Origin of the sequence: Shewanella sp. cp20 (assembly GCF_000832025.1) — a bacterium.
In the GTDB taxonomy this organism is placed as follows: domain Bacteria; phylum Pseudomonadota; class Gammaproteobacteria; order Enterobacterales; family Shewanellaceae; genus Shewanella.
In genome coordinates, this window is sequence record NZ_JPII01000017.1 from 288,358 (window position 1) to 346,028 (window position 57,671).

The window sequence follows — 57,671 nt, forward strand, 5'->3', positions numbered from 1 at the left end:
CTAGACAGCGACTTAGATCAAAACAACTCTCCCCAATAAACCTTAAAATTGGTGAGAGCCATTAGCCTACCGTTAATGCTCCCGCTGCCATTGATGGCAGAAATCGATGAAGCTTCTCAGCAGCGGGCTGAGGTATTTCTCTTTGTGGACCAGCAACCAGAAGCGGCGGCTCATGTTTAGCGGCAGTTTGAGTACCTTGACTCGGCCGTCACGAATTGCCGGTTCGGCAGACAGACGTGACAGGCAAGCCAGGCCGAGGCCGGCCGAGACCGAGTTGATCAGGGCCTCTGTGTTATTGAGCTGGAAGGCCTCGTGCCATTGCTCAAGCCTAGGGGCAATCAGGCGCACAAAGAATTCCCGTGAGCCCGAGCCAGGCTCGCGCAGGATCCAGGAACTGACTTCCAGTTCCCTTAGCGGGATCTCGACATTAGCCGGCAGGGGATGATTCGGTGGACAGATCACACACATCTCATCTGCGCTGAAAGGGGTTGCGTCGAGTTCCGGGTGTTGAATCTTTCCTTCGATCAGCGCGATATCCAGTTCGTAGTCGACAAGCTTGTCGCAGATCTCGGCCGAGTTGGAGATAAACAGGCTTTGCCGCTCATGCCCGGTGTGACGACGAAAGTCACTTAGAAGATAAGGGGCCACCTGATTGCCTAGGGTATCGCTGGCGCCGATACGAAGCTGGCCGGAGAGTGCTTGTGCATCGCTAAAGAGATGCTCGATATCGCTGGCCCTGTTAAGGAGTTCATCGGCCAGGGGCTGTAGCTTGTGCCCCTCCTGATTGAGGAGCAGGCGGTTGTTGACCCGATCGAATAGGTGGTGGCCGAGCTGCTTCTCCAGCTCAGCCAGCGCCATACTCACGGCAGCCTTAGAGAGAAACAGGCTGTCCGCCGCCGCGGTTAGGGTCTTGTGTTGAGTGAGGGTGCTAAACACCTTCAGCTGTTTGAGTGAGATGTGACTGGCCATGGCTTGCTGCTCGGGTGCTTATGTTTGAGTACTTATTTTTGGGCGTTAGCGCCTAGGTATTAGCACTTAGGTATAAGTGCCTTTACGTTTAGTTATTCTGAACGCTCGTTATAAATAATTAGATATAACAGAACAAAAGGCAAGCGTATTATTGCTGTAGAGAAACGAACCTGATTGAGATTGTTATGATTCAAAGAACGAAAAAGGCAGTAATGGGCGTACCCACACCTATGGCGGGCTTGGCGCTGGGCATCGCCAGCTTAGGCTGGTGCTGGGAAAACTTTGCCGAACTCAATGGCTATGGCCAGTGGATTAGCGCAGGTATTGCCAGCGTCCTGCTTGCCATATTGACGATTAAGTTTTTCTTTCATAATCATCTGCTGAGACAGGACCTTGCCCATCCTGTGGTCGGCAGTGTCGTGCCGACATTTTCGATGGCGACCATGGTGATATCCAACTCTCTGGGGCAATTTTATCCGCTAGCCGGCGATGGCCTGTGGTTAGCGGCTGTGGTACTACACATAGTCTTCCTGGTTAGCTTCATTTATCACAGGGCTAAAGATTTTGAGCTGCACCACATGGTACCCAGCTGGTTTGTGCCACCTGTTGGCATCATTGTTGCAGATGTCTCTTTCTCGGGCACGACTGTACTGGCTCCCATTGCACAGGGCGCGCTTATCTTCGGTATGCTGGCCTATGCGGTGATGCTGCCTTTGATGATCTATCGCTTAATGTTTACCCATGAGGTGCCGGATGCGGCGAAACCCACCATGGCCATTCTGGCGGCGCCGGCCAGTCTCTCGCTGGCAGGCTACCTAACCGTCACCGCCACGCCATCGCCTGTGACCATCGCCCTGCTGTTTGGTATCGCCGTGTTGATGACGGCTATTATCTACCTGGCGTTTTATAAACTCTTGAGACTGCCCTTTAGCCCTGGTTACGCGGCCTTTACTTTCCCCATGGTGATCGGCAGTACCGCACTGTTTAAGATGGCAAACTGGATGGTACTCGAGGGAATGCAGTCTCATTATGTACAGCAGGTGCGAAACCTGGCGGGACTCGAGCTAATGGTCGCGACTGTGGTGGTCTCTTATGTCGCACTGAAATACATCAATCACCTGGTGATTCAGCCGTGCCTAGTGTCACAACCTGTTTAGTGTCACAACCAGTTTAGTATCATGTCATGACCGAAGATAATACTGAATTAGCCTTGCCGGCAAGGACGCCATCGCCTGAAATTTTTCCACCGCCTTAGCATACAAACTAAGCCCTCTTAACAGGCCTCATAGGGCAAAAAAAAATCTTAGCGGCATGACTTCACCGCCGTGAGCGCGTAAAATCCCCGCTTTCAGAACGGGCCTTTCATCTTCATTGGGCCAGCCGATAGCCATATTTACTCAAAATGTCAGACACCATGTATTCAGCCCAGCAATGTTTCACCCCTTTTAGTACCTCGGTCGAGGGCATCACGCTGCCTGAGCGGTTTACCTTTCCTTTCTATTATGAGCCCCACGAACTGTGTGTGTTGGCGGCGAATGAATTGCAAGCGCATCTCGAGCATCAAGGGGAGTGGCAACACAACTTCGGCCTGACGGGGCAGCGTGGCGGCGCCATAGGTAAGATGTTTGGTGTGCTGGTGGTGCAAAACCGCGAATGCGAGCTTGGCTATCTTAAGGCCTTTTCCGGCAAATTAGCCGAGCAGAATCTACTGCCGGGCTTCGTGCCGCCTGTGTTCGACATGCTCACCCAGGACAGCTTTTTTCATGGCGAGCAGCTGGCCATCAATCGACTGACCACAAAGCTTGAGGCCTTACAGAATGCCCCGGCGCTGGCGGCGTTAGAGGTTGAGCTTAAGGGACTCAACGGCGCCAAAGAGCAGGCCGTGGCCGAGATGAGGGCTGAGATCATCGAGAATCGCAAGTCGCGCAAGGCCAGACGTCAGGCGGGGCAAGGGCTCGATGCCCAGGCCTTAGAGGCCCTGCAGCAACAGCTTGGCCGTGAGAGTGTGGCCGAGAAGCATAGACTCAGGCAGCTAAATCTTGAGTGGGATGACCAGATCGCCGCGCGTGCTACTCGGCTGAGCGAGTTACGCGATGAGATTGAGGCCCTAAAACAGCAACGTGCCAGCCAGTCGAGCGCGTTACAGCGTAGATTGTTTGCCCAGTATCAGTTCTTGAATCAGGCTGGCGAGATTAAGGACCTCAACAGCCTGTTTAGCGCGTCCCCCAAGGGGCTGCCACCTGCCGGAGCCGGGGAGTGCGCCGCCCCCAAACTGCTGCAGTTTGCCTTCGAAAACGGCCTTAAACCCATTGCCATGGCAGAATTCTGGTGGGGAGCCTCGCCCAAGTCCGAGGTGAAACAACACAAGCAGTTCTATGGTGCCTGCCACGGCAAGTGTGAGCCGATTTTAGCCCATATGCTGAGCGGTGTGGCGCTGGATGACAATCCACTGCTTAATAATCCGGCCGAGGGTAAAGCGCTTTCCATCATATACCAGGATGAGGCTATCGCCGTGGTCAACAAGCCGGCGGAGTTTCTCTCTGTACCGGGCAAGCATGTGAGCGATAGCGTCTACAGCCGTATGCGCCAGGCCTTTCCCAAGGCAACCGGGCCGCTGATTGTGCACCGGCTGGATATGTCCACCTCTGGCCTGATGGTGATAGCCTTGAGCAGTGAGGCCAACACCGCACTGGTGCAGCAGTTTATCGGCCGCACGGTGGAGAAGCATTATCTTGCTAAGGTGGCGGGCGAGGTTCAGGGGGATGAGGGCGAGATAAAGTTACCGCTTAGGGTGGATCTTGATGACAGGCCGCGTCAGCTGGTGTGTTTCGAGCATGGAAAACACGCCCATACCTATTGGCAGGTGAGTTCCCGAGGCGAGGGCACGACGCTGTTATCCCTGTTTCCCAAGACGGGGCGTACCCATCAGCTCAGGGTGCACTGCGCCCATCAGGATGGCTTAGGGATGCCCATCATAGGGGACGATCTCTACGGGGCTAAGGCGAATCGCTTGCACCTGCACGCCCAGTATCTGGCCTTTAACCATCCCATCAGCGGCGAGCGGGTGAGCTTTAGCTGCGCTCCCGACTTCTAGGGCTCCTCTTGGCCGCGGCTCAGCAGCACCTGACCCAGGTAGAGCTGTAACAGGCCATCGAGTTTGTGAATATCCACTTGAGTGATTTGCGCTATCTTATCCAGGCGATACCTTAGGGTATTGCGATGGATAAACAGCGCCTTGGCACAGGCCTGCTGATCGCCAAAATGCCCCAGATAGCTTGCCAGTGTCCTGCGCAGCAGGGCGTTTTTATCCTTGTCGATGAGGCGCTGAAAGGGCCTGAGCAGCTGCTCGCCGCGCCAATCATGCTTGAGACCGGAGAGCATCACCAGCAGGGCATGGTCTTCATAGAGGTATTTGCTTCGCTCGGGTTGCAGCTGCTGGCCGAAATTCAGGGTCTCCAGCGCCGTCTGATAGGAGCGGTTGATGTCCATGGTATTGGGGAAGTAGTGTCCCAGGGCGATCTTCAGTCGGGCGCTTAGCTCACCAGGCAGACGCTTTAGCAGGCGGTCGATGCGCAGGCTCTCGGCCTCGGCGCTCCAGGCCTTTCCGTCGAGGAAGGCGGGTTTGAGGATCACCAGCTCCGTCATCGAAGTCATGGCGATCAGATTGCCCCGGGAGGGGGTCTCCAGCAGGTGCAGCACCGTCTTGAGCTGAGAGTTGGCCAGCTCGTCACCGCCATCGTCGTTGATGCGCAGCACCGCCGCGACCCTGGGCACCTCGAGATCGATATCCAGACGCTTGGCCCAGATCTTAAGGTGGTTGAGATCACGCCCCTCGGGTTTTATCAGCTGCAGGATAAACTCCTCCTGCTGACGGGCACGCCACTGGGCTACATCCAGGGAGTTGGCCTGCTCGACGATCATCTCGGCGGTCATCTTCAACAGTTCACCGAAGGCCATCAGTTGTTCAGGCTCACCCGTGATGCCGATGACACCGATGATCTCCCCTTGATAGTGCAGCGGCAGGTTGATGCCGGGCTTGACCCCCTGCAGACTGGCTGCACTGGCGCTGTTGAGCGCGACGGTGCGGTTCTGGCTGATGGCCAGCAGGGCACCTTCGTGGGTGGAGCCGATACGGTGGGGCTCGCCGGAACCGAGGATCACTCCCTGGCTGTTCATCACATTGATGTTGTGGCCGATGATCGCCATGGTGCGATCCACTATCTGTTGGGCGAGTTGATTGTCGAGAAAGTACAAGGCGCTGGGTCGGCAAAGGGTTGTGGCTTGAGCTTACGACAAAAGCCCGATGGGCAAAAGTCTGGGAGGGCGCTTTTGCGAGATGGCGAAGAATACCAGTCACAGTGAGTATGTGATCAGAAATAGCGCAGGAAAAACGTTTGAGGACCAAGCAGGATTTTAGATAAGTATTAATTCTACAATTGAAAATGCTAATACTAGTACTAATGCTAATGCTAATGCTAATGCAGTTGGCAAGTGTTTTAACGAGCTAGCACGATCAATTAGTTATTACGATTGGTATAACCATGAAGCATAAAAAAACCCGCGACAGGCGCGGGTTTTTAGCTGGGCAATTACCGACTAGATAATTACCGACTAGATAATTACCAATTAGAGCTTGTAGCTCATGCTCAGCATGATCAGGTGGGCATTGTAGTCATGGCTGTTGTAACCAAAGCCGACCACGTTCCAGATCCCGTCTGGGTTTATGCTGTTACCTGGGTCATTGTCCTCATATTTCTCCATCTTGTAGTCAAGACGCAGTGCCATCTTGTCGCTGGCCTGATATTGGCCGTAGACATTGATGTTATGGACCTTGGCGTAGTAATCACCATAGTCGCCGGTGAGACCCTGCTGTACCTGGGTGTTGCTGCTTGAATCTGAGTAGGTGTAGTCCACGCCCAGGCGCAGTTTCTTCTCTAACAGATTGTTGTAGCTAAACCCGGCACCGATCACATCGACCTGATCTTCTACCAGACCATACCAGTTAGGCGCGCCGAAGTTGGTGCTGCCTGCCTGCTCTGAGTCGATGTTTTGACGATTGTAGAAGGCATTCACCATCATGTCGTCGTTGATCAGGTAGCTGGCATTGATGTCGTAGCTGATATCTTTCGACTCGGTCAGACCGATTTGGGTCTCGTTGTAGTCGTCCAGGGCATAACGGCCGCCGAAGTCGATAGTCAGCGCATCGATTGGCGTGTGGCTGATACGAGCCTCGACCATGGTGCGCTTACGATCGGCAAGATTGTACTTGCGCAGCAGGCTGTTTGACTCGCTTGAGGTCCACTCAGAGGCCTGGTACGTAGAGCCATCGCGCTCGCCATAGCTACCCTTGATCCACATATCCCAGCTGTCCAACGCGCTCAGGTGGAACTTAGCCCATAGCGTGTTTTCATCTGTGGTTTCGCGGTCTTGATAGCTACGCTCGTCGCGGCGGAAGTCGTAACCCGCATCCAGCTTCATGCCTCGGCTCAGGCGGAAGTCTGCGCCACTTTAGCCCGCTGTGACGTGAAGTCATAAGGGGTGTTGTAGGCGACCTTGCCTGTGGTGGAGTTGATGCTGATCTGGGTCCACTCGTCCACATTGGTCTTGTTATCGCGGTCGCTATAGTCATAGCTGGCGTTAAGGCGAACCGTGCGGTTGAGACGAGACACGACCTTAAGGTTAGCGCCCTTCATGTCGACCTTGGCATCCACGGCCTCGACCGGCGTGGTGTAAACATAACCTGAGGTCACCAGCGCCTGATCCTGGTTCATCTGGCCATAATGCACGCGGCCGCTCATGATGGTGCTGCCTGCCGTGTATTGGCCCATCAGCGAGACTGTGTGTGCCTCGTTGTCTGGGTCTAAGGCCATGGTGCCTTGAGTCTGGGCGCCGAAGGTTGGATTGAAGGCGTTGTCGAAGGTGAGCTGGCTGTACTCATTCTTAAAGCTCGAGCCAGAGTAGGCCAGAGCGGTAAACCAGTTGTCGCCCTTGAGCTTGATGCCTGCTTCAACCGTGTCTGTGGTGTAGTCCACAGGCTCTGCCAGCATCATAGATTGATTGAAGAAGCTGCCCGATGCCTGCTTGAGGCCGGTCTTGTCTTCGCGCTGGTAGTTGATGTAGGTGCTCCACAGCTCTTCGCCCTGATACTCGAAGCCAATGCCGGCGCGCTTGCGCTTGAGCGATAGCTCCAGTGGGTTAAGGCTGCTATATAGCTCGCTCATCTCCTGGCTTGACCCTGCGGTTTGCCAGTTGTCGGGCAGCGTCAGGTTATCTCCGCCTACGCCCTGATAAGGGCTCATCGCCTTGTCAGTCTTGTAGGTGGCAATTTGACGATAGTTGAGGTTCAGCTTGTGCTGTCCCACCTTACCTGACTCAAGATCTAAGGATCCGTTTTCCATGCCGAGGTTTTGTGCCTCTATGCTGGCACGGTAGCCTGATTCGCTGATGTAGCTCACATCGGCGTCTAGCTTACCGGCAAACTCGTCCTCGGCCGCAAAGGCATTGGCCGAGCGGATGTCGTCGCTGTCGTTATAACCAACGCCGATACCAACGGTGCCGTTGACGCCGGTCTCAATCTTACAGCGCTTACAGGCCCACTTGTCGAACTTCACCTTTTCCGTGTTGGCGTTTTGAATGCCATAGCCTTCGGCCATTGCCATGCCGGGAATCGCGATGCCGACATTAGCGATAAGGGCGAGGGTGACTACATTGAGTTTGAATTTCATCTTCTCGTCTCCTTAGCGCTGGAACAATTTGCCAGATGGATGGTTAGAACCATGGATCTGGTTATGACAGTTCAGGCAGCTGCGGCCACCGGTGAAGGCATTGCCACCCACGCTTGAACCTTGGTCAGTGTTGCCCAGGTAAGCATTGCTGGCATGCCCATCGCTAGCGTGGCACTGCTGACAAAGTTGTGGGGCGCGGGTCTTCAACATGCCCTCATTAACACTGCCGTGCGGGTTGTGGCAGGTGACGCAGTTTTCAGTTACGGGCGCATGTTCCCATAGCTTTGGGCCGCGTTTTTCTGCGTGGCACGAATAGCAGGTATCGTTAACGCTGGGCTTGACCAGGTCCGAGTCCGACAGGGTACCGTGTGGATTGTGACAATCGCTACAGACCATCTGCGCCCACTTCATTGGGTGAGAAGAGCGCTTGTTCATGTCGGCTTTTTGCTTGGTGTGACAGCTGGTACAGACTTCCATCTCGGTGTTCTTAGAGAGCACAGGGTCTTTATCTGTGTGCACCGAGTGACAAGAGGCACAGGCCACATCGGCGTTGTCATGGTGACCACCATTCCAGGCCATACGCTTGTCATCTTTGTGACAGCTCATACAGACGCTGTTTTGCTTCTCAGCAGACAGGCTAGAGTCGGGACCGAAGGCGATCATCGGCTCTTTACCGCCGCGGTTATGCTTACCCATAGGGCCGTGGCAGGCTTCACATTGTAGGCCGGCCATTGGGCTCTTGCTGGAGTCGGCAGCGCCGTGTACGCCCTTAAATAGGTCCATGACCTTTTCAGACTTGCCGTGACACATGAGGCAAGAGTCGGCGCCTTTAGGCGAGTATTGGCCTTCGGCAAACTTCTTGTCCAGGGTGGCTTCCACCTCATCCGGGGTCATGTTGGCATCCCACTTGGACGCAACCGCGCCCTGGCTTATGCCCAGCGACAGCAGGGCCGCTGCCATCACCGCCGGAATCAGGCTTTTGAATTGATTTGTGATTTTCATAATAGGCATCCTAATTTGCACAAATGAGTAGTGAAAAGTGGGGGAGGAGACTCCCCCGGTTTTCAATTTGAGATGCGCAAATTACATCTTCACCGCAGTGTGATCTTCGATAACGGGTGCGTGGCAGTAGAAACAAGTTTCTAGCTGCGCCGCATCGTTAGCGACATCTTTAGCGCCATTGATGATGGCACCTTGGCTCTCGACGTGGGCCTTGACGCTATCGCTGGTGTGACAAGAAGTACATGTCGCGGCGATAGGCGTGCTGTATTGGCCGCCAGCGGTTGCCAGGGCACCTTTAGCCTTGAAGGCATCCAGGTTGAAGTCGTTGTGACACTGGGCACAGTCTTTGATGATGCCTTGCTCGCCGTGTACCACGTGAAGTTTCATCTCTAGTGCACCCTTGTTCGCGCCGCCAGCGTATGTACCGTCAGGCGTGTGACAAGCCACACAAGCATCGACACCTATGATAGGCATGTCGTTGGCATCTTTGGTGTGAGAGAGTTGCTCAGACAGGACGAAACCGGCGTGGTGACTACCCTTGTGCACTTCGAACTCTGTGGTGTGGCAAGAGGCACAGGCGGTGAAGTTGACCGAGTCGACGTGACGCATGCTTGGCGCCTTACCTGATAGGGTTGCGAAGGCCAGGTCGGCTTTCATGCCAGTGTACTTGTCGGTGTCGCTACCGTCGAAGTCTGAATCGTCGCAGTTAACGAACTCACCCTTGTCTGAGCACATAGCCCAGCCAACGAAGGTGAAGGCAGTTTCGTTGTCTGCACCCTCATCACCGAGTTGAAGATCTTTGCTGGTGGTGTAAACCAGCTTGCCTTCTTCAATCTTAGCGGCTGCGTCGAGCACGCCATTCTTCACGGCGTTGATGGAGTCTTTGCCACGATAACCTAGGGTCACGTTGTTCGGACCTACGTTAGTGACGATCTCGAAGCGTTGTACCATAGGCAGGATGCTGTTGACATCAACGGCGGCGCCGCTGGCATCGACCACCTGAACACTGATGGTGGCATCCTGAGTCTCGGTGTCGATCGTGGATTCGACGTTAAGACCGTATTGGTCGATAAGCGCCTTCTTGGCTAGGCTGCCTTGTGTGTGCAGCTCTTCGGTCCAGCTCGCGTTATGACAGGCAACGCAGTTGCTGTTGTCGTTTTGCTGTGAGTGGCCTTTGCCCGCCTCGAAGTCGATGTTGACGTGACAGCTGGTACAGGTTTCCATGGTTGGAATACGTGACCAGTTACCCCATTCGGTAAGCTCGTCAGACTGAACGTGACAGGTCTGGCAGTTGTCCTGGACGATGTGGTGCGCAGTTTCGGCGCTCTTGTCCATGTTACGGCCATACATCTTAGCGTCGTTGTGGACGTTGTGGATCAGATGGTTGAAGGCAACTTGTGGCTTACCTTTGCTATCTGCCAGCTCCTGGGTGTGACAAGAGACACAAGTCTCTACGCTGGTGTAGCCGTGGTAGATCTTCTGTCCTTCGGCGTGACAGCTGTTACAGCTGGCGGTAGAGACCACGTCCTTGGTGTAAAGCGGCGCATAACCTTCGCCAGAGAAGTCTTCGGCGATCTCGGTTTGCGGCACTAGTGTGACGCCGTCAAGCAGCGTAGAGGCCTTGGCGATGATGTTGTATCGCTGAGTTAGCTCAGGATTGTAACCTTCTACTTCGATGGTGAAGCTGTAGTTACCATCTTTGTGATCGGTGAAGGCTTTCTGAGAACCGATGTATTGCCACTCGGCGGCATTACCGGCACCGGTTGCACCCTGAGGTAGCAGCTGAACCACTTTCTTCACTTCCAGGTCTTTCAGACCGATCACGGGAAGATCATCCTCGTTGGTCGCAAAGACTGTGATAGTCGGTGTACCGTTGTCGTATTCCACCTTGGTGACATCCAGGTGAAGTACTTCGATGGCGTCGGCCGCTGGGCCGCCGGGGTTGCCCGGATTGCCGTCTTTACCGTCGCTGCCACCACAACCTGTGAGAGCCATGGAGACGGCACCTGCTGCGAGAAGCAGCTTAAATTTATTATTTTGTACGTTCATCATTTTTTCCCTGCATAGGTTTGGCATCGTCTTAAGTGCATGGCCCATCGAATGTGCCGATTCTCAGTTATAAGTTGTGCGACCTAAGTCAATGCTGGAAATAGAAATCCCCAAGGAAATGCTAACGTAACAGGCGGCTAAAATCTGCCAGACTGAGTCTAATGTGTGACCCAGATCTTTCTATTTCTAAAGGGGTATGAAAGTGGGGGTGCAACGCTGCTGAATGTGGGAAAAAATGTTGCAAAATGAAACAGTTTTGCGATTTTTGTTCTTATTTTAGTAATCGCTGTTCTATAGATAAAACAAAGGGAGGCAATGCCTCCCTTTGGGTATTAGAATTCACCCCGATAAGTGGTCAGGGCGAAGCCCTAGTCACTAGTGACTGCTGCCCCAGTTAGCGTGAGCTTCCAGGATCTGGCTGTCTTTGTGACAAGTCGAGCAGGTCTCTGCCGGGTTGAGGCTGTCATAGTCGCTTGCCGGTACACCTAAGGTGGTGAGCGGAGCGCCTTCTTGCTTGAGCAGGCCACCGTTAGTCTGAATGTGCGCAGCAGTTGCTTCGCTCAGACCATAAGGTGCCTGGTGACAGCTGACACAGGCTGCGGCTTGTGGTGATACCACTAGCTGCTCGTTAGTGTCGCTCAGACGTTGTCCATCGGTTGTGCCGAAGGCCACTGGTGCGGCGGTTGGATCTATCTTAGAAAGTGAGAATCCGTTGTCACCGTGACAGGCTTGACACTCAGTCTTCTTGAAGAACAAGCCGCCTTCAGAATCGTACACATAGTGCTTGCTGTGAACGATATAGGCTAGGTTAGAAGAACCTGTGCCTTTCTTGTCACGAGTACCGTTGTGGCAGCTCGCACAGCCATCCATATCGTTGCTGAAACGGTGCTTGATCGCTGTGGTGTGACACTGCTGACAAGCTGTCATGTCGGCGTGTTGTACGCGTGGAGACTTGTCTGCCTGTGTACCATCGACAGCGAAATAGGCTGTGTCAGAAGGCACGTAAGGGCCAGCATTGGTTGCTACACCTTCTTCAACAGTACAGTCGGCTAAGGCGCCTTTACCGTCGAAACAGATGTGTAGTTGGCTGCTTAGTGCGACAGTGACATCTGCCGTTTCCATGATTTGCGCAACTTTAAAGTCGCCATCTGCGATGGTGACATTGATTGAGCCATCTTCACCGGCAGTGAAGTTGTCGTAACCCACCTTCTGATAGTTCACCAGGAAGTCATCGTCGACAACGCCGTTGAACACTATCGCACTGGTGAAGCCACCGTACTTATACGGAGTCGGATCGATCTGTGCCAGAGTGACCTTAGTGTCGCCCAGACTAACCGTCATGTTGGCCGTTACTGTCTTAGTGTCGGCGTCATAGCTCATGCTGTTGAAAGTGACTTTTGCGGCAGCTGACTGTGCATTGTCATTTTTCAGGTAGTGGCCAGACTCGGCGCCACGTACTCCGCCGTTTGGATCGTTATGACAGCTCACACAGTTTTGCTTGCTTTCGGCGATCTGGTTGTTTTCGCTATCCCAGTGCCAGCTTGGTACCGCGTATGGGCTGTTGTGACAGTTCATACAGGTTGCCGTATCCAAGTCAGCCTTCCAGGCGTCGGCCATGGTCAGGCTTTCATCTGCCTGGTGACAGGTTTGGCAATTACCCGCGCTTTGTGGGTAGATACCATTGTAAGTTGAGTGGCTATGGATAGCGTGTGCCATACCTTTGATTGAGCCGTCAAACTCATAGGTACGAACCACCTTGCCATCTTCATCCTTCTCGTCTTTCATGTACGAGTTGTAGTCGGTATGACAGAAGGTACAAGATTCGAGGGTTACATGCTTGCCGCCATGCATGGCGAGGGCGCCATCTTGGCCAGGACGGTGGCAGCTTTGACAAGTATCATTGGCAATCAGTGCCTTAGGCTTTTCCTGAACCGTGTCAGAGCTTGGCTGCCAATAGAAGAAGCTGTTGTCTACCATGCTCAAACCGGCATTATTGCTCGCCTTCACGCCAAGGTAGATACCGTTGGTGACGTCTGCCTTGTAGTCGTACTTACCTAAGGTATCGATAGGCTTATCGAGGACTAGGGTGTAGCTGCCGTCACCGTTGTCGGTTAAGCAAGTCTCACAATCCTTTCCTTTGAAATAAGAGGAGCCTGTGTAATGGTCATCGCCTTTGTCTTTATTAAAGTAGCTTAACCAGATATCACGTGGGTTACCCTCGAGATCTGTGCTGCCAACTTCATCTTCGTTACCGACACGACCAAAGGAGACGGCACCGATATCGGCATAGCCAAGGCCGAATACGGCAACGCCGTTGGCGTCGGTCAGATTGAAGTTGATGGTTAGGATACCCGCATCATCTACGCTGGCTGATTGGATATTTGATTTTAGGTGTGAGACCTCGCCAATGGGGTTACCAACGGGGCCTGGCTTGCCATCTTCACCATCTTTACCGTCGCTGCCGCAACCGGATAAGACGAGTGAGAGAAGCCCCGCACCTAATACAGCTTTTGTCGCTGCATTAACATTGAACTTTTTCATCATGATTATTCCCTGCAATAGTTTTAATCATCATTAATTGATTGTTCATCAATAAAAACAAGCACTGAAATTGAGAACAGTATTTGTTTCGCCTATTGAAAACACTCGCTTAATGTGTGGAATTAGTTTCCACCTCTAAGGCTATCGAAATGGCAACTTTTTAGCAGGTGTTTCAGTCTGCTTATGTGATTGAGATCTGACTATTTCTTTAGAGGTAGTTGAAAAAATGCGTTTTTGGTGAAATTTTCATTTTCATATAAGAAAGTCAGCCAGTTAAATAGCAGCTTGTTGATTTCGTGTTACCGAAAGTGGGACGCTTTAGGGGGTAGGTGTTACTGTGTTTAGGCAGGCTTGGTGGGTGGGGGTGTAAGCCCTGTCGGTAGGCGAGACATGCGCCGCCGGATAGAAAAAGAGTGCCAGGGCAGGCCTGACACTCTCGGGTTATTTTACATGAATCGCTAAAACAGTGATGTTTGTTCTAGTCCTGCTTGTGCAGTTCGGCGACCTTTTCCGCGCTGTGGCAGGTGAGGCAGGATTCGCTGTTTAGCATAGCCTGTTCATAGCTGCCTGCGACGACACCGCCCATGCTCTCGATGTGAGACTTGGCCGCGTCTTTGCCACCGCCGATCTCATAGCTTGATGAGACGTGGCATGAGGCACACACGCCCGCCTGTGGGCTGGCGTAGCTGGCGTCACCCTTGTTCCAGCGCATTGGCGTCGAACGAGCATTCTCTAAACCGAAGTCGAGATCGCTGTGACAGGCAGAGCAGTTAGCACTGCTCACCAGCTGATGCACATCGGCGCGGCCATGGGCCTTACCGAAGGTGCCGTGAACGCGCACGATCAGGCTGTTGTAGTCGCCGGCTTCGTGACACTGGGCACAGGTGTGTACGTCGGCATTGCGATAGTGTGCCGCGCCCTTGCGGGCCACCATGTCGTTGTTGTGACAGCTTGCGCAGTTGTCATAGTCAACGGCGCTGGCACGCACCGCGCCTGGTGTACCATCGAGTTTAACGAACGCTGTCTTGGCCGCATTGGCACTTAATACACCGCTGCAGGAGCCTTCGCCATCTAGCTCAACCAGGGTCGAAGACTTGTTCTTAAAGCAGGTGCTAAAGCTTGTGCTGATCGCGAGATCTGCCCCATCGGCAAGCACCTCTGCCAGTGAGGGTAAGCCATAGTTTGGCTTAGAGGCATCGACGGTCACGGTAAAGCTGCCATCGGGGTTAGCGCTGGCGCTACCACTGGTGCGCGCCGCCAGGAAGGCATCAGGCTTGACCGCATCGACGGCGTTAACATATACGCTGACGCGAGGCACATGGGCGCCCGTTACAGCCTCTTCACCCTTAGTCAGGTTTAGGATAAAACTCAAGGTTGCGCTGGTTTCATCCCAAGCTATCTGGCTGTAGCTGGCATCGACTAGGACACCGGCCTGTGATGCCGCTTCATAGCTTTGTTGCTCATGGCCTGCGAAGTGGCGGAAGGCGCCGCCGCGGGTGTTGCCGTCCTGGCTGGTGTGACAGGTGACACAGCCCACCAGTGTCGCGCCTTCTTCACCCGGTGCCACTAGGCTACTGCCCTTATGATATTCGCCGTGACAGCTTTGACAGCTGGTCACATCTTTATCGCCAAACCAGGCCAGGGCATGGGGCGTCAGCCCTTCGGGTAGCGTCTCTTCTGTGGTGGTATAGCTCACGTGACAGCTCTGACAGTTGGCAGTCGATGCTGGGAAGTTAAGCTCGGCTTTTGGCTTGCCTTCGCTATCGAGCGCGGCGCCGTCAAATTCATGGGCAAAGGCTGGGTTGTTGGCGTTGGCGATAACCGAGTTGAATTTCGCCAGTTCTCGGCGATCCTTTTCGGTGATACCTGTATGCACTCCATGAACCAGCCCTTTGATAGAGCCGTCGAAGTGGAACTCGACGGTATTGCCTTCACCATCGATGCCCGAGCCGCTGTATAGGGTGTAGTCGGTATGACAGAAACCACAACCATCGGCGGTGTTACCATAATTGCCGTGACGAATATGATCCTGACCCACGTGACAGTTGGTACAGGTGTCCATCTCTAACACCTTCTTAGGCGAGGCCACCGACTGCTGTGTCAATGGGTCCCAGTAGTAGGCTTCGACATTCTTAAGCTTGTTTTGACCAACGCCATAGGTGATCAGATAGATGCCATTGATCTGATTGGCGTCATAGTCGTAATCCAGGCCATTGGTGTCGATGATCTCTGGCGCCGTCACCTTGTAACGGCCTTCACCCAGGTAGGCAAGGCAGGTTTCGCCTTCAGGGCAGTCACGATTAGGGCGCCAGTTGTTGGTGCCTGTCATAGGTACGCCATTTTTGCTGGCGTTGCGGTATGAGAGCCAGATCTCCTCATCGCCATCGGCGCGATTAGTGACCTGAGTGCCATCTTCTAGGGTGTAGGGCGTGAAGGCCTCGCTACGTGTGCCCATACGACCGAAGGCGATGCGTAGTGGGTCGGTGAGCGCCGCTAATCCGGTGACGGCGACGCCATTAGGATTGGTCAGGCTAAACTCGAAGCTCAATGTTTTCGCCGCCTCGTCATAGCTGGCGCTTTCTATCTTGGTTTGGACCGCAGTTGCACTGTTGATATCGACTGCGATTTCACCAGGCTTGCCATCTTCACCATCTTTTCCGTCGCTGCCATTACAGCCGACCAGTGCCAGAGACAAGGCCCCGACACCGAATGCTGCTTTGACAGCGGTACTGATTGAATACCGTTTCATCATTTTTCCCCTGCATGAGAATGAGAGTGATCTCAATTTTTTCTTTTTTGGTATGAATAAGGTGGGCTTCGTTATTGCTATTGCCTCAATGACTTGGCGACACCTTAATCGTCATCTTATTCAAAAGGGGGTAGACGCATTGGCTCGTTTGGCGCAAACGTGAAGCGGATCCATTAAGCCTGGAGCAAATTGATAAACTTGTTAAATAAGATTATTTTCAACTGGTTAGCTATTTGTTCTGGTGTGAGTTTTAACAGGGGGGCGTGAAAATACTTTATTTCTTAAATAAAGCTTAAGGCGGCTTAGGTTTTTTTATCTCAGCTTTGATCTAACGCAAGTGTCGATGCTGGAGATGTGCACAATTTCGCCTGTTAGCACCCCCTGTATGTGCGGGGGAAGTTAGCAGAATGTGAATCTAACGGTGAAATGACGTTACCGCGATAAAAAAGGAGGCCTAGGCCTCCTTTTTTATTAGCGCTCCACTTTGGGCTCCACTGGTTGGCTGCTCAACTGAGCCAGATTAGGGCTGATGAATGCCTAACAGCTGAGCCGACGTATGACAGGTGGCGCAGGTCTCTGCCGCCCGCGTGCGTACATCGGCCGCGTCCATACCATCCAGAATACCGCCGTTGGCCTGAATATGGGCCGCGCCTGAGTCTTTCAGGTACTTCTGGTGACAGCTCAGGCAGGTGCCTGCATCGGAAGATACCCAGATGTCGGCCCCCGTGGTGGTATCACCATAGCGCCAGACCCGGTCACTGGCTCGGCCAAGGGTAAAGCCGTCTTGCGTATGACAGGTGAGGCAGTCGGTCTTAAGTACTGTGCCCGACTGTACGCCGGCATACTTGAGGTAGTGCCCCTCGGCCTCGTGCGCCTTAAAGGCGAAGCTGGTTGACTTACGGCCGCCGGGATAGCTGTCATCGCCGCGAGTCGTCTTATCCGAGGTATGGCAGGTCTGACAGTTATAGCCATTGTTGTAATGGTGATTTTCCTGATTGTGGCAGGTCTGACACTTGCTGGTATCGACGATGGCGCGGCGCATCGCGACCTGGCCATCTTCGGCGACTCCGGTGCCGGACCAGACGAAGCGATAGGGCGCCTCTTTAACCGCCACCGAACGGGTATCCTCGCTACAGGCAGTCATCACCACCTCGGCCACGCCATAGCCACCGTTGTTGAAACAGACCTCTATGGCCGACCAGAGCTCGAAGGTCTTGCCTGTGGCATCCGATGGCATATCGAAGGTGTTGGCGACAATGGAGAAGGTCTTTGTGGCCTCGTCATAGCTACCTTGTGATAGCCTGAATCGACGATTGCTATAGGAGGCATCACCGTAGGCGGGGTAGTCCTTGTCCACATCCCAGGCCACCACTACACGGGTGCTCAGTTCGATAAATTCGCTGGCAACCGGGTTGCCGGCGGTATCGGTTACCTGAAGATCAAATCTGAGCTTGCCGTCGCCATCCAGGCCTATGTTGCTAAAGTTGACGCCCATCGCTTGGGCCAGTGAATAGGCCTTAAGCACGTCGCCATGGCGTTTCTCGCCGTTGCCCGTTCCCGGATAGGTGTCGGTGGCGTTGTGGCAGGCGACACAGTTGGTGCTGGAATGGTTCTGCGAGGGTTTCTCGGTATGACAGCCGATGCAGGCGATGTTAGATTTATCGGCCTTAAACAGGGCGGCATCACTTGGCGCATCGTCACCCTCTTTATGGCAGGCCGCGCAGTTGGCCGCCGGTTTTTGTGGGAACATCACCTTGCCATAGTCATGTAGGCTGCCGCCATAGCCCACTATCTTATAAGGGGCTGGTACATAACCTTCGGGCGTGCTGGTGACTCTGTCCTGGCCCTTGTGGATGGCATGGATCATATAGGGAAACTCTATGCTGTTGCCGCTCTCGGGGTCGCCTGAGGTCGCGGTATGACAGCTGGCGCAGTTTTCCAGGGCGATACGACGGCCGCCGTGCAGGGCCAGGCTCTCCTCCTGGTGACAGTTGAGACAGGTCTGCTTGCTCACCACATTGCGGGTTTGAATCCCGTCTGTCGCCCCCGATGAGGGCTGCCAGTCATGGTGGGCATTGGCGGTCGCCTGAGGCAGTTTCAGCTCCAGGGTGACCCTGTGGGTGTTTTCGCCATTGTAGGTGATGGCCAAAGGCTCGGTGACATTGGCAACATTTTGCTGAAACCTGTAGGTGTAGCTGCCATCGAGATTATCCGTCAGGCAGTCTTCGCACGCGCTGGCCGCCTCGACACCGGCTTGAAATTGGGGCGAGGGGTTAAGCCCTTCGGCGCCATCTGGCAGCGAACTGGGTTGCCTGAGGGTATTGATGTAGGCCTGCCACTGGTAGCCGCGGTCGAAGGACTGGCCATCTATGGTCTCTGTGACCTGGGCCAGCTGGGCGATACCGAACCTGAGATCAAAGTCTTTGGTCAGGCCGAGTACGGCCACGCCGTTGGCGTTCTCAAGCTTAAAGGTCGCACTGACCTCGCCATCTTCTATCGATGCCTGGGTAAATTGGGCCATTACCGTGGGGGTGTCGGCGATGCTAACGCCTATGACGCCGTCGGGGCCATCTTCGCCGTCTTTGCCATCGCTACCACAGCCCAGTAGCAGCGCGCTGCAACCAAGGGCGATGAGGCTCCATTGATTCACCTTCTTCTTTATATCCATCATAGTGCCTTCCATTTCAGTCAATTTCTCAATGCATTGTTCTATCGGCGCCAGCGAGCTGGCGCCTTGCCCGGTCTATTTGATGGGATGTACGGTGAGCACATCGGCATCGGCCCCTTGTCGATGACAGGTGGTGCAGCTTTCAGTGCCCGCCGTGGCATCGGATAGCGTGCCGCCGAACACCGCGCCTTGCTGGATCATGTGGTTCTTGTTGGTCTCGCTGCTGTGGCAATCGCTACAGATGGCGGCCGTCGGGCTGGTGTAGCTGCCATCGTCGATGGCCAGCGGTTGCACGCCGGGATCCAGGGGCAGGGAGACGGTGAGCACACCGTCTCTGTCTGTGTGGCACTGGGCACAGTTACCTATATCGCCCGGGTAGTTGATCCCTTCGAAGCCGGCGCGTTGGCCGCTGTGAATGCCGTGGATAAGGTGCTTGAAGTCCGCCGTGGTGAGGGACGGGTTATCCGCGGCATCGGCCTGCATGTTGGGGTTGTGACACACTTGGCACTGGCCTTCGAGATCGTTGCGGGAACCATGGAAGTTCAGCTGCTGATCCCCATGGCAACTGCCGCAGGTGTCGTTGCTGACCACGACGCGGCGGCCGCTATCGCTCAGTGCGTCTGTGGCGAAGAAGCTATGACTGGATTTAATCACCACCTCGCTGTTGGCCTCATCACTGCAGGCGCCCAGCACGCCGTTGGCGGCGCAGACTTTGCCCTGAATCGCCAGTGTGCCTTTATCCATCTCACTGCCGGCAGGCACGGTCAGACCGGTTATCTGATAGTCGAAGCTGCCGTTACTGCCTGAGACGGGCGCGGTTTCATGAACACGTATTGAGCGCGCCGAGCGGGTAGCGTAGTCGAAGCTGGTGCCCCAGTTGGCATAGACGCGAAGGTCTGAGACGAAATCGAGCTGGTCTGCGCTGGCCTGATAGGGCTGACCAGTGGCAGGATTTTCCAGTGTGAGGGTAAAGGAGACGGTATCACCACTTCGCATGGCTTTGGTGATCACCGGCTTAAACTGCCCCAGTGCCTGTGCGTTGCCGCCATCATTGTGGACGCTGGCGGTCCAATCGGGATTGTGACAGGCGACGCAGTTGGCGTTATTGAGCTGCGCCGGGTGGCCTTCGCCCTTCTTAAAGTCGATGTAGGTATGACAGGCGCCACAGGCCTCCATGGTGGGTACCCGTGCCCAGTTCATCTGCTCGCTCAGGGTGTCATCCTCGGCGTGACAGGTCTGGCAGTTGGCCAGTGAGCCGGGGAAGCCGGTCAGGTGTTTGCCGTGGATCATCTGTGTAAAGATGTTGTCCGGGTTACTGACACGATCGGCGTTGTGGCAGGTCACACAGGTCTCGACCTGATTATAGTTGCCGCGGTGAAAGGCCAGGTCGTTATGACAGGTGTTACAGGTTGCTATCTTGATCAGGTTGCGTGTGTAAACCGGCTCGCTACTGCTACCGTCTTGGTCACCCTGCCAGTCGAAGTGCTGATTGGTGATGGGCAAGGCGGTGCCATCGGCCAGGCTATCGCCACCTAGCTTGACCACGACTCGCTGCGTGGCACCCGCCTGATAGCCGATGTCGTTCATGCCATCGAAGGCGGCGCTGAAGGTGTAGCTGTAGCGGCCATTTTTATGATCCACATAGCTGCCTGGGCAGCTGTCGTTACAGCTTTCCGAGGTGAAGTATTCCCACTGTGCGGCATCGCCAGCATTGGTGTACCCCTGGGGTAGCAACTGAGCGGCAATAAAGGTGGCGCTTGGGATCCCCACCACAGGCTCATCATCCTGGTTGGTGACGCGGTAATTCACCGTGGCGACACCTGCCTGCATCTGCACGGGATCGAAATTCACCACTAAGGTGTCGACTAGCATAGCCGGTGGGCCACCTGGCTCGCCAGGATTACCGGGTTTACCATCATCGCCGCCACAGGCGGAGACGAGTGTGAGCAGCCCAAACAGGGCGGCAAAATGGAAAGTTTTGTTCATCTTCATCATCGCTTCCTTGGCATAGGGGGACCGAATTACAGCTGGTAATTCAGGGTCACTCCAAAGTAGTGGGCGTTGTAATCATGGCTTAGATCGCCGAAGGTCAATACGTTCGGTATGCTGCTTGGCGACAGGTTCTCGTTAGCCCAGTCGGCGTCCTGGTACTGCTCGAAGATCCAGTCAAGCCTTAGCCCCAGGCTGTCGCTGAGGTTAAAGTCGGCGAAGGCGTTGAGATTGTGCCGGGTGGCATAATAGCTGCCATAGGGGCTGTGCAGGCCTTGGCTGACCTCTGTGTCACTCTGGCCGTCGCTATAGCTGTAGTTGAGTCCGAGACGCAGGCGGTTTTCCAGCAGGGCATCATAGTCAACTCCCGCGCCGATAAGGGTGGCCTTATCCTCGGTGCTGGCATACCAGTTGGCGCTACCGAAGTTGTTGCTGCCAGCCTGATCGCTGTCGCGCCAATCCTGATTGATAAACGCGTTGAGGTTAACTTGCTTACTCAGGGCATAGCTGGCCGAGAGATCATAGCCCTGGCTGTCGACACCAGTAAGCCCTATCTGGGTGTCTGTGTAGTCATCCTGCATCAGGTGCAGATTAAGCGTGGCGCTTAGTGCCTCGCCGTTATAGCTGGTGTAGAGGCCATAGCGCTGGCGTTCACGGTCCGCCAGATAGCTGCGCCTTAACAGCGGATTATTAGGGCGATTGCTGGCACTCGAGCCCTGATATTCACTGCCGCCACGATCTTCATACTCGGCCTTGAGCCAGGTTTGCCACTGAGAATTAATACGGTAATTGAGCTTGGCGGTAAGCTCCGATGCCTGCAGGCTGTCGCGGTCGAGGGCGTTGTAGTTGTTGTGCTCATACTGATATTGCAGATCCAGATAGAGGCTGCGGGTAAAGCGGTATTTAGCCCCCAGGCTCGCCTGTTGGCGGGTACGGTCATAGGCCTGGCTGCGCCTATCGCCGCTGTAGTAGCTGTCGGTGACTATCTGCGGATAACTCAATGTCTCAGACTTGTTGTCTCTGTCGCGATAGTCGTAGCCGACCCTGAGGTTGAGCTCTGGCGTGAGCCGACCAAGATACTTAAGCTTCATTTCCAGCAGATCCACCTGGCCGTCTAAATTAGCGGCGGGTAGCATGGGGGAGGGGCCGTTGATGGTTGCCGGTAGATAGGTTTGATCTTGGGTCATGCGGCTAAAGCCTAGATGCATCAGCACCTGTTGCCCCGGAGCCGAGAACTGGCTGTGAGCCGCCACCCGGTAGGCCTTGTTGTCGGGGGCGACGGCGCTCTGGCCGAAGTAGGCGGCGCCGAAGGTGGGGCTGAAGGCCGATTGCCAATGCAGGGCGTTGATATCATTTTGGTAATGGCTAAGCTCGGCATCTATGCCGGTCAGCCACTGGTCGCCCCGAAAGTAGAGCTTACCCTCGATGCGCTTGCTGTTATCATCGACCCGCTCGGCCAACATGGTGCTGTTGGTGAGCAGATTGGCACTGGCGCGGCGATTGCCCTGGCGCTTCTCATGTTGGTAGCCGAGACTGGCCTCATAGAAGCTGCCGCTATAGGCGGCGTCGAGACGGTAGCGATCTCGGGTGAGCTTCAGCTCGGTCGCCATCAGACTATCATTCAGGCTATTCATCTGATCGGTTGTGGCCGCGCTCTGCCATTGGCTAGGGAGTTGCCAACTGCCGTCATTCAGCCGATAGGGGCTGAGCGCATCATTATTATCGAAGTGGGCAAAACCTCGATAGCTGGCGGCTATCTGGTATTGGCCCTGGCGTCCGGTCGTTAAGCTGGCAGAGCCGGCATCATAGCCTAGACGGTCGGCTTTAAATTGGGTCTGATAGCCAGAGGCCTTCTTGTGGGTCAGATCTGCCTCCAGACTCGCCACAACGCCATCGGTATCTGTGCCTGTGGTGTTGCCGAAACGACTGTCGCTGCCGTCGTTGTAGGCGACGCCGACGCCTATCTCACCTGTGGTTGCATCCTTGATCTCACAGCGCTGGCATTTCCAGGCGTCCATCTTCACCTGACTGCGGTTGGCCGATGCCAGATCGTAGCCCTGTGCCGTCGCTAGGCTGCTGATAATAGAGAGGGCCAGCAGGCTGAGTGGCCAAGCGCGTGTTTGAGTGCGGTCTTGTCTGTTCATCGCTATGCTCCCTCATTAACGTTGCAGTAATTTGCCCGATGGATGGTTGGAGCCATGCACCTGGTTATGGCAGTTCAGGCAGCTTCGGCCGCCGTTAAAGGCATTGGGGCTGTTGGCAAATACCGGATTGGCGGCGTGACCGTCGCTGGCGTGGCATTGCTGACAAAGCTGAGGGGGCTTGGCGATCAACATCGCCTCGTTGACGCTGCCGTGGGGGTTATGACAGTTGGCGCAGTTGTCGGTGACGGGCGCATGCTCCCACAGTTTAGGCCCACGCTTCTCGCTGTGACAGGCGTAGCAGTTGTCGTTGATGCTCATCTGCTTCAGGCTGGCCTCGCCCAGACCGCCGTGGGGATTATGACAGTCGCTGCAGACCATCTGCTGCCACTTCATTGGGTGGCTGCTGCGCTTATGTAGGTCGGCCTTTTGCTGGGCATGACAACTGGTGCAGACGGCGACCTCCTGGGTCTTGTCGCTGATAGGGTCATGACCCGTGTGTACCTGATGACAGTCGCTACAGGCGACATCGGCGTTGTCGTGATGATTGCCACTCCAGGCCATGCGCTGGTCATCGTTGTGGCAGCTCATGCAGACACTATTTTGCTTCTCGGCGGGAACAGGGGAATTGGCGCCGAAGGTGATCATAGGTTCCTTACCCCCGCGGTTATGTTTCCCCATGGGGCCGTGGCAGGCTTCGCACTGCAGGTCGGCCATGGGAGAGCCTTTTACCTGGGGATTGCCATGTACACCGTCAAATAGTGCCATGACGGTTTGGTTCTTGCGATGGCACATCAGGCAGCTATCGGCGCCCTTGGGGGAGTACTGCCCCTGTGCAAATTTGTTATCGAGGATCTTCTCCACCTCTTCAGCTGGCATCTTGTCCCAGGGAGTCGCCTGAGCGAACAAGCTAAAGAGGGGAGTTAGCGCGAGTAGGGCCGTTAGCCAGAGGGCTGACTGCCAATTAGATTCCTTTTTCATCATCATCCATCCAAGCACAGTGAGGTTTTTAGTTGTTATCTTTATGAATTACTAATTTACCAAAGCTAAATAATAGGTTGGATTTGTGACGAATGTGTAAATTTTGTGCCGATAAATCGCGGTTAAAAATGAGGTATTTGAGCGAATTAGCACTTTATGTGATCTGGATCACGCTAAGCGCGAGAGCTGGGACGTAGAATTGGCCGCTAATGAAAATGGTTCTCATTTGATAATCTCGTTTACTGATTGAGATATCTGTCACATAATATAAAATACAATTGAAAATTATTATCGTTTCCAATCATAAATATTGATCTAGATAAAGTTATTGGAAGCCTTGCTCCGTTAGAATCTGGTGTAGTTCAGATTTATCGAGACCTGAAAAGGTAGAGTTGCAATATGAAATTAAGCGAATTAAAGCCTGGCGATAGTGCTGTGATCTCCGAGGTGGGCCAGATTAGCCTGCCTGCGGTAGTGAAACGCAAGCTTTTATCTATGGGGATCACCCCAAACACCTCTCTGACCCTATTACGACGAGCACCATTGGGCTCGGGATTAGAGTTGGCCATTCGTGGCAGTAAGTTATGCATGCGTAAGGATCTGGCAGAAGTAATCGAGGTGGAGCTGGCTCATGGCTAAACAATTTCATTGTGTGACCGTTGGTAATCCTAATGCGGGTAAGTCAACACTCTTTAATGCCCTCACTGGGGCTAACCAGCAGGTGGGTAACTGGTCTGGGGTGACAGTTGAGAAGAAGACAGGGGCCTTTACCCTGAATGATACCCAGGTGCTGCTGACAGACTTGCCGGGTATCTATGATCTGCTTCCTGCTGGTAGCAGCTGTGACTGCTCCCTCGATGAGCAGATCGCTCAGCAGTATCTGGCCGAGGCGCAGATGGATGGCATCATCAACCTAGTGGATGCTACTAACATCGAGCGTCACCTGTATCTGACTGTGCAGCTGCGCGAACTTGGTATTCCTATGGTGGTGGTGCTCAATAAGATTGATGCGGCCAAGGCTCAGGGGATCGAGGTCGATATTGACAAGATGAGCCAGCAGCTAGGCTGCCCAGTGATCGCCGTCTGCTCTCGCGATGTCAGCGACATCAAGCAGGTACAGGCCCAGGTGGTAGATCTGCTAGATGGCAAGGTCTCTGAGGCGCCATTGGTACTAAATTACGACGCCGAGATTGAGGCGGGCATCAAGGCGCTGTTTGAGCGCGATAGCCAACTCAGCCGAGGCCGCGCACTGGCGATGATGGGCAACGGCCTGGGTTGTGGCCAGTGTAAGAATGGTCAGATGCTGTCGGAGGTGTCCCAGTGCTCCGGGCGCCTAGCGGCGCAGGGCAAGGATATCGAGATCATGGTGGCCACCACACGTTTCGATTTCGTGCAGCAGGTGTTTAATCAATCGGTGAAAGACAGTGAGCAGCTCACTCTGAGCGATCGCTTAGATAAGCTGGTGTTACATCCGATAGCAGGCGTACCCGTGTTCCTGTTTGTGATGTACCTGATGTTCATGTTCAGTATTAACGTCGGTAGCGCCTTTATCGATTTCTTCGACATCACGGCTGGTGCCCTGTTTGTCGATCACCTCGGCGCCCTGATGACCAATATCGGTGTTCCAGCCTGGTTGGTAACTGTGGTTGCCGGCGGTATAGGGCAGGGTATCCAAACCGTTGCCACCTTTATTCCCGTGATCGCCGCTCTGTTCCTGGCGCTCTCTGTGCTGGAAGGCTCGGGCTATATGGCGCGCGCCGCCTTCGTGGTCGATGGGTTGATGCGTCGTATCGGTCTGCCGGGCAAGGCGTTTGTGCCTATGATCGTCGGTTTTGGCTGCTCGGTACCTGCCATCATGGCAACCCGTACCTTAGGCAGCGAGCGCGAGCGCATCGTGACAGGTATGATGGCGCCCTTCATGTCTTGTGGTGCACGTCTACCGGTTTATGCCCTGTTTGCGGCGGCCTTCTTTCCCGAGTCGGGTCAGAACCTGGTGTTTCTGCTGTATATCATTGGTGTGCTGGCCGCGATAGGAACGGGTTTACTGCTACGTTCAACCTTGCTTCCGGGCAGCAGCAGCGCCGTGGTGATGGAATTGCCTAACTACGAGACACCTAAATTCAAGGCGGTGATGGCAAGAACCGGTAAGCGTACTAAGAGCTTTATTCTAGGCGCGGGTAAGACGATCGTTATCGTGGTCACCCTGCTTAACTTCATCAACGCAATCGGTGTCGATGGCAGCTTCGGCCACGAAGACAGCTCTGAGTCTGTGCTCAGTGTGGCCAGTCAGAAGGTGACTCCGCTCTTCTCTCCAATGGGCATAGAGCAGGATAACTGGCCGGCAACTGTGGGTATTATCACGGGGATTTTCGCGAAGGAAGCCGTGGTAGGTACGCTCAATAGCCTCTACTCTACCGCAAGTGGTGAAGAGGAAGATCTGGCGCCGCTGTCAGAGAGCTTTAGTGAAGCATTGGCGACCATTCCTGAAAACCTGTTTGGCATCGCGCCTGAAGATCCGCTGTCAATGTCTGTTGGTGATATCGAGAGCATAGAGACAGCCTCGAGCGAGCTGGATGTTGATACCTCAACCTTTAGTGCACTGCAGAGTGGCTTTAGCGGTGTGACGGCAGCCTTTGCTTACCTGCTGTTCATCTTGCTCTATACCCCCTGTGTGGCGGCCATGGGCGCCCTGGTGGGTGAGTTTGGACCGCGCTGGGCAACCTTTGCGGCCACCTGGACCTTCGGTTTGGCTTACGGTACTGCGACCATCTTCTATCAGGCGATGACTTTTGCGGCGCACCCATTGCAGTCTGGGCTGTGGATCGGCTTCTTCTTAGTCGCGCTGGTGGTCTTCTACCTGTGGCTCAAGCGCAAGGGGCAGCGTGCTCAGACCATCATACCTGTGATCAACGTGGTGACAGAGTAGATTTAAGCTTGATGTAAAACAGCTTGTTAAACCGAGAAAAGCAGCGATAATTCGCTGCTTTTCTGTTTTTGCGCTAAATCATGGCAGTTTTTGCGATTTGGCCGTTGTAACGAAGCGAAATCTGTAGGAATATGCAGGTTTTCTCCCATTAGTCTCGAGCGGCAGCTGTGCGCCCGATGAAATAGAGTTCGCAAAGAGGATTTCCATGAGTCATGTGGACACCGAAGTACGTCCTAGTAACTTCATTCGTAACATCATAGATGAAGATTTAGAGAGCGGTAAGCACACCCGAGTGCACACACGTTTTCCGCCCGAGCCAAACGGCTATCTTCATATTGGTCACGCAAAATCGATCTGTTTAAACTTCGGTTTGGCGCAGGACTATAAGGGGCTATGTAACTTACGTTTTGATGATACCAACCCTGAGAAAGAGGATATCGATTACGTTAACTCTATTCAGGCAGACGTGCATTGGTTAGGTTTCCAGTGGGATGGTGAGATCCGTTACTCGTCTAACTATTTCGATCAGCTGCACCAGTACGCGGTAGAACTGGTTAAGAAGGGATTAGCTTATGTCTGCTTCCTCAATGGTGAGCAGACTCGTGAGTACCGTGGCACCCTGAAGGAGCCTGGTAAGAACAGTCCTTATCGTGATACCTCTGTCGAAGAAAACCTAGCGCTATTCGAGAAGATGCGTAAGGGCGAATTTAAAGAAGGTGAGTGTGCACTGCGAGCCAAGATCGATATGGCATCACCCTTCATGTGTATGCGTGATCCTGTGATCTATCGTATCCGTTTCGCCCATCACCACCAGACTGGCGACAAGTGGTGCATCTATCCTATGTATGATTTCACCCACTGTATCTCTGATGCGCTGGAAGATATCACGCACTCGCTCTGTACGCTTGAGTTCCAGGACAACCGTCGTCTGTACGACTGGGTGCTGGATAACCTGGATGATTTCCAGGCGCCAAACCGTACCCGTCAATATGAGTTTTCACGCCTGAATCTGGAATACACCCTGATGTCTAAGCGTAAGCTCAATGACCTCGTGGTTCGTGGCCTGGTATCGGGCTGGGACGACCCACGTATGCCGACCATTGCCGGTCTGCGTCGTCGTGGCTATACGCCTGCTGCTATCCGTGAGTTCTGCCGTCGTATCGGCGTGACTAAGCAGGAGAACATGGTCGAAGTGAGCATGTTGGATGCCTGTATTCGTGAAGAGCTGAACGAGCATGCACCTCGCGCCATGGCGGTGATCAACCCGGTTAAGGTTGTCATCGAAAACTACCCAGAAGGGCAAGTTGAGAAGCTATCGGCGCCAGCACACCCAAGCATAGAGTCTATGGGGCAGCGTGAGCTGGTGTTTGGTCGCGAGCTTTATATCGATGCCGACGATTTCCGTGAAGAAGCCAACAAGAAATACAAGCGTCTTGTTCAGGGCAAGGAAGTGCGCCTGCGTAATGCCTATGTGATCAAGGCTGAGCGTTGCGACAAGGATGAGGCTGGCAATGTCACCACCATCTACTGTACCTATGACGATCAGACGCTAGGTAAGAATCCTGCCGATGGCCGTAAGGTGAAAGGGGTGATCCACTGGGTTGAGGCCACAAGTGCCGTACCAGCCGAGTTCCGTCTGTATGACAGACTCTTTAATCAGCCAAATCCGGCGGCAGCCGAGACGGTCGATGAGGTGTTAAATCCTGAGTCCTTGGTGGTCAAGCATGGTTTAGTCGAGCCAGGCCTGATTAATGCAGAGGCCGAGAAGGCCTATCAGTTCGAGCGTGAAGGTTACTTCTGCGCCGACAGTAAAGACTCATCGCCTGAACACCTGGTCTTTAACCTGACGGTTGCTCTGCGGGATTCTTCTAACTAAGTTAACGCTTGGTACTAAAAAAAGCTTTAGGTGAATCCTAAAGCCTTTTTTGTATCTCAGGTTAACCTATGTCGGCTACTGATACTTTTTCTATTGATACCTGCTCTTATCGATAGCTTCTATTGATACATAGGGCCTAAGCCGAAGCTCCAGAGGATGACGCTCGAGGCCATCAGGGCGACTAACAGCACAAGGCCGGCGGTGACGACCGAACTGGCGTAGATAAAGCCCTTCTCTTCGGGAATGTTCATTATGATAGGCACCCCGGTGTAGAGCAGGTACACAGAGTAGGTCAGCCCCACCAGGCCTACGATCATCATAAACCAGAGCGCAGGATACAGGGCTGCAAGACCCACCATAAAGAGTGGTGTGGCGGTATAGGCTGCCAGCTCTATCGCCTGCGTGTAGCTTGGCTGAGCATCGAAGGTCTTTGCCATCCAGTAGGCCAGGTAGGCCAGGGCGAAGACCCCGGCGATCAGGCCGAAATACATGCTGATCGACATCATCAATGCGCTTTGCTTAGTGAGGAAGAGGGGATCTGATACCCCTAGATTCCAGCCGAACATGGTGGAGGCAAGATAGGTGCAGACGGCCGGAATGAGGGCGATCAACAGGACATGGCTAAGACTGCTTCTCAGCGCTTCGTGGTTTTTCTCAATTGTGTGCCACTCTTCTTTCGGATGAGTGTATAACCCCATTAAGTGATTTAATATCATTATAATTATCCTTGTTCAGCTTTCATTTTGTGCTCGCCAAACTTCAGACGAACCCGCATTGCCTGTTGGTCTGCTACCCAATAGACCTCAGGCTCCCAAACAGCCCCATAAGGACTGACATAGTTTATTTATTGAACATAAACTTAGACTAGTCAAGCTAACTTTCATCTGTTAGGCAGATGGACCTGCCTAAGACCATCTTTTAAGGGTAGAATAGTCGGCGTCTGTCCGTTTAACCCCCGAGTGTGTCATGCAAGCCTTATTAGCGCCGATAAAGCAGTTCCTACAATGTGAAACCCCAGATGAGTGGATTGCACTCGCCAGCCAGAGCGGGCAGCTTGCTGCGCTGCTTATCGATCACTGTAACTGTGAGCTCAAGGCGGCTCAGACGGCGATGTTTTTGATCCGTAAGTACGCGGTCGATAAGGCAAGTGGTGATAAGCTGCTCGAGTGGGCTAAGCCCTATGAGGAATTCGTTTACAACAAGTCACGGGACATAGATGCCTTTCTGGCGCGGGACGTGAAGAAAAATGAGCTGGTGGGTGAACTCACTGCCAAGCCTGGAGTCGATTATGGCCCAGACCTTATTGCAAAGATGGTGCGTCTGATAAAGGAAGAGTTTCACCATTTTGAACAGGTGCTGGAGATCATGCAGGCACGTAACATACCCTATCAAAATCTCACCGCCGGGCGTTACGCAAGAGGGATGATGCGTGGGGTGCGCACCCACGAACCGGCGACCTTAGTGGACAAGCTGATCGTCGGCGCCTTTATCGAGGCGCGATCCTGTGAGCGTTTTGCCAAGCTGGCCCCCCATCTCGATGAAGGCTTGAGTAAGTTCTACGTATCCCTGCTACGTTCGGAGGCGCGTCACTATCAAGATTATCTGGTGTTGGCCCAGGCCATATCTTTGGAGAATATTGACGAGCGTGTGGCACATTTCGCCAGGCTGGAAGCCGAGCTGATAAGCGCGCCAGACAGTGAGTTTAAGTTTCATTCGGGAAGGCCTTGCTAAGGTACACTTAATCTAGGCAGGCGAATGAACGCCTTAGGCGTCAGTTTCGCTAAAAGGCAAGCTTTGCAGGCTCACCTGCTCGGGACTCACTTTTAATACGCTGCCTTGCTCATACCAGTCTCCCACCACGATTCGCTGGCCATTATTGGCGAGCTGGTGAATGTCGGGTCTGTGGGTGTGACCATGGATCATGCGTTTAGCGCCGGTTTGCGCCATGAGCTGTGCTACCGCGCAGGGCTCCACATCCATGATGCTATAACTCTTGAGCTGATTGCTCTGCTTACTCTTGCTTCGCAGCTTGTCAGCAATGGCGATGCGCTTCGACTTAGGCAGGTGATTGTAGATAAATTTGGCCCAAGACATATTTCTAAAACGGCGGAATCTCTGATAGGCCTTATCTAGGGTGCACAGGCTATCGCCATGGAGCAACACGCTAGGCTGACCATAGAGGTCTAGGCAATATACCTCGGGTAACAGTGTCATGCCCGAACGCTCGGCATACGCTTTACCCAGGAGGAAGTCGCGATTGCCATGGATGAAGTAGATTGGGGTGTGAACCGAGAATTGCTTTAAGCGCTCGGCTAGTTCCAGGGCAAAGGGCTCTGCGATATCGTCTCCCACCCATACTTCAAACAGATCCCCCAGGATATAGAGGGCGTCGCAGTGGGTGACATCTTGGCTCAGAAATTGATGGAAGGCGCTTAGGATATCGGGGCGATCGGCACTGAGGTGCAGGTCGCCCACAAACAGGGTGTAGTTCAACAAGTGTCGGCCCTGTGATTACTCTTCGACGGTCACGCTTTCGATGACGACAGCTTCTAGCGGAACGTCTTGGTGCATGCCGCGGTTGCCGGTAGCAACAGCCTTGATCTGGTTAACCACATCCATGCCTTCGGTGACTTTACCAAACACACAGTAACCCCAACCTTGTACCGACTCAGACTTGAAGTCGAGGAAGGTGTTGTCGTTGATGTTGATGAAGAACTGCGCGGTGGCCGAATGAGGATCAGAGGTGCGGGCCATGGCGATAGTGCCGACAAGGTTAGAAAGACCATTGTTGGCTTCGTTCTCGATCGCTTCGTTGCAACGCTTTTGCGACATATCTTCGGTGAAGCCGCCACCCTGGATCATGAAACCGTCGATTACGCGGTGAAAGATGGTGCCGTCATAGAAACCGTCTTTTGCGTACTTGATGAAGTTCGCTACGGTTGCTGGTGCTTTTTCGGCATCGAGTTCGAGTTTAATAACACCGTGGTTGGTTTGCATTGTGATCATATGACTGTATCTCATCATGGTTACTTATTCAGATAGCGCCAGATTCTAGCCTATTAACCTGGGCGCATAAAGGGATGGCGTGATTTTATCCCTGCGAACATGCTTTACAGCCCGATCTACTCTCGCATTTTACGCTGTCGGGTGTGAAGAATGTGCGAGGGCACAAAAAACGCTTTAGATTCACGCAATCACGCTGGAAGCGGCCGTTTGCAGGTGGTAGACTGAGCGGCCTATTTGTTGTCAATTATCTGTAGAGAATATCAATGTTGAAGCTATACAACAGTCTTACCCGCAAAAAAGAGGAATTTAAGCCAATACAGCCAGGTAAAGTCGGCATGTATGTCTGCGGGGTAACCATATATGATTTGTGTCATATAGGTCACGGACGTACGTTTGTTGCTTTCGACATGATCGTCAGATACCTAAGATATATCGGCTATGACGTGAATTTTCATCGTAACATCACGGATGTCGACGATAAAATCATCAAGCGAGCCACCGAGAACGGCGAGAGCTGCGACACGCTGACCGAGCGTCTGACACAAGAGATGTATCATGACTTCGATGCCCTGCATATGAAGCGCCCCGATTTCGAGCCCCGTGCGACGCAGCATATGCCTGAGATCATCGAGATGGTCGAGCGCCTGCTCGAGCGAGATCATGCCTATATAGCCGCTAACGGCGATGTGCTCTTCAGTGTGGCGTCATTCCCTGAATATGGTCGTCTGTCAGGACAGAATCTCGATCAGCTGCAGGCGGGCGCCCGCGTCGAGGTTGACGAGAACAAGCGCGATCCTATGGATTTCGTGTTGTGGAAGATGTCCAAGCCGGGCGAGCCGACATGGGATTCGCCATGGGGCCCTGGTCGTCCTGGCTGGCACATCGAATGTTCGGCGATGAACAGCAAGCATCTGGGTGAGCATTTCGACATTCATGGCGGCGGTTCAGATCTGCAGTTCCCCCACCATGAGAATGAGATCGCGCAATCTTGCTGTGCCCACGACACCCCTTATGTCAACTATTGGATGCATACGGGCATGGTGATGGTGGACAAGGAGAAGATGTCTAAGTCGCTCAATAACTTCTTCACCATTCGCGATGTGCTCGAGCATTATGATGCCTCGACCGTGCGTTACTTCCTGCTGTCGGGCCATTACCGCAGTCAGCTAAACTACTCGGAAGATAACCTCAAGCAAGCCAAGGCAGCCCTAGAGCGTCTTTATACCGCGCTCAAAGATCTGGATCTGAGCGTAGAGGCGGCGCCGGCAGAGGAATATGTGGCCAAGTTTAAAGAGGCGATGGACGACGACTTCAATACGCCTGAGGCTTACTCTGTGCTGTTTGATATGGCCCGTGAGATCAATCGCCTCAAGGCCGATGATATGAATGCGGCCTCAGCCCTGGGTGTGAGCATGAAGCAGCTGGGTGACGTGCTAGGGATCTTAGAGCTGGATGTGGATAGCTTCTTTAAGGGGGAGGGCACTGAGGATGAGGTGGCGCAGATCGAGGCCTTGATCGCCGAGCGTAACCGTGCCCGCGCCGAGAAGGACTGGGCCGCGGCCGACGTGGCTCGCGATGGCCTGAATGCCCTGGGCGTGATCCTGGAAGATGGCCCCGGCGGCACCACCTGGCGTAAGAAGTAATACCAATCACAGTAAATATGTGATCAGAAATAGCGCAGGAAAAACGCTTGAGAACAAAGCAGGATTTTTAGATAAGTAGTTATTCTACAATTAAAAATACTAATACAGTTATCGAGCGTTTTAACAAGCTAGAATGATCAATTGTTTATTACGATTGGTATAAAGCCTTCTTATAAAGGTCGGAATAAAAAAAGCCTGCACTTAGTGCAGGCTTTCTTGTTTCAGGGGCCGGCGGCTTAACTAAAGCCTTTTATATCAGTCTTTGATATCAGTTCTTGGTACTAACTTTTGATATTAGCCCCTGATATTAATCCCTAATATGAATCGCGATCATTGGTCGTGATTATTCGCCATGATAGTTAGTCATGATAGTTTTCGGCGGCGTACAGGGTATTTTCCAGCAGGCTGGCGATGGTCATAGGGCCGACACCACCCGGAACGGGGGTGATATGACTGGCGTGCTCGGCGGCCACATCATATGCCACATCGCCCACGAGCTGACCGCTCTCTAAACGGTTGATCCCCACGTCGATAACGATGGCACCCGGTTTAATCCACTCACCAGGAATAAAGTTAGGCTTGCCCACGGCAACGATCAGCAGATCGGCGCGGCGTACCTTATCTTCGAGGTCACGGGTGAAGCGATGACAGGTGGTCGTGGTACAGCCGGCCAGCAGCAGTTCCAGGGTCATGGGGCGGCCGACGATGTTAGAGGCGCCTACGACGACTGCGTCTAAGCCATAGGTGTCTACACCTGTGGATTTGATAAGCGTCATGATCCCCATCGGCGTGCAAGAACGCAGCACTGGGATGCGTTGAGCCAGACGACCCACGTTGTATGGGTGGAAGCCATCGACATCTTTATCGGGACGGATCCGCTCGATCACCTTCGACTCTTCGATATGATCCGGCAGTGGCAGCTGAACTAAGATACCGTCTATGCTTGGATCTTCGTTGCATCTGTCGATCAGGGCGAGCAGATCGGCCTCCGAGGTTTCGGTAGGCAGGTCAAAAGATTGTGACAGGAAGCCGACTTCTTCACAGGCGCGGCGCTTGCTGCCGACATAGACCTGAGAGGCGGGATCGGCTCCCACTAAGATAACGGCTAATCCCGGCACACGTTTTCCGGCCTCTTTGCGGGCGGTTACTTTGGCACTCAGTTGCTTTCGAATGGATTGAGCAATCGCTTTGCCATCGATTATTTGGGCTGTCATGGGGGGTGGATTTCCTTAATATGGCGCGATAATAAAAAATCGGCGACATTTTAACAGGGGGGGGGGGAACTGTCATTGACTTCGCTCGATAACAGTCAGTTCTAATATATGGATAATGTCGGCCTGGCTACAGTGCTCCTCTGCTTTGTGTAAGACGACAGGATGTGGGCTGAAATCGACTAAATGCCCTGATATTTGCCTTAATTGTTTAATAAAGTTTCGGATAGCTGTTTAAATAGTCAGGCGCGCAGGCATTGCAAAAAAATCGTTGACGCTAACCATATGAGGGGATAATATGCGCTCCGTTCTCGACGACACCCTGTGTATGGTCAAGAATAGATTCTCGGTGATTAGCGCAGTCCGGTAGCGCATCTGGTTTGGGACCAGAGGGTCAGAGGTTCGAATCCTCTATCACCGACCAAATTTTTAAATAACGTGGAGACGTTATTTGCCCTGTTAGGATATGAACCAAGTTCATAACGACGCGCCCGTAGCTCAGTTGGATAGAGCATCCGCCTTCTAAGCGGATGGCCGCAGGTTCGAATCCTGCCGGGCGTACCAAATCAGTGGTGATTGTAGCTCAGTTGGTAGAGCCCCGGATTGTGATTCCGGTTGTCGTGGGTTCAAGTCCCATCAGTCACCCCACTTCATTCGAAGAAAATAAAAAAAGCGACCTCTGGTCGCTTTTTTTACGTCCGTAATTAGGGCTTTGAGGCTCGACTATGCCGAAAACCGTGGCTATAATGTCGCGTCTTGATAAATTTCAACTATGTGCGACGACTGCCAAACCCAGTTACCAAGGCATTTTAGTCGTTTTTTTAGATCAAGAAACGAATACCTTAATAGTTGATGATTCGGCTATTACAAAAGACGTTTGACATATTTCGAGGTAAAACAATGCAAGTTTCTGTAGAAACAACACAAGGTTTAGAGCGCCGCCTAACTATCTCTGTTCCTGCTGAGCAGATTGAAAAAGCCGTTTCTGATAGTTTGAAAAATGAAGCTAAGCGTGCACGTATTCCTGGTTTCCGTCCAGGCAAGGTACCTGTAAGCGTGATCAACAAGCGTTATGGTAAAGCGATTCGTCAAGAGATCACTGGTGAAGTGATGCAGCGTAACTTCGTTGAAGCCATCATCGCAGAAAAATTAAACCCAGCGGGTGCACCAACTTTCGTTCCTGGTGAGACCGATGCTGAGAACTTCCAGTTTGTTGCTACTTTCGAAATCTACCCAGAAGTAGAACTAAAAGGTCTAGATGCGATTGAAGTTGAGCAACCAACTGCCGAAGTAACTGACGCCGATGTTGACGCTATGATCGAAACCCTGCGTAAGCAACACGCTACTTTCGAAGCGGTTGACCGTGCAGCTGCCGAAGGCGACAAGGCGAAGATCGACTTCGTTGGTTCTATCGACGGTGAAGAGTTCGAAGGCGGCAAGGCTGAAGATTTCGAACTACAACTAGGCAGCGGCCGTATGATCCCAGGTTTCGAGTCTGGTGTTGAAGGTCACAAGGCAGGTGAAGCATTCGATATCGAAGTGACTTTCCCTGAAGACTACCACGCCGAAAACCTGAAAGGTAAAGTGGCTAAGTTCGCTATCACTCTGAAAGAAGTGCAAGCGGCTAACCTGCCAGAAGTGAACGACGAGTTCGCTAAGCTGTTCGGCGTTGCCGACGGTGGCCTGGAAGCGCTGAAAGTTGAGATCCGTAAGAACATGAGCCGTGAGCTTGAGCAAGCGCTTAAAGCCAACGTGAAAGATCAGGTGCTAAATGGTCTGCTAGCGCAAAACGAAATCGAACTGCCTAAGGCTCTGATTGATGGTGAAGTTAACGTTCTTCGTCAACAAGCTATGCAGCGTTTCGGCAACCAAGCCGCTAACATGCCTGAGCTGCCAGCTGACCTGTTCACCGAGCAAGCTGAGCGCCGCGTAAAAGTGGGTCTGCTACTTGGCGAAGTGATCAAGACTAACGAGCTGAAAGCTGATGACGAGCGCGTTCAAGCGCTGATCGCTTCTATGGCTTCTGCCTATGAAGATCCAACGGAAGTTATTGAGTACTACAATAACAACCAAGAGATGATGCAGAACATGCGCAACGTTGCCCTAGAAGAGCAAGCCGTTGAAGCACTGCTGAAATCAGCTAAGGTTACCGAGAAAGCAGTTCAATTCGAAGAATTTATGAACAAGGCTACTGGTCGCGCGTAACCTATGCTTGACTTAAATGGCTGTTAGCCATTTATAATGGCTCGTATGAGGCTCCTCATGCGGGCCGTTTTTATTTAGGGAAGTTAATAATGCAAAATGCGCCAGAATCAGTACTGAATGCACTTGTGCCTATGGTTGTTGAACAAACTGCCAAAGGGGAACGTTCATATGATATTTATTCTCGTCTGCTCAAAGAGAGGGTGATCTTTCTCGTCGGTCAGGTTGAAGAACATATGGCTAACCTGATCGTTGCTCAGCTACTGTTCCTCGAGTCTGAGAGCCCAGATAAAGATATCTATCTTTATATTAATTCTCCTGGTGGCTCGGTTACGGCGGGGATGGCGATTTATGATACCATGCAGTTTATCAAGCCTAACGTTAGCACTGTGTGTATCGGCCAGGCCGCCAGTATGGGCGCCTTCCTGCTTGCCGGCGGTGCCAAGGGTAAGCGTCACTGTCTGCCTAACTCACGTGTCATGATCCACCAACCATTAGGTGGCTTCCAAGGTCAGGCTTCTGACATCGCGATTCATGCACAAGAGATTTTGGGCATCAAGAATAAGCTAAACCAGATGCTTGCCGACCATACTGGCCAGCCGCTGGAAGTGATCGAGCGCGATACGGATCGTGACAATTTCATGAGTGCCACCGAGGCGGAAGCCTACGGTTTGGTTGACTCTGTGCTCGATAAACGAGGCTGATATTTGTTGCTTGCTGAGCTATGATCAGTAAAAGGCGTAAGAGAAGAATTGTGCAGTGAGTGAAACTGCAAAAGAGGTAAACTAATGGGCGACAACAAAAGTAACGGTGATAGCGGGAAACTGCTGTACTGCTCTTTTTGTGGAAAGAGTCAGCATGAGGTTCGTAAGCTCATCGCCGGCCCTTCTGTGTATGTATGTGACGAGTGTGTAGAGCTTTGCAACGATATTATCCGTGAAGAGATCCGTGAGATATCGCCAAAGCAAGATCAAGATAGATTACCTACGCCACATGAGCTCAGAGCGCATCTTGATGACTATGTCATAGGTCAAGAGAAGGCTAAGAAAGTCTTATCTGTTGCTGTATATAACCACTATAAGCGTTTAAAGAATGCTACGCCGAAAGATGGTGTCGAGCTGGGCAAGAGTAACATCCTGCTTATCGGCCCAACGGGTAGTGGTAAGACGCTGCTTGCCGAGACCTTAGCTCGGTTCTTGAATGTGCCTTTTACCATGGCTGATGCGACCACGCTGACCGAAGCCGGTTATGTGGGTGAGGATGTCGAGAACATCATTCAGAAGCTGCTACAGAAATGCGACTATGATGTCGAGAAGGCGCAGCGCGGTATCGTCTATATCGATGAGATCGATAAGATTAGCCGTAAGTCAGATAACCCATCGATCACCCGCGACGTGTCCGGTGAAGGCGTGCAGCAGGCACTGCTTAAGCTGATCGAAGGCACAGTGGCTGCCGTACCGCCCCAAGGCGGACGTAAGCATCCTCAGCAGGAGTTCTTGCAGGTCGATACCTCTAAGATCCTCTTCATCTGTGGCGGCGCTTTTGCGGGCCTTGAGAAGGTGATTGAGCAGCGCTCTCATGTAGGCACCGGCATTGGTTTCGGCGCCGAGGTGAAAGGCGAGGCCGATAAGGCGACCATCTCTGATGTGTTGTTGCAGGTAGAGCCGGAAGATCTGGTGAAATACGGCCTGATCCCTGAGTTCATCGGTCGTCTGCCTGTACTGGCTACGCTGGCTGAGCTGGATGAAGCCGCCCTGATTCAGATCCTGTCTGAGCCTAAGAACGCCCTGACTAAGCAGTTTGCGGCGCTATTCGAGATGGAAGGGGTCGAGTTGGAGTTCAGAGAAGATGCGCTCAAGGCGATTGCCCTGAAGGCAATGGAGCGTAAAACCGGTGCTCGTGGTCTGCGTTCAATCGTCGAAGGCATACTGCTGGATATCATGTACGACCTGCCATCGACAGAAAACGTAGCCAAGGTGGTTATCGATGAGTCTGTGGTTAAGGGCGAGTCGGCTCCTATCCTCATCTACGAAGCCAACGAAACGCAAGCGGCTGTGGCTGAACAATAATTCGGCTAACACCAAGCGAAACAAACATAAAGGAGTCCAGTGGGCTCCTTTTTTTATTTTTGCCATTGAAACCCACTGAAACACCCCAATATACTCATTAATATTGTTACCAAACGGAATCGAGCTATGACCTTAGAGCGTGAAGCGCGAATCGAACTCCCGGTACTGCCATTGAGAGACGTGGTGGTTTACCCCCATATGGTTATTCCCCTGTTTGTCGGTCGGGAAAAATCTATTCGCTGCCTGGAAGCGGCGATGGAGCAAGATAAGCAGATTATATTAGTGGCCCAGCGCGATGCTGAATTAGATGAACCGACCAGCGATGATATCTTCGAGGTCGGTACCGTCGCCTCTATCTTGCAACTGCTCAAACTGCCTGACGGCACGGTGAAGGTGCTGGTCGAAGGTGGCCAACGGGCCCGAATCGACAAGTACACTCAAGAGACCGAATTTTTTGTGGCGACCGCCCAATACCTCGAATCGGAAAACTTGCCGATAAGGAAGAGGAGGTGCTGGTACGTTCGGCCATCGGCCAGTTCGAAGGTTATATCAAGCTAAACAAGAAGATCCCGCCAGAGGTGTTGACCTCACTGTCGGGCATCGATGAGGCCGCGCGCCTAGCCGATACCATGGCGGCTCATATGCCGTTGAAGCTGGAAGACAAGCAGGCGGTACTCGAGATGGTAAACGTCTCCGAGCGTCTGGAATACCTGATGGCCATGATGGAGTCGGAAATCGATCTGCTGCAGGTGGAGAAGCGTATCCGCTCCCGCGTCAAGAAGCAGATGGAGAAGAGCCAGCGTGAGTATTATCTCAACGAGCAGATGAAGGCGATTCAGAAGGAGCTTGGGGATATCGACGAGTCTCACGACGAGTTCGAGACCCTGGCCCGCAAGATTGAAGAAGCCGGCATGCCGAGTGAGGCCAAAGAGAAGGCTACCGCCGAGCTCAACAAGTTGAAGATGATGTCGCCTATGTCGGCCGAGGCCACGGTAGTGCGCAGCTATGTCGACTGGATGATCTCAGTTCCTTGGAAACAGCGCTCTAAGATTAAGCGCGATCTGGCCAAGGCGCAGGACGTGCTGGATACCGACCATTATGGTCTTGAGAAGGTCAAAGAGCGTATTCTCGAGTATCTGGCGGTGCAGAGCCGCGTGAAGCAGCTTAAAGGCCCTATCCTTTGTCTGGTGGGCCCTCCGGGTGTGGGTAAGACCTCGCTGGGACAATCAATTGCCAAGGCAACAGGCCGTAAATACGTGCGTGTCGCGCTCGGCGGCGTGCGAGATGAAGCCGAGATCCGAGGTCATCGCCGTACCTATATCGGCTCAATGCCGGGTAAGGTGATTCAGAAGATGTCTAAGGTTGGGGTTAAGAACCCACTCTTCCTGCTCGATGAGATCGATAAGATGAGCAGCGATATGCGTGGCGACCCGGCATCGGCGCTGCTTGAGGTGTTAGACCCAGAGCAGAATGCGACATTTAGCGATCACTATCTGGAAGTGGATTACGATCTCTCTGATGTGATGTTCGTCGCGACCTCTAACTCGATGAATATTCCTGGGCCACTGCTGGACCGTATGGAAGTTATCCGCCTGTCGGGTTATACCGAGGACGAGAAACTCAACATTGCTAAGCAGCATCTGCTGCCTAAGCAGATCGAGCGCAACGGCCTGAAGGCCAGCGAAGTCAACGTCGATGAGAGCGCCATTATTGGCATCATTCGCTACTACACTCGCGAAGCAGGTGTGCGTGCGCTCGAGCGTGAGCTGTCTAAGATCTGCCGTAAGGTGGTTAAACAGATCCTGCTCGACAAGTCGGTGAAACATGTGGATGTCAATCAGGACAACCTCAAGTCATTCCTCGGCGTTCAGCGCTTCGACTATGGTAAGGCGGAGTCGAACAACCAGATTGGTCAGGTGACAGGTCTTGCCTGGACCGAAGTGGGTGGCGACCTGCTTACTATCGAGGCCACCTCTGTGCCGGGTAAGGGCAAGCTAACCTATACCGGCTCACTGGGTGATGTGATGCAGGAGTCGATTCAGGCCGCCATGACTGTGGTGCGTGCTCGCGCCGAGCAGCTTGGTATTAACCCTGACTTCTATGAGAAGCGCGACATCCATGTTCACGTTCCCGAAGGGGCGACGCCGAAAGATGGTCCTTCTGCCGGTGCGGCCATGTGTACCGCACTGGTCTCTAGCCTGACCGGTAATCCGGTGCGCGCCGATGTGGCCATGACGGGTGAGATCACCCTGCGTGGTGAAGTCCTGCCAATCGGTGGCCTTAAAGAGAAGCTACTGGCGGCCCATCGAGGCGGCACCAAGCTGGTGCTGATTCCTAAGGAGAACGAGCGTGACCTCGAGGAGATCCCGGCCAATGTGGTGGCCGACCTTGAGATCAGGCCGGTACGTTGGGTGGATGAAGTGCTTAAGCTGGCGTTAGAACAACCAATCGAAGGCTTTGAAGTTGTTAAAAATTTGGTCTAACGCAAGAAAATGCCTATTTGCATTAAAAAAAATGCAAAAAGGGGCTTTTTAAAATCTAAACCTGTGGTAGCCTAGGTCTGTGGATAGCATTTTAGCTGCAGCCCTTGGCGCTGCTGGTTTTTAGGCTTATTCCAATTTTATTTCTTAGGTTTTCCTATTTGGCTTGAACTTTAGTTTCAAGCTTGTTATAAAAAGCCTCCGCAGACCGCTCTAGAGAAGGATTTGGTTGCGGCGCAAAAATTAAATTCAAGGGGATGACATGAACAAATCTGAACTAATCGAGAAAATCGCTTCTGGCGCTGATATTTCTAAAGCAGCAGCTGGTCGTGCTCTAGATTCTTTTATTTCTGCTGTGACTGACGGCCTAAAAGATGGCGATAAAATTTCTCTAGTTGGTTTTGGTACTTTCGAAGTGCGTCAACGTGCAGAGCGTACTGGTCGCAACCCACAGACGGGTAAAGAGATCAAGATTGCTGCGGCAAACATTCCAGCATTCAAGGCCGGTAAAGCACTTAAAGACGCTGTTAACTAAGAAACACTTAGTTAAGGTGGCCTTTGTAAACCTTATGAGTAGTTTGATAAGCACTGTTTAGGCAGTGCTTTTTACGAGTAAGGGTTTTGATAATGTATACCCTCATTATCAAGCCGTTGGCCTAACATTACGCACTGTGTAAACTAGGTCTACAAATTACAGAAATGGCGCATCCTCCAATAGGTGATGCGCCTTTTTATTTTTATTGCAACGAGCGAGAAGTCTGATGTTAGAAAAGATTCGCGAAGGCTCACAGGGCGTGATTGCTAAAGGCATTCTCGTTCTTGTTATTCTGTCCTTTGCATTTACTGGCGTGAGTAGCTATTTGGGTTCATCTTCTGAGCCGAGCGCGGCTACGGTTAATGGTGAAGAGATCAGTAAATCTGCACTGGAGCAAGCCTATCAAAGCGAGCGTGCTCGATTAGAGCAGCAACTGGGTGACATGTACAACACATTGGCCAGCAACGAAAGCTACCTGGCGAGCGTCAAGCAGAACGTATTAGAGCGCCTGATCGCCGACAAGTTGGTGGATCAAGCCGCTGCGGACCTGGGCCTTACCGTGTCTGATCAACAGATCAAGGCGGCTATCATGAACGAGCCGGCTTTCCAGGTTGATGGCAAGTTTGATAACGACCGTTACCTTGCGCTTATTCGTCAGCTAGGTTATCAGGCCAACAGCTTCCGCGACATGATGCGTGGTGACATGACACGTCGTCAGTTAGTGGTGACGCTTGTCGGTTCTGAATTTGTGTTGCCTGGTGAAGCCGAGTATCTGGCCAAGATCCAGGGACAAACCCGTGACATTCGTTACCATGTGGTCGATGCCGAGCCGTTACTGGCGGGTGTGAGCGTGAGTGACGAAGAAGCGAATACCTATTATCAGCAAAACCAGTCAATGTTCGTGCGTCCTGAGACCATCGCACTGGATTATATCGAGCTAAGTGCCAATCAGTTGGCCTCGGCAATTCAGGTGAGCGATGAAGATGCTAAGAGCTACTATGACGAGAACAAGGCGCAATATCTGCAGCCTGAGAAACGTCTTGCCGCGCATATCTTGGTGAGCCTAGGTGACGACGAAGACGCAGCTAAGGCTAAGGCAGAAGCGATTCTGGCTAAGTTGAAGGCGGGTGAAGATTTCGACGCATTAGCCAAGACTGACTCTGACGACAGCTTCAGCGGTGAGCAGGGCGGTAAGCTGGATTGGTTTGAGCAGGGCGTGATGGAAGCACCTTTCGATCAGGCGCTATTCGCCCTGGAAAAAGGCCAGAATTCAGACATCGTCAAGACGAGTTTCGGTTATCACATCATCAAGCTACTGGATCTACAGGCGGCATCTACCTCTCCATTTGAGGCGGTGAAAGACAAGATTGTTGCGCAGATCCAGCAAGACAAGGCGGTTAACGAGTTTTATACCCTGCAACAGCGCCTGTCTGACGTGAGCTATGAAGTGCCTGATACGCTAGCCGAGGCGGCTAAAGAAGTGGGCGTTGAGGTGAAGACTAGCCCGGTATTTACCCGCGACAACGCACCTGAGCCGCTTAACTCGGCCGACGTCATCAAGGCGGCGTTCTCTAATACAGTGCTGCTTGACGGTATGAACAGTGATGTGATCGAACTGGGTGACAACCACGTGATCGTGGTACGTGTGAACAAGCATGCCGCGGCGGGTACCATGGAGTTTGCCGAGGTGAAGGCGACAATCATCGAGCGTCTCAAGCAAGATAAAGCCAACGAGCTGGCCCGTGACCAGGCACAAGAGATGATGGCGGCCATTAAGGGCGGCGAAGTTCCAGCGGATATGCTAGCTCGTACCGAGCTGAGCCGTGGCGAGCAAGGTATCGATACCTCTATCGTCAGCAAGGCATTCGAGATGGCGCAGCCTGCTGGTCAGTTCGTGGTCGATACTGCGGCGCTGGCTAATGGTTATGCCGTGGTGATCCTCGATAAGGTGAATCAAGCCGAGAGTGTGGATGAGAGCCTGGTAACGGCACTTAAACAACGTTTGAACTCACAGTACAGTGAAAACGATTACCGCGCGCTTATCGCGGCGCTGAAGGCTCAGGCGGAAGTGGTTTACACACCAGCCGAGTAATTTTTTCTAAAGCGAAATAAGTGACTAAAAGCCAGTCCCAGTGACTGGCTTTTTTGTCTTTAAAGTATTCCTCGAGAGGGGCATAACTGCCTATCCATCTGTCCTTGAACGCAGAATCAATCGTCTCCGCACTAAATCATCCAAGCACTAATTCTCCAAACATTAATTCTCCAAACATTGAAGTCAGCCCAGCGGTTTGTGTCTGAGTAAGCCTTGGGTGCGGGCTTAGCCGGGGCGAGTGCTTAGGGAGTTTGTCTGCTAAATCCCTTAGGCGCGTATGCGAGCAAAGGGGTTTATATCGCGTGGATGGCGAGGTTTTAACGCTTGGCGCTTGTCACGCGAGTCCTAAGCACCGGCGTCCTAATCGCCTGCGTTATTAAGTCTATCGGTTATTGTCTAGATAGTGAGACTATCTACTGCCGCATCATAATGGGTTAGATAGAGGCGCTGTAAAGAGCTGCTATAAAGAGAAGGCTGAGTAGGTAAGCCCCAAGGTGGGAGCTGTAGTGATTTAAGGCGTCAGGTACCGCTGAGGCGCTTAAGCGAGGTGCTTAGATCAGATGCTTAGACCAGTTACTTAAGTGAGATGCTTAAGTGAGGTACTTAGGTTAGGCACTTAGGTTAGACACTTAGGTGAGTTGCTTAGAGCAGCACTGAAAATAAAAAGCCACGGCGTTGGCCGTGGCTTATGAGGTGACGTTGGAGCGATTTAGAACTGCTCGACGTCGAAGTTCACCTCTGGGTTAACATCTGCGTCGTAGTCCACAGACTCGATACCGAAGCCGAATAGTTTGAGGAACTCTTCCTTGTACTCACGATAGTCGGTGAGTTCGCTGAGGTTCTCTGTGGTGATGGTTGGCCATAGGTCACGGCAATGCTGCTGAATATCTTCGCGTAGCTCCCAGTCGTCCAGGCGCAGGCGGTTAGCATCGTCGACAGCCGGCGCGGCACTATCGGCGCGGTAGAGGCGCTCGTGGAACATACGGTTGATCTGCTCCTGACAGCCTTCGTGTAGGCCCTCTTCGCGCATCTTCTTAAATACCATGGCGATGTAGAGTGGCATAACAGGAATGGCCGAGCTGGCCTGAGTGACCACACTCTTAAGCACGGCAACATTGGCGCTACCGCCGGTGGCCGATAGCTTGTCGTTAAGCTCGTGTGCGGCGCGATCTAAGTCCATCTTGGCCTTGCCCAGGGCACCATGCCAGTAGATAGGCCAGGTCAGTTCGGTACCTATGTAGCTATAGGCAACTGTCTTACAGTCTGGGGCCAGAACACCGGCCTCTGCCAGAGCATTGATCCACAGCTCCCAATCCTGACCGCCCATGACGGTAACAGTGTCTTGGATCTCTTGCTCTGTAGCGGGCTCTACGCTGGTTTCGATGATCAGGTCTTTATTGGTATCAACCGCAGTAGATTTGTATGGCTCGCCAATTGGCTTCAGAGATGAGCGCACCAGTTCGCCGCTGTCAGGCAGCTTTCTTACTGGAGAAGCCAGCGAGTAGACGACCATGTCTACCTGACCCAGATCTTGCTTGATCAGCTCAATCGTTTTCTGTTTGGCTTCATGGCTGAAGGCGTCACAGTTAAGGCTCTTAGAGTAGAGACCGTCTTGTTTTGCAAACTTGTCGAAGGCGGCAGAGTTATACCAGCCAGCCGTACCAGGCTTAGTCTCGGTGCCTGGTTTTTCAAAAAAGACGCCGAGGGTTGCCGCGCCGCTGCCAAAGGCTGCCGCGATGCGTGAAGATAGACCATAGCCACTTGAAGAGCCGATCACTAATACTTTCTTAGGGCCGTTGGCGACAGGGCCTTTTGCCTTAGTGATGTTGATTTGCTCTAGTACATTTGCTTCACAGCCAACCGGATGAGTGGTGGTACAAATAAAGCCACGTGTTTTGGGTTTGATTATCATGTTTCTGCTTCTCTTGAAAAAGTGCCATAAGGATAATTAAACCAAGCTGAAATGGCACACCTTTTTTAATAATAAGACGTTAATGTTCCAGTGGTTGGATCAGTTTAACGCTTGTAGGAAAACATGGTCTGTTCCTGGATCAGACGCTGGGTATATTCATGCTCAGGGGCGTTAAACAGCTTCTCCGTGGTGGCCTTTTCCACCATCTTGCCCTGGTGCAGCACCATGATCTTATCGCTGAAATGGCGAATGATATTCATGTTGTGGGACACAAAGATATAGGAGAGTCCCATCTCCTGCTGCAGCTTGAGCAGGAGGTTAAGAATTTGCGAGCGAACCGAGAGGTCAAGCGCGGTTAACGCCTCATCGGCAATGATGATTTTTGGGTTTAACATCAAGGCCCTGGCTACTGCTACACGCTGTTTCATCCCCTCTGAGATCATGTGAGGGTAGAAGTCGGCGTGCTCGGGCAGCAGGCCGACTTTTCTTAGGGTATCGACCACCTGGGCAAAGCGTGCCTGCTTGTCCAGATCGGTATTGAACCTTAAGGGTTCATCCAGCAGCTCACCCACCGTCAGGCGTGGATTGAGTGAGGTGTTGGGGTCTTGAAAAATCATGCGGATCAGGCGGCAACGCTGCTTCAGGTTGCGGCTCTCCAGCGCTTCGCCCTCAAACAAGATCTCGCCATCGGTACGCTGCTCTGCGCCTACCAATATACGGGCCAGGGTACTCTTGCCCGAGCCGGTTTCGCCTACAATCGCCAGGGTTTCGCCGCGATTAAGCTCGAAGGAGATGGGCTCCAGCGCGTGGTTATACTGGCGCTTAAATCCCTTATAGCCGGCAAAAAAGGTTTTACTCAGTCGATTAACTTTTAGTAAGGGGCTCTTCATGGCATGGCTCATTGTGATAAGGGAAATGACAGGCAAAATAGCGATCTTTCTGGTGACACAGGCTAGGTTGATTGACGCAGAGCTTCTGCGCCTGTGGGCAACGGGGGCCGAGTCGGCAACCTATGGGCAGATGCTGCAGCGCCGGCGCCGAGCCTGGCAGGGTCTGCATCATGGTCTTGTGGTGCTCAGGATTGGAATAATCGGGAATGTTATCCAAAAGCGCCTTGGTATAAGGGTGATAGGGATTGGCGATCACTTCACTGGTGACTCCAGATTCCATCACCTGACCGCTGTACATGACGGTTAGGCGGTCGCACCACTGAGAAAGCGTCTCTAATTCATGACTAATCAACAGAATAGATACATTTTGTAGCTGATTGAGCTTACTCAGTAGACGGAAGATCTGCGCCTGGGTGCGGACTTCCATCGAGTTGGTAGGCTCATCGGCGATGAGCAGCCTAGGCTGGTTGGCAACGGCGATGGCGATCATCACCTTCTGGCATTCGCCGTCGGAGAGTTCCCAGGCGTAGCTGGACATGATCTTCTGGGTCTCTTTGATACCCACCTTATGCAGCCACTGCTGGGCCTTCTTGCGCTTATCGCTGCCGCGTTTCCACCAGGGGAGTTCCTTGTTTTCCGGCATCGCCTCGATGATCTGAGTGCCGACGGCAATCGCCGGGTCTAAGCTACTGATGGGATCTTGAAAGATCATCGCCATCTCGCTTCCCATGAGTACACGACGTTCGCTGGGCGACATGTCCATCAGGTTCTGGCCATCCCACATCATTCGGTCCGCCTGAATGGTCCAGTTGTGTCCCGGGATCCCCAGGATGGCCTTGGCCAGCAAGGTTCGGCCTGAGCCGGATTCACCCACAAGGCCGTGGACCTCGCCCGGGTTCAGGGTCAGGCTCACACGCTCCAGGGCTTTCACGCGGCCATGGGGCGTATCCAGTTCTATGGTGAGGTTTCTAATGTCCAGTAATGGCATAGGTGCGTCTCGTTAGGAGCGAATCGGCGAGAGGGCCGAACGCAGTCCGTCTCCCACTAGGTTAATGGCTAGCACGCTACAGAGAATGGCGACGCCGGGAATGGTGACCGTCCAGGGAGCGGTGAGCAGGTTGTCCAATCCCTGAGACACCATGGCACCCCATTCCGGGCTAGGTGCCTGGGCGCCTAGGTTAAGGAAGCCCAGGGCTGCGATATCCAAGATAGCGGCCGAGATCCCTAAGGTTGTCTGAATGATCATTGTGTCCATGACGTTCGGCAGGATCACATACCAGAAGATCTGCAGGCTGTTGGCACCATCGAGTCTGGCGGCGGTGACATACTCTTTCTGTAGCTCTTCATGTACCGCCTGATGAATGGCGCGTACAAACTGCGGGGTGAGGGCGATGCCCACGGCCCAGAAGACGTTGCCAAGACCTGGCCCTGTGACCGCGACCACCAGAATGGCCATCAGCAACGAGGGAATTGATAGCAGCGCGTCGAGCAGGTGGCTCAAGATACTCGACTTGAGTCCCTTCATCATGCCCGAGATAGAACCTATGATGAAACCCAGCAGCAGGGCGGTGATAACAATTGCCAGTGCCATGCCGAAGGTCAGGTGAGCGCCATGGAGCAGGCGACTAAAGATGTCGCGGCCTAAATCGTCGGTGCCAAGGAAGTGCTCGACCGTGCCGGTTGGCTCCCAGGAAGGGGTCAGCAGCAGCGCCAGGGGATCTTGATGCTCTGGGCTGTAGGGGGCGATCAGCGGACCAAACAGTGCCAGTAGCAGCAGACAACAGACGGCCCAAAGTCCGGCAAAGGCGAAGGGGTTGTCGGTAAAGGCGGACCAGATCCGGCTCAGCGGCGAGGGGATATGGTCTTCCTGATAGATTTTAATTTGCGGCATAGAGCTCTTTCCTGCTGAGGGGGTTCATTGCCGTATGGATCACCTCGATAAGAATGCTTAAGAAGATGATGATTAAGGCGACGGCGAGGATCCCACCCTGTATCACAGTATAATCCCGTTGGTAAATCCCTGAGACCAGCCAGGCGCCCACGCCTGGCCAACTAAAGATCACTTCCACCACCATAGCATAACTGGCAAAGGCGCCGAGCATCAGGCCGAGGTTTTTCAGCACGGGAATAAAGGCGTTCGGTAGGGCGTGACGCAGCACTATGATGCTGGTGTGTAAGCCACGAGCTTCGGCGGCCTTAATATAGGTCTGCTCCATGATGGCGATCATCGCCGCACGGGTGATCCGCACCACCACGGTAAAGGGCAGTACTGCCAGGGTTACCGCCGGCAAGATGATATGCAGCAGGGCATCGATAAAGGCCGAGGTAGCGTACTGCGAATCCGACAGCAGGGTGTCGATCAGCAAAAAGCCGGTCACCGGGCGTATGTCGTACAGTAGGTTTATTTGTCCCGAAATTGGCAGCCAGCCCAGCTGCACCCCAAACCAGAGCGACAGCGACAGACCGAGCCAAAATACCGGAATGGAATAGCCGGTTAAGGTGATGGCCATGATGGTGTGCTGGGTGATCTTATGTTTGCTCAGAGAGGCCAGTACCCCAAGAGGCAGCCCCAACACCAGGGCGATCAGCCCGGCGACAATTCCCAGCTCGAAACTGGCGGGCAGCACGGCGGTGAGCTCATCGATCACCGGATTCTGCGAGGTGGCCGAAATCCCCAGGTTGCCCGATAAGCGCTGGTGCAGGTAGGCGAAAAACTGATGCAGCTGTGAGCTATCGAGTTGATAGTCGCTTTCTATTTGTGCCAGCTCCTGGCTGGTCGGCGACTGCAGTCCGGTCAAGGCGAAGGTATGTTCGACGGGAAATTTGCTGGTAACGATAAACATCACCAGGAAGAGAACCAGTGAGGTCGCCAGGAAAAGGTTTAACCTGCGGATCAGATATCTGGCCATCAGTTGCTCTCCTTGTTATCGCCTTCAGGGCGATTTGGGGAAGTCTTGGTAAAGGAGATGCCACCGAAGGGGGTTAGCTTAGCTTCGGTTACCGATTTTTGTTTTACCACCATGCGCGTGGCGTGGGCAAAGGGGAGCAAAGGCACCTGCTCTGCTACATATTGCTCTGCCTCCTGGTAGAGGCGCGCACGTTTCTCTCTGTCTGTGGTGGACTTAGCCGCATTGAGAATATGGTCGAAGGCGGGGTCGCACCAGCGCGAGCGATTGCTATTTGAGCCCACCGAGGCGCAGCTCAAGATTGGGGTAAAGAAGTTGTCGGGATCGCTGTTATCGGCGTTCCATCCGATTAATACCGAATCGTAACCGCGTTGGCTTAGCTTCTGGTTGAAGACGCTCCAGTCGTAGTTAACGATATTGACCTTGACGCCTATGTTGGCCAGATCCGCCTGGATCAGTTCGGCGGTCTTGTGGGCGTTGGGGTTGTAGATACGCGCGACCGGCATGGCCCAGATGTCTATGGTGAGCTTATCTACCCCGGCTTCTTTGAGGAGCTCGCGCGCCTTCTCTGGGTTGTAGTCGATCATCTTCTCGTTGGCCGAGTAGGCCCAGGAGAGTGGCGGCAGCAGGCCAACGGCCTCTTCGGCCGTCTTCTGGTATACGGCCCTGAGGATGTTTTCTTTGTCTATGGCGTGGGCCAATGCACGGCGCACCCTGACATCGTTGAAGGGAATACGCTCGGTATTAAAGGCCCAGAAGGCGACATTAAACCCGGGCAGGGACTCGACCTCGAGCTCCTCTTTCTCAATAACCACGGGCAGTTCACCCGCCTTGGGCAGGGCCGACACGTTACAGTCGCCGGTGATCAGCTTAGCCAGACGTGTGGTGCTCTTCGGTGTGATGTCAAATACCAGCTGGTCGACCTCGGGCGTGAGACGCCAATAATCAGGGTTACGGTAGTAACGGATAAAGTCGTTCTTCACATAATCGATCAACCTAAACGGCCCGGTGCCGATTGCCAGTTTATCCAACAACTCTTCTTGGCCTAAGAGCTGCAGATGGTCGGCATACTCTTTAGAGAGGATCACCGCAAAGCCGGTCGCCAGGTTTGACAGGAAGGAGGCGTCCTTATGCTTGAGATGAAAGGCAACGTGGTAGTCGTCTATCTTCTCTATGTCGTCGATAAGTTCGGCAAAGCCGATGCTCTGGAAGAAGGGATAACCGCTTTTAGAGACAAAGTGATAGGGATTGTCGGTATCTATGATGCGGTTGAAGGAGAAGACCACATCGTCGGCATTAAACTGGCGGCTTGGAGTAAAGCGTTCGGAGCGATGAAATTGCACGCCTTGGCGTAGCTCGAAGGTGTAGACCTTTTCGTCGTCACTCAGATGCCAGGAGGTGGCGAGTGACGGGGTCATCTCACCGGTTCTGGCATCATAATCCACCAGACCGTCGTAAAGCTGCTGTGAGGTTGCATCGACCGTGGTGCCAGAGGTGACCAGTTGGGGATTGAAGGACTCTGGGTTGCCTTCAGAGCAATAGACTAATCCCGAGGGCACTCGCGTCGGTCCACAGGCCGACAACAGTGGCACGATACAACAAAACGCCGAACCTAACGTGAGACGTTTGAGCAGCTCTTTCATCAGCAGATGTAATAGTTATTTGAATGGAGAGGTTTATTTTAACAGTGGGAAGGAGTCAGGGGCAAACATCATCTGCCCCTGATGGTCTCATTTGTCCAGTAAGTTGTATTTTTTTAAGATGCCTCGCAGCTGGTGATAGCTGAGCCCGAGCAGCTCGGCCGTCTTCTTCTGGTTGTATTGCCCTGATTCCAGTGCCTTCTTGAGCAGGGCTATCTCCTGCTGTTCGCAGTGCTCCTTAAAATCTAGAGGGAAGCTGATAGCTAGCTCGTTAGCCTGGCTGGAGGGGGCTGAGACCGCCGATGTCTCCTGTTCAACTGCCGGCTCACTCTGCACCTGGCGGGACTTAGTCTTGACACGGTTGGTTGGCCTGTAGGGCGAGGCAAAGGGATCTATGACTATGCTGTCAATTGGCTCTTCTAGATCCGTATTACGGTAGACGGCGCGCTCGACCACGTTTTTTAACTCACGGATATTGCCCGGCCAGTGATATGCCATCAACTGCTCTACCGCATTGGGACTAAAGCCATCAAATTGCGGCTGTTTCAGCTGACGGGCCATGCCGATAGCAAAGTATTCGGCCAGGGGCATGATATCTTCGGGGCGATGGCGCAGCGGCGGCAGGGTGATCACATCGAATGCCAGGCGGTCGAGTAGGTCGGCCCTAAATTCGCCAGCCTCTGCCAGCGAGGGCAGATCTTCGTTGGCGGCGCACACCAGGCGCACATCTGTTTGCACCGTCTTGCTCCCCCCTACACGTTCAAATTCGCCATATTCGATGACGCGAAGCAGCTTCTCCTGAATCAGCCCCGAGGTGTTGGCCAGCTCATCGAGAAAGAGGGTGCCGCCATCGGCGCGCTCGAAACGTCCCTCATGTTTCTTGTTGGCACCGGTGAAGGCGCCTGCATCGTGGCCAAAGAGTTCGCTCTCCAATAGGTTTTCGCTGAGCGATGAACAATTTAGCTTAATAAAGCTTTGATCCCAGCGCTTGGAGAGATAATGTAGGCGCTCGGCGATCAATTCTTTACCGGTTCCGCGCTCGCCAATAATTAAGACTGGCTTAGAGAGGGGGGCAATTTTTGAAACGTGCTCAAGGACTTCCAGCAGAGCGTTCGACTGACCTATGAGGTTGTCTTGTTGAAATTGATTGGCCACTTTATTTTTTAGTCTTTCACGCTAATTATTGGTGAAAATTATAATATGTGCCCTGTGAATTAAAATAAAGAAAAAGTTATAAATATGTTTAACTGATTGTTTTTAGTAGGTATAGTTAAGTTGGCACACTTAATGTATTAATCTAGGCGAAACCAACATAAATTTGAGGACACTATTATGGGAATTTTCTCTCGCTTTGCAGATATTATTAACTCGAATATCAGCGCATTACTCGATAAAGCAGAAGATCCAGAAAAAATGGTTCGCCTGATCATCCAAGAGATGGAAGATACGTTAGTGGAAGTTCGTTCGACCTCGGCCAAGGTACTGGCGGAGAAGAAAGAGATCATTCGTCGTATCGCTAAGGTGCAGGAGCAGGTTCAGGATTGGCAGGACAAGGCGGAACTGGCACTGTCGAAAGACCGTGAAGATCTGGCTAAAGCCGCACTGCTTGAAAAGCAAAAGGCCAGTGAGCTGGCAGTTACCCTAGAGCAGGAGTTAGTGGTTGTCGAAGAGCAGATCGCTCGCCTGAAAGAGGAAGTGAACCTGCTGCAAGAGAAATTGGCCGACGCCAAGGCTCGTCAGAAGACTATCATTATGCGTAAGCAGACTGCGTCTTCTCGCCTGGAAGTGAAGCGTCAGCTGGATTCGAGCAAAATTGACAATGCCATGAGCCGTTTCGAGCAGTATGAGCGTCGTGTCGAAGGACTGGAGTCACAGGTGGAAGCCTATGATCTGGGTAACCAGAAGACACTGAATGACGAATTCGCCGCGCTGGAAGCTGAAGATGCCGTTAGTGCAGAGCTAGAAGCCCTGAAGGCTAAGGTAAAAGCAGCAAAAGCCAAGAAACAGACTAAATAACAACAATTCTGAGGTGAGTTATGGATTTGGATTTACTAATAGCCCCAATTATTATCTTTATGGTAGTGGTGGCGCCCATCTGGCTGGTTCTGCACTATCGTAGCAAACGCCAAGTGAGCCAGGGACTCACTGAAGAAGAGTATGCTCAGCTCAATGAGCTAATCGGCAAAGCTGATAAAATGGCCCAACGCATAGAGACATTGGAAGCGATTTTAGATAGCGAGGCCCCGCAGTGGAGGAATCGAGATGAGCGAATCTAAGGGACGACCCTTATATCGAATCCCCGAGTCAGGCAAGATAGCTGGAGTATGCGCAGGGATCGCGGATTACTTTAACTTCGAGACCTGGTTGGTCAGAGTGGTCGCCGCATCAATATTTTTGCTTGGGGGATCGGGCGTTATTCTTATCATCTATGTACTACTCTGGATGATTCTGGATATCAAACCCGGCAGCGCAAAGAACAAGCAACAACACAAGGAGATCGAGGTTAAGAAAAAGGTATGGCAGGCAGGAGAGCCAGCTAAGGCAGCCTTAAGAGACGTTAACAACCAGTTCCGTGATTTAGAATTCAGGTTGCAAAATCTCGAACGGCACGTCACCTCGGACAGTTTCGATCTTAAACAACAGATCAATAATCTTTAAATCCTTTCAATGGGCGGTGCATACCGCCCTTAGCCGTATTAAGATGAGAAGCCTTTAGCCTTTAGCCTTTAGCCTTTAGCCTTTAGCCTTTAGCCTTTAGCCTTTAGCCAAAAAGCTCTTAGCAATAGTAAAATCAAATGATGAATTCATTTAACCGCTCACTTCGTCAACTCGGCCATCACTCCAAGTCACTGGTTAAACGCACCACTGACAACCATGTACGCCTGGCGGTGACAGGTCTATCGGGCGCGGGGAAGACCGCCTTCATTACCGGACTGGTCAATCAACTGCTACATGCGGGGGTCGGTCAGCGTCACAATGCGCTGTCACTATTACAGGTCTCCCGCGAGGGGCGTCTACACGGGGTGAAGCGCGCCCTACAACCGGATCTGACCATAGCGAGTTTCGATTATGAGGGCGCCATGGCCGCCTTATGCGGCGAGACTCCGGCCTGGCCCCAATCCACCCGTACCATCAGCGAGCTACGCCTAGCCATTCGATATCAGCCTGCCGCAGGGCTCAGGGCGAAATTTACCGACAGCGCGACCCTTTACTTAGACATTGTCGATTACCCCGGAGAGTGGCTGTTGGACCTGCCTATGCTCAAGCTGAGTTTTAAGGCCTGGTGCCAGGTGCAGGCGCGCCGCGATGCCGTGTTGTCCCAGAGCGCTCATTATCAGGCCTTCGTGTCGGCATGCAGAGCGCTAGACCTGACACAGAATGCCGATGAACTCAAATTAAAGCAGATCGCCAGCCTCTATCAGGCCTTGCTGGTGGATTTAGTCGAGCAGCAAGGCTTCTATCATGCGCAGCCCGGCCGCATGTTGCTGCCGGGAGAGCTCGCCAATACGCCCATTCTGGCGTTTTTTCCTTTACTGCATCTCAGTGAGGCCGAGTTAGATGCGGCCGAAGAGAGTCCGAAGCACTCCTATTATCAGGTGTTGAAGCAGCGTTATCACAGCTATGTTAGCCAGGTGGTGAAACCCTTCTATCGAGACTACTTTGCGAAGTTCGACCGCCAGTTGGTGTTGGTCGATTGCCTGACGCCGCTCAATCGTGGTAAGGCACAGTTTGATGATATGACAGGGGCGATCGACGCCATCATGGAGAGTTTTCATTTTGGCCAGTCCAACCTGCTGAGACGACTATTCGCGCCTCGAATCGACAGGCTGCTGTTTGCCGCCAGTAAGGTAGACCACATCACGCGGGATCAGCAGGGCAATGTGTTATCGCTGCTGTCTCATCTGGTGAAGCGCAGCCAGCAGCATGCCCAGTTTGAGGGATGCGACGTCGAGGTGATGGCCATCAGCGCTATCAAGGCGACTCAGCACGGCATGGTGCAGCGTCAGGGTAAATCGATAGAGGTGGTAAAGGGGATAGAGCTTGCCTCTAATCAAGAGGTGACTATGTTCGCCGGCGAAGTCCCCACTCACTTACCCAGTGGTGATTTCTGGCAGCGACAGGGGTTTGAATTTGTCGATTTTGCCCCGCCGCGTCTGGCGGAGTCTGGCCATCAGGCACAGTTTGAGCATATTCGTCTGGATCACCTGTTGCAGTTCTTGCTCGGTGATAAGCTGAGTTAATGCCGGCGGTAGTTAAGACATCGTATTAGAGAGCGCCATTGCGATTCCTGTGTATACAAGAGTGGTTAGCAAGATAGCGTGATAGAACAAGTATGAAAAAAGCCGATATGCAGATTGAAAAGAAACAAGTATTCGAGCCAGAGCAGGCCTTAAGCGTCACTCAGCTTAAGGCGGCCGAACGCTTCGATGACCAGGTGGTGTTTGAAGACGATGAGGCAAGTGAGGTCGACGAGGCGGCGATTCAAGCACTCGTCCCCGAGCTTGACGGCATTAATGGTGCGTCGCCATCTCGAATGGGCTCGCGTTCCTGGTCCTGGCTGGCCAAGGCATCATTGCTCGGCATAGGAAGCATATTGCTGGTGGAGCTAGTGCTGACTTTAAAAGAGGCATGGGGGCAAAGCCCCTGGTTATTTGGGCTCTATGGCGGCGTCACGGCCATCGTCAGTCTGTGGGCGATAACCATATGCGTTAAAGAGTGGCGTCAATTAAGGCGGCTGCGTGCGGTAGAAGAGGCCCAAGCGGTAAGTGAGCGCTTATCTCAGAGTATGCAGAGAGGCGAGGCGGACAGCTTCATCGATAAGCTGATCTCGAACCTGCCTGAAGATATCGATACCAAGGGCTATTATCGCCTGGTGCACGAGGAGCATAACGACGCCGAGCGCTTGATCTTGTTCGAGAGCAGCGTCCTGCCCCAGGTCGACGGCAAGGCGAAGAAATTGGTGCATAGATATGCCAGTGAGTCGGCGCTCTTGCTAGCGGCCAGCCCAATCGCCGTGCTCGATATGGCGATCATCTTGTGGCGCAATCAGAAGATGATCGCCCAGCTGGCGAGATGCTATGGCATAGAGCTGGGCTACTGGAGCCGCATCAAACTTATCCGGTCGGTGATCACTAACATCATCTATGCCGGTACCAGTGAGCTAGTCACAGATATCGGGACTCAGCTGTTTTCGCTGGAGATGTCGGGCAAGCTCTCCGCCAGGTTGGCACAGGGGCTAGGCGGCGGACTGCTTACCGCACGTTTAGGCTATCAGACCATGCGGCTTTGTCGTCCCGTGGTGTTTACGCCAGAATCTCAACCTAAGCTGAGCAAGATACACACAGCTTTGCTTGGCGAGCTGAAAGACTTCTCTCTCAGCGTCCTAGGTAAAACGCCTGTTCGTAACAAAGATTTTACATCCAAGTAGGGGATAATTTTTCGCGACAGGTTTACTCTATGCCCTGAAACTGGGCAAGTTAGTGCATCGCTGCCACGCAAAGACAATAAAAATATGCCAACAATAATAGGCAGCGAGTATGACGGAGAAAGTGTATGCAAGATAAATGGAAACTTGCCACTCAGGTGATCCATGCCGGGCATGAGGCCAATCAGCATGGCGCCTTGGTATCCCCTTTGGTGCAAAGTGCCACCTTTACCTTTGAGAATGTCGAGCAGGGCGGTGATTGCTTTGCCGGCGAACAACAAGGTTATATCTACACTCGCCTCGGTAATCCCACCACGGCAGAGCTCGAACGCAAGATGGCTGTGCTGGAAGGCAGCGAGGCGGCTGCCGCGACCGCATCTGGCATGGCGGCGGTGTCGGCGGCCCTGTTGACCAACCTGAGTCAAGGTGATCACCTGGTTGCATCCAAGGCTGTCTATGGCTGTACCTTTGCCTTGATGACAGAGCAGTTTAAACGCTTCGGTATCGAGGTTACCCTAGTGGATTTTTGCGAGGTGGCCAACATAGAGCAGGCCATTCGCCCCAACACTAAGGCGTTGTTTTGCGAGACGCCCGTTAACCCCCATCTGGATGTGTATGATCTCGCCGCCATTGCAGCACTGGCCAAGCGCCATCAGCTGGTCAGTATCGTCGACAACACCTTTATGACGCCACTGTTGCAACGCCCGCTGAGCATGGGGATAGACATGGTGATCCACAGCGCGACTAAGTATCTCAACGGTCATGGTGACGTGATCGCCGGAATCGTCTGTGGCAGTGAGGAGATGATCACTAAGGTCAAGCTTGAGGTGCTCAAGGATATCGGCGGGGTGATCTCGCCTCATGATGCCTGGCTGATCTTACGCGGGCTGAAGACGCTAGATGTCAGATTAGCGCGCCACTGCGACAACGCCGAGCGGGTCGCTGAATATTTGCAGCAGCACCCTAAGGTGGCCAGAGTCTATTATCCAGGCCTCAAGGGACATTCGGGCCATGCCCTGCTGGGTAAGCAGATGTTAAGGGCCG

39 protein-coding genes, 3 tRNA genes and 2 pseudogenes (1 of these 44 running past the window's edge) are annotated in these 57,671 nt (G+C 53.0%); 22 read left to right on the forward strand and 22 right to left on the reverse strand.

Annotation, left to right across the window (positions count from 1 at the left end):
- Window positions 1-72: 72 nt before the first annotated feature.
- Complete coding sequence (locus DB48_RS05940) at window positions 73-969, reverse strand: LysR family transcriptional regulator (protein WP_041509365.1); 897 nt, start codon at window positions 967-969, stop codon at window positions 73-75.
- Between the two features lie 185 nt (window positions 970-1,154).
- Here DB48_RS05940 and DB48_RS05945 point away from each other — a divergent pair, with 185 nt between their 5' ends.
- Window positions 1,155-2,126: a TDT family transporter gene (locus tag DB48_RS05945; RefSeq protein WP_041509366.1), complete on the forward strand. Its 972-nt coding sequence runs from the start codon at window positions 1,155-1,157 to the stop codon at window positions 2,124-2,126.
- A gap of 257 nt (window positions 2,127-2,383) precedes the next feature.
- Window positions 2,384-4,063 carry an RluA family pseudouridine synthase gene (locus tag DB48_RS05950; protein WP_041509367.1) on the forward strand — a complete coding sequence of 560 codons (1,680 nt, stop codon included), beginning with the start codon at window positions 2,384-2,386 and terminating at the stop codon, window positions 4,061-4,063.
- Here the strand turns inward: DB48_RS05950 and DB48_RS05955 are convergent.
- The 10 genes and pseudogenes from DB48_RS05955 to DB48_RS06005 all read right to left on the reverse strand — a co-directional run bounded on the left by DB48_RS05955 (window position 4,060) and on the right by DB48_RS06005 (window position 23,814).
- Window positions 4,060-5,223: a sugar diacid recognition domain-containing protein gene (locus DB48_RS05955; RefSeq protein ID WP_041509368.1), complete on the reverse strand. Its 1,164-nt coding sequence runs from the start codon at window positions 5,221-5,223 to the stop codon at window positions 4,060-4,062. The genes DB48_RS05950 and DB48_RS05955 overlap by 4 nt on opposite strands.
- Before the next feature lie 372 nt (window positions 5,224-5,595).
- A pseudogene (locus DB48_RS05960) lies at window positions 5,596-7,694 on the reverse strand (MtrB/PioB family decaheme-associated outer membrane protein).
- 12 nt (window positions 7,695-7,706) lie between these two features.
- Window positions 7,707-8,696: a DmsE family decaheme c-type cytochrome gene (locus DB48_RS05965; RefSeq protein ID WP_041509369.1), complete on the reverse strand. Its 990-nt coding sequence runs from the start codon at window positions 8,694-8,696 to the stop codon at window positions 7,707-7,709.
- 81 nt (window positions 8,697-8,777) lie between these two features.
- On the reverse strand, window positions 8,778-10,748 hold the full coding sequence (locus DB48_RS05970) for an OmcA/MtrC family decaheme c-type cytochrome (protein ID WP_041509370.1): 1,971 nt from the start codon (window positions 10,746-10,748) through the stop codon (window positions 8,778-8,780).
- Window positions 10,749-11,120: 372 nt separating this feature from the next.
- A complete protein-coding gene (locus DB48_RS05975) occupies window positions 11,121-13,289 on the reverse strand; it encodes an OmcA/MtrC family decaheme c-type cytochrome (protein WP_041509371.1) in 2,169 nt (722 codons plus the stop codon).
- 475 nt (window positions 13,290-13,764) lie between these two features.
- The gene (locus tag DB48_RS05980; protein WP_152619104.1) at window positions 13,765-16,035 is read right to left on the reverse strand and encodes a multiheme c-type cytochrome; all 2,271 of its coding nucleotides are present in this window, start codon (window positions 16,033-16,035) and stop codon (window positions 13,765-13,767) included.
- Between the two features lie 520 nt (window positions 16,036-16,555).
- The gene (locus tag DB48_RS05990) at window positions 16,556-18,703 is read right to left on the reverse strand and encodes an OmcA/MtrC family decaheme c-type cytochrome (RefSeq protein ID WP_052813691.1); all 2,148 of its coding nucleotides are present in this window, start codon (window positions 18,701-18,703) and stop codon (window positions 16,556-16,558) included.
- A gap of 75 nt (window positions 18,704-18,778) precedes the next feature.
- Window positions 18,779-20,689 (reverse strand): OmcA/MtrC family decaheme c-type cytochrome, encoded by a 1,911-nt coding sequence (locus DB48_RS05995; protein WP_041509558.1) that lies wholly within the window; start codon window positions 20,687-20,689, stop codon window positions 18,779-18,781.
- 35 nt (window positions 20,690-20,724) lie between these two features.
- Complete coding sequence (locus DB48_RS06000) at window positions 20,725-22,836, reverse strand: MtrB/PioB family decaheme-associated outer membrane protein (RefSeq protein ID WP_041509374.1); 2,112 nt, start codon at window positions 22,834-22,836, stop codon at window positions 20,725-20,727.
- A gap of 15 nt (window positions 22,837-22,851) precedes the next feature.
- Complete coding sequence (locus DB48_RS06005) at window positions 22,852-23,814, reverse strand: DmsE family decaheme c-type cytochrome (protein ID WP_082035600.1); 963 nt, start codon at window positions 23,812-23,814, stop codon at window positions 22,852-22,854.
- A gap of 399 nt (window positions 23,815-24,213) precedes the next feature.
- Here DB48_RS06005 and DB48_RS06010 point away from each other — a divergent pair, with 399 nt between their 5' ends.
- The 3 genes from DB48_RS06010 to glnS all read left to right on the forward strand — a co-directional run bounded on the left by DB48_RS06010 (window position 24,214) and on the right by glnS (window position 28,616).
- Window positions 24,214-24,453 (forward strand): FeoA family protein, encoded by a 240-nt coding sequence (locus DB48_RS06010; RefSeq protein ID WP_011866315.1) that lies wholly within the window; start codon window positions 24,214-24,216, stop codon window positions 24,451-24,453.
- Complete coding sequence (feoB, locus tag DB48_RS06015; RefSeq protein WP_041509376.1) at window positions 24,446-26,740, forward strand: Fe(2+) transporter permease subunit FeoB; 2,295 nt, start codon at window positions 24,446-24,448, stop codon at window positions 26,738-26,740. The genes DB48_RS06010 and feoB overlap by 8 nt, the downstream gene beginning before the upstream one ends.
- A 205-nt stretch (window positions 26,741-26,945) precedes the next feature.
- Window positions 26,946-28,616, forward strand: a complete 1,671-nt coding sequence (gene glnS, locus DB48_RS06020) for a glutamine--tRNA ligase (RefSeq protein ID WP_041509377.1) — start codon at window positions 26,946-26,948, stop codon at window positions 28,614-28,616.
- 119 nt (window positions 28,617-28,735) lie between these two features.
- On the opposite strand, the gene DB48_RS06025 is transcribed toward glnS, so the two are convergent.
- The gene (locus tag DB48_RS06025; RefSeq protein ID WP_041509378.1) at window positions 28,736-29,332 is read right to left on the reverse strand and encodes a Yip1 family protein; all 597 of its coding nucleotides are present in this window, start codon (window positions 29,330-29,332) and stop codon (window positions 28,736-28,738) included.
- A gap of 250 nt (window positions 29,333-29,582) precedes the next feature.
- Here DB48_RS06025 and miaE point away from each other — a divergent pair, with 250 nt between their 5' ends.
- Window positions 29,583-30,347 (forward strand): tRNA isopentenyl-2-thiomethyl-A-37 hydroxylase MiaE, encoded by a 765-nt coding sequence (gene miaE / locus DB48_RS06030; protein WP_041509379.1) that lies wholly within the window; start codon window positions 29,583-29,585, stop codon window positions 30,345-30,347.
- Window positions 30,348-30,380: 33 nt separating this feature from the next.
- Here the strand turns inward: miaE and DB48_RS06035 are convergent, their stop codons facing one another.
- Window positions 30,381-31,109, reverse strand: coding sequence for a UDP-2,3-diacylglucosamine diphosphatase (locus DB48_RS06035; RefSeq protein ID WP_041509559.1), 729 nt, complete (start codon window positions 31,107-31,109; stop codon window positions 30,381-30,383).
- An 18-nt stretch (window positions 31,110-31,127) separates the two neighbouring features.
- Window positions 31,128-31,622: a peptidylprolyl isomerase gene (locus DB48_RS06040; RefSeq protein WP_041509560.1), complete on the reverse strand. Its 495-nt coding sequence runs from the start codon at window positions 31,620-31,622 to the stop codon at window positions 31,128-31,130.
- 263 nt (window positions 31,623-31,885) lie between these two features.
- Here DB48_RS06040 and cysS point away from each other — a divergent pair, with 263 nt between their 5' ends.
- On the forward strand, window positions 31,886-33,265 hold the full coding sequence (gene cysS, locus DB48_RS06045) for a cysteine--tRNA ligase (RefSeq protein ID WP_041509380.1): 1,380 nt from the start codon (window positions 31,886-31,888) through the stop codon (window positions 33,263-33,265).
- A 359-nt stretch (window positions 33,266-33,624) separates the two neighbouring features.
- On the opposite strand, the gene folD is transcribed toward cysS, so the two are convergent.
- A complete protein-coding gene (gene folD, locus DB48_RS06050) occupies window positions 33,625-34,479 on the reverse strand; it encodes a bifunctional methylenetetrahydrofolate dehydrogenase/methenyltetrahydrofolate cyclohydrolase FolD (RefSeq protein WP_041509381.1) in 855 nt (284 codons plus the stop codon).
- A 344-nt stretch (window positions 34,480-34,823) separates the two neighbouring features.
- Between folD and DB48_RS06055 the strand changes: the two genes are divergently transcribed.
- From DB48_RS06055 to ppiD, 9 genes and pseudogenes are all read left to right on the forward strand, one after another.
- Window positions 34,824-34,900, forward strand: a tRNA-Pro gene (locus DB48_RS06055).
- A 63-nt stretch (window positions 34,901-34,963) separates the two neighbouring features.
- Window positions 34,964-35,040: transfer RNA gene (locus tag DB48_RS06060), tRNA-Arg, on the forward strand.
- Window positions 35,041-35,048: 8 nt separating this feature from the next.
- Window positions 35,049-35,124: transfer RNA gene (locus DB48_RS06065), tRNA-His, on the forward strand.
- Between the two features lie 252 nt (window positions 35,125-35,376).
- Window positions 35,377-36,681 (forward strand): trigger factor, encoded by a 1,305-nt coding sequence (tig, locus tag DB48_RS06070; protein ID WP_041509382.1) that lies wholly within the window; start codon window positions 35,377-35,379, stop codon window positions 36,679-36,681.
- Window positions 36,682-36,770: 89 nt separating this feature from the next.
- The gene (gene clpP, locus DB48_RS06075) at window positions 36,771-37,382 is read left to right on the forward strand and encodes an ATP-dependent Clp endopeptidase proteolytic subunit ClpP (protein WP_041509383.1); all 612 of its coding nucleotides are present in this window, start codon (window positions 36,771-36,773) and stop codon (window positions 37,380-37,382) included.
- Between the two features lie 84 nt (window positions 37,383-37,466).
- Complete coding sequence (gene clpX / locus DB48_RS06080; protein ID WP_041509384.1) at window positions 37,467-38,747, forward strand: ATP-dependent protease ATP-binding subunit ClpX; 1,281 nt, start codon at window positions 37,467-37,469, stop codon at window positions 38,745-38,747.
- Window positions 38,748-38,873: 126 nt separating this feature from the next.
- Window positions 38,874-41,230, forward strand: a pseudogene (lon, locus tag DB48_RS06085) (endopeptidase La).
- A 259-nt stretch (window positions 41,231-41,489) separates the two neighbouring features.
- Complete coding sequence (locus DB48_RS06090; RefSeq protein ID WP_011866302.1) at window positions 41,490-41,762, forward strand: HU family DNA-binding protein; 273 nt, start codon at window positions 41,490-41,492, stop codon at window positions 41,760-41,762.
- Between the two features lie 226 nt (window positions 41,763-41,988).
- Window positions 41,989-43,854: a peptidylprolyl isomerase gene (gene ppiD / locus DB48_RS06095; protein ID WP_041509385.1), complete on the forward strand. Its 1,866-nt coding sequence runs from the start codon at window positions 41,989-41,991 to the stop codon at window positions 43,852-43,854.
- 709 nt (window positions 43,855-44,563) lie between these two features.
- On the opposite strand, the gene fabV is transcribed toward ppiD, so the two are convergent.
- The 7 genes from fabV to pspF all read right to left on the reverse strand — a co-directional run bounded on the left by fabV (window position 44,564) and on the right by pspF (window position 52,357).
- On the reverse strand, window positions 44,564-45,766 hold the full coding sequence (fabV, locus tag DB48_RS06100; RefSeq protein WP_041509386.1) for an enoyl-ACP reductase FabV: 1,203 nt from the start codon (window positions 45,764-45,766) through the stop codon (window positions 44,564-44,566).
- 104 nt (window positions 45,767-45,870) lie between these two features.
- Window positions 45,871-46,656, reverse strand: coding sequence for a peptide ABC transporter ATP-binding protein (locus DB48_RS06105; RefSeq protein WP_011866299.1), 786 nt, complete (start codon window positions 46,654-46,656; stop codon window positions 45,871-45,873).
- Window positions 46,631-47,644, reverse strand: coding sequence for a peptide ABC transporter ATP-binding protein (locus DB48_RS06110; RefSeq protein WP_041509387.1), 1,014 nt, complete (start codon window positions 47,642-47,644; stop codon window positions 46,631-46,633). Before DB48_RS06110 ends, DB48_RS06105 begins: the two co-directional genes overlap by 26 nt.
- A gap of 12 nt (window positions 47,645-47,656) precedes the next feature.
- On the reverse strand, window positions 47,657-48,547 hold the full coding sequence (locus DB48_RS06115; RefSeq protein WP_041509388.1) for an ABC transporter permease subunit: 891 nt from the start codon (window positions 48,545-48,547) through the stop codon (window positions 47,657-47,659).
- On the reverse strand, window positions 48,534-49,565 hold the full coding sequence (locus DB48_RS06120) for an ABC transporter permease subunit (RefSeq protein WP_041509389.1): 1,032 nt from the start codon (window positions 49,563-49,565) through the stop codon (window positions 48,534-48,536). Before DB48_RS06120 ends, DB48_RS06115 begins: the two co-directional genes overlap by 14 nt.
- Window positions 49,565-51,205 carry an ABC transporter substrate-binding protein gene (locus DB48_RS06125; RefSeq protein WP_041509390.1) on the reverse strand — a complete coding sequence of 547 codons (1,641 nt, stop codon included), beginning with the start codon at window positions 51,203-51,205 and terminating at the stop codon, window positions 49,565-49,567. The genes DB48_RS06120 and DB48_RS06125 overlap by 1 nt, the downstream gene beginning before the upstream one ends.
- Window positions 51,206-51,292: 87 nt before the next feature.
- Entirely contained in the window at window positions 51,293-52,357 is a 1,065-nt protein-coding gene (gene pspF / locus DB48_RS06130; RefSeq protein WP_041509391.1) for a phage shock protein operon transcriptional activator, read from the reverse strand.
- Window positions 52,358-52,534: 177 nt separating this feature from the next.
- On the opposite strand from pspF, the gene pspA reads away from it, so the two are divergent.
- The 6 genes from pspA to megL all read left to right on the forward strand — a co-directional run.
- A complete protein-coding gene (pspA, locus tag DB48_RS06135) occupies window positions 52,535-53,218 on the forward strand; it encodes a phage shock protein PspA (RefSeq protein ID WP_041509392.1) in 684 nt (227 codons plus the stop codon).
- A 20-nt stretch (window positions 53,219-53,238) separates the two neighbouring features.
- Complete coding sequence (gene pspB, locus DB48_RS06140; protein ID WP_041509393.1) at window positions 53,239-53,478, forward strand: envelope stress response membrane protein PspB; 240 nt, start codon at window positions 53,239-53,241, stop codon at window positions 53,476-53,478.
- Window positions 53,465-53,860: an envelope stress response membrane protein PspC gene (gene pspC, locus DB48_RS06145; protein ID WP_011866291.1), complete on the forward strand. Its 396-nt coding sequence runs from the start codon at window positions 53,465-53,467 to the stop codon at window positions 53,858-53,860. The genes pspB and pspC overlap by 14 nt, the downstream gene beginning before the upstream one ends.
- A gap of 140 nt (window positions 53,861-54,000) precedes the next feature.
- Entirely contained in the window at window positions 54,001-55,443 is a 1,443-nt protein-coding gene (locus DB48_RS06150; RefSeq protein WP_041509561.1) for a YcjX family protein, read from the forward strand.
- A gap of 92 nt (window positions 55,444-55,535) precedes the next feature.
- Window positions 55,536-56,630, forward strand: coding sequence for a TIGR01620 family protein (locus tag DB48_RS06155; RefSeq protein WP_041509394.1), 1,095 nt, complete (start codon window positions 55,536-55,538; stop codon window positions 56,628-56,630).
- 125 nt (window positions 56,631-56,755) lie between these two features.
- Window positions 56,756-57,671 carry the 5' portion of a methionine gamma-lyase gene (gene megL / locus DB48_RS06160; protein WP_041509395.1) on the forward strand. 260 nt of this gene lie beyond the right edge of the window, so 916 of the gene's 1,176 nt are visible here — the first part of the coding sequence; its start codon is at window positions 56,756-56,758; the stop codon falls past the right edge of the window.

Coding starts and splice junctions, on each gene's coding strand:
- DB48_RS05940 (WP_041509365.1), bottom strand. CDS start 969: ATGGCCAGTCACATCTCACTCAAACAGCTGAAGGTGTTTAGCACCCTC.
- DB48_RS05945 (WP_041509366.1), top strand. CDS start 1,155: ATGATTCAAAGAACGAAAAAGGCAGTAATGGGCGTACCCACACCTATG.
- DB48_RS05950 (WP_041509367.1), top strand. CDS start 2,384: ATGTATTCAGCCCAGCAATGTTTCACCCCTTTTAGTACCTCGGTCGAG.
- DB48_RS05965 (WP_041509369.1), bottom strand. CDS start 8,696: ATGAAAATCACAAATCAATTCAAAAGCCTGATTCCGGCGGTGATGGCA.
- DB48_RS05970 (WP_041509370.1), bottom strand. CDS start 10,748: ATGATGAACGTACAAAATAATAAATTTAAGCTGCTTCTCGCAGCAGGT.
- DB48_RS05975 (WP_041509371.1), bottom strand. CDS start 13,289: ATGATGAAAAAGTTCAATGTTAATGCAGCGACAAAAGCTGTATTAGGT.
- DB48_RS05980 (WP_152619104.1), bottom strand. CDS start 16,035: ATGAAACGGTATTCAATCAGTACCGCTGTCAAAGCAGCATTCGGTGTC.
- DB48_RS05990 (WP_052813691.1), bottom strand. CDS start 18,703: ATGGATATAAAGAAGAAGGTGAATCAATGGAGCCTCATCGCCCTTGGT.
- DB48_RS05995 (WP_041509558.1), bottom strand. CDS start 20,689: ATGAACAAAACTTTCCATTTTGCCGCCCTGTTTGGGCTGCTCACACTC.
- DB48_RS06000 (WP_041509374.1), bottom strand. CDS start 22,836: ATGAACAGACAAGACCGCACTCAAACACGCGCTTGGCCACTCAGCCTG.
- DB48_RS06005 (WP_082035600.1), bottom strand. CDS start 23,814: ATGAAAAAGGAATCTAATTGGCAGTCAGCCCTCTGGCTAACGGCCCTA.
- DB48_RS06010 (WP_011866315.1), top strand. CDS start 24,214: ATGAAATTAAGCGAATTAAAGCCTGGCGATAGTGCTGTGATCTCCGAG.
- feoB (WP_041509376.1), top strand. CDS start 24,446: ATGGCTAAACAATTTCATTGTGTGACCGTTGGTAATCCTAATGCGGGT.
- glnS (WP_041509377.1), top strand. CDS start 26,946: ATGAGTCATGTGGACACCGAAGTACGTCCTAGTAACTTCATTCGTAAC.
- DB48_RS06025 (WP_041509378.1), bottom strand. CDS start 29,332: ATGATATTAAATCACTTAATGGGGTTATACACTCATCCGAAAGAAGAG.
- miaE (WP_041509379.1), top strand. CDS start 29,583: ATGCAAGCCTTATTAGCGCCGATAAAGCAGTTCCTACAATGTGAAACC.
- DB48_RS06040 (WP_041509560.1), bottom strand. CDS start 31,622: ATGATCACAATGCAAACCAACCACGGTGTTATTAAACTCGAACTCGAT.
- cysS (WP_041509380.1), top strand. CDS start 31,886: ATGTTGAAGCTATACAACAGTCTTACCCGCAAAAAAGAGGAATTTAAG.
- folD (WP_041509381.1), bottom strand. CDS start 34,479: ATGACAGCCCAAATAATCGATGGCAAAGCGATTGCTCAATCCATTCGA.
- tig (WP_041509382.1), top strand. CDS start 35,377: ATGCAAGTTTCTGTAGAAACAACACAAGGTTTAGAGCGCCGCCTAACT.
- clpP (WP_041509383.1), top strand. CDS start 36,771: ATGCAAAATGCGCCAGAATCAGTACTGAATGCACTTGTGCCTATGGTT.
- clpX (WP_041509384.1), top strand. CDS start 37,467: ATGGGCGACAACAAAAGTAACGGTGATAGCGGGAAACTGCTGTACTGC.
- DB48_RS06090 (WP_011866302.1), top strand. CDS start 41,490: ATGAACAAATCTGAACTAATCGAGAAAATCGCTTCTGGCGCTGATATT.
- ppiD (WP_041509385.1), top strand. CDS start 41,989: ATGTTAGAAAAGATTCGCGAAGGCTCACAGGGCGTGATTGCTAAAGGC.
- fabV (WP_041509386.1), bottom strand. CDS start 45,766: ATGATAATCAAACCCAAAACACGTGGCTTTATTTGTACCACCACTCAT.
- DB48_RS06105 (WP_011866299.1), bottom strand. CDS start 46,656: ATGAAGAGCCCCTTACTAAAAGTTAATCGACTGAGTAAAACCTTTTTT.
- DB48_RS06110 (WP_041509387.1), bottom strand. CDS start 47,644: ATGCCATTACTGGACATTAGAAACCTCACCATAGAACTGGATACGCCC.
- DB48_RS06115 (WP_041509388.1), bottom strand. CDS start 48,547: ATGCCGCAAATTAAAATCTATCAGGAAGACCATATCCCCTCGCCGCTG.
- DB48_RS06120 (WP_041509389.1), bottom strand. CDS start 49,565: ATGGCCAGATATCTGATCCGCAGGTTAAACCTTTTCCTGGCGACCTCA.
- DB48_RS06125 (WP_041509390.1), bottom strand. CDS start 51,205: ATGAAAGAGCTGCTCAAACGTCTCACGTTAGGTTCGGCGTTTTGTTGT.
- pspA (WP_041509392.1), top strand. CDS start 52,535: ATGGGAATTTTCTCTCGCTTTGCAGATATTATTAACTCGAATATCAGC.
- pspB (WP_041509393.1), top strand. CDS start 53,239: ATGGATTTGGATTTACTAATAGCCCCAATTATTATCTTTATGGTAGTG.
- pspC (WP_011866291.1), top strand. CDS start 53,465: ATGAGCGAATCTAAGGGACGACCCTTATATCGAATCCCCGAGTCAGGC.
- DB48_RS06150 (WP_041509561.1), top strand. CDS start 54,001: ATGAATTCATTTAACCGCTCACTTCGTCAACTCGGCCATCACTCCAAG.
- DB48_RS06155 (WP_041509394.1), top strand. CDS start 55,536: ATGAAAAAAGCCGATATGCAGATTGAAAAGAAACAAGTATTCGAGCCA.